Origin of the sequence: Clostridium lundense DSM 17049, assembly GCF_000619945.1 — a bacterium.
In the GTDB taxonomy this organism is placed as follows: Bacteria; Bacillota; Clostridia; order Clostridiales; family Clostridiaceae; genus Clostridium_AO; species Clostridium_AO lundense.
The window spans coordinates 105,546-163,216 of record NZ_KK211043.1; the positions used below are offsets into that span (position 1 = coordinate 105,546).

Consider the following 57,671-nt stretch of genomic DNA (forward strand, 5'->3'; position numbering starts at 1 on the left):
CTCGTCTTCCGCTCCAATATGCGGGTGTAACTCAATGGTAGAGTGCTAGCCTTCCAAGCTAGTTACGAGGGTTCGATTCCCTTCACCCGCTCCAATTTTTATTTAAGTTTACTCTAGGGCTTTAAGCGCCCATAGCTCAGCTGGATAGAGTGACGGACTTCGAATCCGGAGGTCGCAGGTTCGACTCCTGTTGGGCGCACCATAAGAATATTTGGCATTACGCAAAGGGTTGATATATATAGGTATTGTAAAATATAATTTTACAATACCTTATTTTTTTATCTATATTTATTTATACAAAATAGTGATTCGTAGTAACAATATTAGCTTTATGAATGGGGAAAAAATTAAAACTTCATAAAAGAGTCGGAAAATTGCTAATACTAATTTAAACATAATTAATATTTGCAATTTTGGTCTTCATTTGTTATTATATACATTGGTAAATGAAACTTTGACCAAAAAATAAATGCAGGGATGTGAGTTGGATTGCAGAAGAAAAAAATTTCTATAACTACAAAAATTCTTTTTGCACTTATAATAGGTATTATATTTGGATTAGTAGCTAATTTAACTTTCCCTCAATGGGTAAATACTAATTTAAGTAAATTTGCATTAGAGCCTGTAGGCAATATCTTCTTAAGAGGAATAAAAATGCTAGTAGTACCATTAGTACTATTTTCATTAATTTGTGGAGCTGCTAGTGTAGGTGATGTTAAAAAACTTGGTAGAGTTGGAGGGAAAATATTTACGTATTATATGTGTACTACAGCATTTGCTGTTACAATAGCTTTATTTTTTGCTAACTTACTTAAACCTGGTGTAGGGGTTCAGCTTCCAGCAGCAACCGCAGTTAAGGCTGCTAAAGCACCATTTATAATGGACATATTTGTGAACATGGTACCTACCAATCCTATTGAAGCTATGGTAAAAGGGGACATGCTTCAAATTATAGTATTTGCTATCTTGTTTGGAGTAGCTATGACTTTAATTGGAGATCCAGTTAAACCACTATTAGATATTATGAATCAAGCAAATTCAGTTCTTTTAAGAATGATTGGAATAATAATGAATATAGCACCTTATGGAGTATTTGCTCTTATTTCTAATGTGGTTATGAGTCAAGGATTAAAGGTTCTTATACCTTTATTAAAGTATTTCTTTGTATGTTTATTTGTAATGATAATACATGTATTATTTGTGTACGGAGGAGCATTAAAATTAGTAGGAAAATTAAACCCTATAACTTTCTTTAAAAAGTTCTGGCCAGTAATGGTTGTGGCATTAAGTACATCAAGTAGTAATGCTACAATTCCTATTAATTTGGAAACTTGTGAAAGTAAGTTTGGAGCATCAAAGACTGTATCAAGCTTTACTATTCCATTAGGAGCTACAATAAACATGGATGGTACTGCAATTATGCAAGGGGTAGCGGCTATATTTATTGCTCAGATATATGGAGTTAATCTTTCTTTACAGCAGCAAATAATGATTATTTTAGTTGCAACTTTAGCGTCTATAGGAACAGCAGGTGTGCCAAGTGCAGGAGTTGTAATGTTATCAATGGTATTACAGCAAGTTGGATTACCACTTGAAGGTGTAGCTTTAGTATTAAGTATAGATAGATTAGTTGATATGGTAAGAACTACTGTAAATATTACGGGAGATGCAATAGGAACATTGATAGTAGCTAATTCTGAAGGTGAATTAAATTTAGATTTATATAACAATAAAACAATAAATACAAAAGTAGCATAAAAAGCCCCCTCATATGAGGGGTTTTTACTTTTTTCAATCTTTATTCTAAAAAATCTATTGATTAATGTTGAATGTAATGTTATTTTAATTTGTATATGAATCTATTTATAAAGGATGGTGATTATATAGTTTATGAAAACTATAAAAAAATTTATTAGTTATTATGGGCCATATAAAAGAATGTTTTTTATGGACATGCTATGTGCTCTTATTTTATCTGCTATAGATCTAGTCTTTCCTATAATAGTAAGATATCTTTTATATGATGTGTATAATAAAAGCAGAGAGCAAATAATAAAATACGTAATTTTAATTGGTTCAGCACTTCTTTTAATGTATGTGATTAGATATTTATGTCAGTATTATATAGCTGCATGGGGCCATATTATGGGCGCAAGAATGGAAGCTGATATGAGAAAAGATATATTTAATCATTTACAGAAATTATCTTTTTCATATTATGATAATACCAATACAGGAAAATTGATGTCTAGAATAGTTACAGATCTTTTTGATATTTCTGAGCTTGCTCATCATGGACCCGAGGATGTTTTTATATCGCTGCTCAAAATAATTGGTTCATTTGTAATATTAATGAACATCAATGTTAGTATAACAGTTGTTTTAATGTTTATAACTCTAGTTATGATATATTTCTCCTATTTTTATAATAAAAAAATGAAATTAATATTTAAAAAGAATAGAGAAAAAATAGCTAATGTAAATGCTCAAATTCAGGATAGTCTTTCAGGAATAAGAGTTGTAAAATCTTTTTCAAATGAGCATATAGAGAAAAAAAAGTTTCAAATGGGAAACAATGAGTTTTTAGAAACCAAGGAAATAGGATATGGAATTATGGGAAGATTCTTCAGTATGAATGGATTTTTCCAAGGGATTTTATATTTATCAGCTATTCTTTTAGGAGGAATATTTATAAGTAATGGAAAGTTAGAAACTTATGATTTAGTAGTTTACATTTTATATATAAATATTTTCCTAAATCCAATAGAAAAATTAATAAATTTCACTGAACAATATCAAAAGGGAATAACAGGATTTGAAAGATTTTTAGAAATTATAAATACTAACCCAGATATTACTGAAAAGAAAGGGGCAATAGAATTTAAAAATCCTAAAGGACATATACAATTTGAGAATGTATCTTTTAGTTATGATAATAAAAATAGCGTGCTTAATAATATAAATATAAATATTGAGGCAGGAAAGACTGTAGCTATAGTGGGGCCATCTGGTAGTGGAAAAACTACTTTTTGCAGCATTATACCAAGATTTTACGAGGTAGATGAAGGAGCAGTTTTACTAGATGGTATTGATATTAGAGATATGAAATTAAAATCATTAAGAAATAATATAGGTATTGTACAACAAGAAGTGTATATGTTTGTTGGAACTATAAAGGAAAATATAGCTTACGGTAATCCAGAGGCTACAGATGAAGAAATAATAGAGGCAGCTAAGAGAGCCAACGCTCATGAATTTATAATGGCTCTTGAAGATGGGTATGAAACTTATGTAGGAGAAAGAGGCGTTAAACTTTCAGGGGGACAGAAGCAGAGAATATCTATAGCTAGAGTATTTTTAAAGAATCCTTCTATATTAATATTAGATGAGGCTACATCTGCATTAGACAATGAGAGTGAAAAATTAATTCAAAAATCTTTAGGAATACTTTCTAAGAATAGAACAACTCTTATTATTGCTCATAGGTTAAGTACTATTAGAAATGCAGATGAAATAATTGTACTTACTGATGAAGGCATAAAAGAAAGAGGAAGTCACGATGATTTAATTAATAAAAAAGGTATATATATGAATCTTTATAATATGCAATTTGAACAAATTTCATAATGAAAATTTAGATTTTTGTAAATAGGTGTTGCTTTTTAATCCAAAGTGATATATTATATTTATAACACAGAAATTCACGAATAATAAATCTATAAAACAATTGAATATTCGCACTCATATAAGCTTAGTAATATGGTCTAAGCGTATCTACCAGACAACCGAGAATTGTAAGGCTATGGGTGTTTAATTGGATATATTATAATTTTTTGTAATAGGTCTATTTAAACTCCCTTTTTAATATAAAAAGGGAGTTTATTTTTTTACTAAACAATAGGAGGAGAAAAGTTATGCAACTTTTAAAAGATAGAATTTCCAAAGACGGTAAGGTTATAGAAGATAGGATTTTAAAGGTGGATAATTTTATAAACCATCAATTAGATGTGGAATTATTTAATGAAATAGGTAAAGAGTTTAAAGATAGATTTAAAAATAAAGAAATATCAAAAATACTTACAGTTGAGACATCTGGTATAGGTATAGCTTGTATTGTAGCTCAGTACTTTGGTAATGTTCCTGTAGTTTTTGCTAAAAAACATTCTGGAATAAATATGGACACTGATAACTATGAAGCAAAAGTATATTCTTTTACAAAAGAAACAGAGTATACCATAAAAGTTTCAAAAAAATATATAAATAAGGAAGATAATATATTAATTATTGATGATTTTTTAGCTAGTGGTAGTGCTATGACAGGACTTATGGATATATGTAAACAAGCTGGAGCAGTTATTGAGGGTATAGGTATCGTAATAGAAAAAAGCTTCCAAGGTGGAAGAGAACTAATAGAAAAAGAAGGAATTCAGTTAGAATCCTTGGCAATAATTGAGGGATTAAAAAACGGAAAGGTTATATTTAAAGATTAAAAATTTTTAATTTATGTATATGTAAGAAAGGGGTAAAAAAATGAAAAAATCAAAATTAATTAGTGGGTTGCTAGCATGTACGTTAGTAATGTCATCTTTACTTGTTGGTTGTGGAGAAAAAAAATCAGATTCACAGAAGGCGGCAGAAAGCAAAAAAGAAACAAAAGTAGGTTTTTTGTATGTTGGACCAATAGGTGATGGTGGTTGGAGTTATTCACATAATGAAGGAAGATTATACTTAGAAAAAGAATTAAAAGTTCCTACTATTTATAAGGAATCTGTAAAAGAAGATGCTGCAGAGGTTCAAAAGGTAACTGAAGATATGATAAACCAAGGATGTAATGTAATAGTAGGTACAAGTTTTGGATTTATGGATGGATTAGAGAAGGAAGCGAAAAAGCATCCAGAAGTTAAGTTTTTACACTGCTCAGGCTATAAAACAGCAGAAAATATGACAAATTATTTCGGTAGAATATATCAAGCTAGATACTTATCAGGTATTGTTGCAGGAATGAAAACAAAGACAAATAAAATAGGATATGTAGCTGCATTCTCTTTGCCAGAAGTTGTTAGAGGTATTAATGCATTTACTCTTGGAGTACAATCTGTAAATCCTAATGCAAAAGTAATGGTTAAATGGACAAATACTTGGTATGATCCAGCAAAAGAAAAAGAAGCAGGAAAAGCTTTACTTGCAGAAGGCGTAGATGTAATAGCACAACATCAGGATACAGCAGGCCCACAACAGGCAGCAGAAGAAAAGGGAGCATTCTCTATAGGATATAATACAGATATGAGAGACAAAGCACCTAAGGCTTATATGACAGCCCCTGTATGGAATTGGGGACCATACTATGTTGATCAGGTAAAAGCAATTCAACAGGGAACATGGAAATCTGAAAGTTACTGGAAGGGATTGGATGCTGGTATAGTGGCTCTTGCTGAGTTAACACCAAATGCCCCTGCAGGTGCAAAAGAAGCTGTAGAAAAAGCTAAGAAAGATATAATTTCTGGAAAGAATAAAATATTTGTAGGACCTATTAAAGATCAAAAGGGTAATGTAAAAGTAGAAAGTGGAAAAGTTATGACTGATGAAGAACTGCTAAAGTTTGATTGGTTTGTTCAGGGTGTAGTAGGAGAAATTCAAAATAAGTAATTAAAATAGGTGATAAAAATGAGAGGGAATATACCTTATATTCAAGTGAATAATATTAGAAAAACCTTTGGAAAAGTAATCGCTAATAATAATGTTAACTTAACTGTAAACGGAGGAGAAATACATTCACTTTTAGGGGAGAATGGAGCAGGAAAAAGCACATTAATGAACATGCTATCAGGAGTATATACTCCTGATAGTGGTTCTATTTATATACATGATAAGAAGGTTAATTTTACAACTCCAAAGGATGCTATAAATTCAGGCATAGGAATGATATATCAGCATTTTAAACTTGTAGATAATTTATCAGCAGAAGAAAATATTGCTATAGGACAAAGCTCTGGCATATTTATAAATAAGAAAAAAATAAGAAATAAACTTTTAGATATATGTAGTAAGTACGAAATTGATATTGATTTAAAAAAGAAAGTATGTAATATGTCTGTAGGTGAGAAACAAATAGTTGAAATACTTAAAGTACTTTATAGAGATGCAGATATATTAATACTAGATGAGCCAACCACTGTATTTACACCTCAAGAAGCCGAAAAGTTATTTAATATAATGTTTAAGATGAAAGAAAATGGTTGTGCAATAATATTTATATCTCATAAAATGGATGAAGTCATGAAGGTATCAGATAAAATAACAGTATTGAGAAAAGGTGAAACAATAGAAACTATAAATAAATATGAAACTTCCCCTGAAAAGTTAGCAGAATTGATGGTTGGAAAGCAAGTAGATTTATCTATAAAAAGAAGCAAGGTAAAAATAGGTGAAGAAATACTTAAAGTCCAGAATTTAACTGTAAAAAATGAAGAAGCTATAGAAGTGATAAAGGGAGTAAATTTCAATATACGAAGAGGAGAGGTATTGGGAATTGCAGGTATAGCAGGAAGTGGTCAGAAGGAAATATGTGAAGCTATTACTGGTATACAAACTGTAGAGCAAGGAGAAATAATTCTTCAAGGAGAAAATATTGTAGGTAAAACTCCAAGAGAAATAATTAAAAAAGGTGTTAGTATGAGCTTTGTTCCAGAAGATAGGTTAGGTATGGGATTAGTAGGATCTATGGATATGGTAGATAACCTATTATTGAAAGCTTACCATAATGGAAAAGGTGTTTTATTAAATAAAAAACCTGTAGCAAAAAGAGCCAAAGAAATTAAAGAAGAATTATCAATACTAACTCCAGATATCCATTATCCAATTAAAAATCTATCTGGTGGTAATATACAGAAAATATTATTAGGAAGGGAATTAGATTCTAATCCTAATTTACTTATAATGGCTTATCCAGTAAGAGGGTTAGATGTAAACACTTGTTATACTATATACAATTTAATAGATAGTGAGAAGAAAAAGGGAGTAGCTGTTTTATATATAGGAGAAGATTTAGATGTTTTAATGCAGCTATGTGATAAAATATTAGTAATTTGTGACGGAAAAATAACTGGCGAATTAAAGGCAGAAGATGCCACTAAAGAAAAAATAGGACTACTTATGGGAGGAAAAAGCATGGAAAGAGAGGAAGCTAGTGTTGTTTAGAATAGTAAAAAGAAATGAAGTAACTGTAAAAGAGAATATAATAATTAGAATTTCTTCTATAATTTTAGCTCTCCTATTAGTAGCAGCATTTATATCCTTATTACATTTAAATCCTATAGATGTATATTCATCTATGATAAAGGGAGCTTTTGGTTCAGCTTACAGTACTAAAGAAACTATAATAAAAGCAATACCTTTGATTATAACTGCACTAGGAATTTCTGTAGCATTTAAGATGCAGTTTTGGAATATAGGAGGGGAAGGACAAATAATAATGGGAGCCTTCTTATCATCCTATTTTGCATTAAAGTTTCCTGAACTTAATTCATTTTTATTATTAAGTATTATGGTTTTAGCCGGAATAATAGGTGGAGCTATATGGGCGTATATTCCTGCATTATTAAAATGTAAATGGGGTACAAATGAAACTATAGTGACTTTAATGATGAATTATATAGCTTTTAAATTTATAACTTATCTTCAGTACGGACCATGGAAAGATCCTAAGGCACAGGGTTTTCCTAAGATACCTAACTTTAGTGAAAATGCTACTTTGCCAGATGTATTTGGAATACATGTAGGATGGATTATAGCACTTATACTTATTGTATTTATGTTTGTATTTATGAATCATACAAAAAAAGGATATGAAATAGCTGTATTAGGAGAAAGTGAAAAAACAGCACTTTATGCTGGTATAAATATTAAAAGCACAATAATTATTTCTATGCTTTTAAGTGGAGGACTATGTGGACTTGCAGGTATGATTCAAGCTTCTGCTGTTAGTAACACACTATCAGTTCAAGTATCTGGTGGTGTAGGGTATACTGCAATAATTGTAGCTTGGCTTTCAAATTTAAGTGCTCCTTTAATATTGGTTGTGTCTATATTATTTGCAGCTTTATTAGAGGGAGGATCTTTTATACAAACAGCATTTGGTATACCAGAGTCTGCTGCATTAATACTTCAATCAACTATATTGTTTTTTGTTTTGGGAAGTGAATTTTTTATAAAATACAAAGTTATTAAAAATAATGCTTCCGAACTAAAGGAGGTAGCATAAATGGATACAGTAATATCATTTCTTGAAGCTGCAGTAGTAGCAGGAACGCCTCTTTTATTTGCTACTCTTGGAGAGTTGATATGTGAAAAAGCTGGTAATTTGAACTTAGGTGTTGAAGGTATGATGCTTATGGGAGCTGTTATGGGCTTCATGGTGGGAGTAAATACACAAACTCCTATAGCTGCTATGTTAGCTGCTATGGTTGCTGGAGCTTTCGGAGCTTTAATATATGCTTTTTTGACCATAAGTTTAAGGGCCAATCAAGTAGTTTCAGGACTTACTTTAACTATATTTGGTACAGGGTTTTCTAGTTTTATTGGTAAAAATTTAGTAGGGCAAGTTGCTCCAGATTCTATAAAGAACTTTTTTACGCCAATCTTTTTACCGGTTCTTGGGCATATACCTTTCTTAGGTGAAATATTTTTTAGACAAGATATATTTGTGTATTTTGGATATATAACTGCTATTGTATTAGGAATTTATATGTATAAAACATCAAAAGGTTTAAATTTAAAAGCTATAGGAGAAAATCCTAAGTGTGCCGATGCAGCAGGAATCAATATTACATTATACAAGTATATACATGTGTTATTGGCAGGAGCCTTGTGCGGATTAGGAGGAGCTTATCTTTCATTAGTATATGTACCTGCATGGCAGGAGAATGTAACATCAGGCAGAGGATGGATAGCAGTAGCATTAGTTATATTTGTATCCTGGAATCCATATAAGGCACTTATTGGTTCTTATGTATTTGGTGGATTAGATATTATAGGATTTAGACTTCAAGGATCAGGTGTACACATATCACAATATTTAATAGATATGCTTCCATATATAATAACAATAATAGTTATGGTAATGGTATCTATAAAGAAATCTTCTAAGAATTCGCCACCAAAGGCTTTAAGTGTCCCTTATTTTAGGGAGGAAAGATAGCGTTTTTATAGTGAAGAATGAAGAGAGAATAGTTGTTCTTCATTCTTCACTTTTCACTTTTCACTTTTCACTGAAAAAAGGTCTTGACGCTAAAAAAAAATAGTGATATTATTAAACATGATAAAAGAATATATTACCTTTAAGAGTAGGTCCTGTGAGGCCTAAAAGGATAGTGTAGAAGAATCTACTGCGAAATTATATATGAATTATATAATTTGTTAGTATAGAGATATGATTAATTATAGTATATCTATGCCTTCCTTTTAAAGGAAGGCATTTTTTATACCTTTAAATTTAGTACAGAGATACTAAAAAGGAGGAGAGAGTATGTTAAAGGGAAGAAATTTAATTGACCCAATGGATTTTTCTTTAGAAGAAATTGAAGAAATACTTAATTTAGCAGAAAACATATCTAAAAAAAGAGAGGACTATTCACATCTCTGTGATGGTAAGATCTTAGCCAATCTATTTTATGAGCCAAGTACAAGAACTAGACTTAGCTTTGAAGCTGCAATGTTAAGACTAGGCGGAAAAGTACTAGGTTTTTCAGAACCTAATTCAAGTTCAGTATCAAAGGGAGAAAGTTTAGCTGATACAATAAGAGTTGTTAGTTGCTATGCAGATATAATAGCTATGAGGCACCCAAAAGAAGGAGCACCGATAGTTGCTTCAGACTATACAAATGTACCTATTATAAATGCTGGAGATGGAGGGCATCAACATCCTACTCAGACTCTAACAGATTTATTAACTATACGTTTAATGAAAGGAAGACTATCTAATCTTACTATAGGTTTTTGTGGTGATTTGAAGTTTGGAAGAACTGTGCATTCACTTATAAAAGCTTTGTCAAGATATGAAAATAATAAATTTATTCTTATCTCACCAAAGGAATTACAAATTCCCCAATATATCAAAGATCAAATATTAGAGAAAAATAATATAGAGTTTGCGCAAGTTGAGGATTTAGAAGAAGTTATAGATAAACTAGATATTTTATATATGACTAGAGTACAAAAGGAAAGATTTAATAATGAAGAAGATTATTTAAGACTCAAGGATAGTTATATATTAGATAAAGAAAAGATGGATAAAGCTTCAAAAAATATGATAGTATTACACCCGCTGCCAAGAGTTAATGAAATAGCATATGAAGTAGATGAGGATGCAAGAGCATGCTACTTTAAACAGGCTCAGTATGGAATGTATGTAAGGATGGCGTTGATTTCTAAGCTTTTGGGGGTGATATAATGAATAAAAACATAAATTTACCAGAGAAGTTAGAAAATAAAATTAAATGTACTAATCCTAGATGTATAACCTCAGTAGAAAAATATATTACTCACACATTTTATTTATTAGATAAGGAAAAAAGAGAATATAAATGTAGATATTGTGATGAAATAGTAAGGGTTATGGAGGATTAGGTTATGGAAATGTTAATAAAGAATTGTAGAATAGTAGATTGGTCAGGAGATTTTTTAGGTGATGTTTATATAAAGGACGGAATAATAGCACAAATAGGAAGAAACTTAGAGAAAAATTGTGAAACTCTAGATGCACAAGGAAAAGTTTTAATGCCTTCTTTTATAGATTTACATGTACATTTTAGAGATCCGGGTTTTACACAGAAAGAGGATATATTATCAGGAAGTAAGGCTGCCGTAAGAGGTGGGTATACTGCAGTGAATCTTATGGCAAATACTAATCCAGTGTGTAGCAGTATGAAAACAGTAAATTATGTATTAAACAAGTCTAAGGAAGTTGGTCTTGTAGATGTTCATCAAGTAGTATCCATAACAAAAAATTTTGATGGTAAAACAATATCACATATAGATAATCTAGATTCTTCGGTAAAGGCAATATCCGAGGATGGAAAAGATGTAATGGATAGTAAGGTTATGCTAAATGCCATGGTAAAAGCTAAGGAAAAAGGAATGATTGTGATGTGTCATTCTGAGAATCATGAGCTCTCAACTACAGATATGAGGCTTTCAGAAAATACTATGACATGGAGAAATATAACTTTAGCTAAGTATACAGGATGTGCTACACACATATCACATGTTAGTACAAAAGAATCCATGGAATATATAATAGAAGCTAAAAAAGAAGGATACAATATAACTTGTGAAGTGGCTCCTCATCATATAGCATTAACAAGTAGTACAGAGTATAGAGTTAATCCTCCTATGAGAGAAGAAGATGATATTAAGTTTTTAATAAAGGCTATAAAAGAAGGATTTGTAGATGCAATAGCCACAGATCATGCACCACATACAAAAGAAGATAAGGAGAATGGTGCACCAGGTATATCTGGAATAGAAACAGCTTTTTCAATATGCTATACAAAACTTGTTAAAAATAAAGAAATCAATTTAAGTAAGCTTTCAGAAATAATGTCAAAAAGACCTGCTGAAATAATAAAGTTAAATAAGGGACAAATAAAAGTAGGGTATGATGGAGATTTAGTTCTTATAGATTTAGAAAAGGAATATGAAATAGATAGTAAAAACTTCTTGTCAAAAGGGAAAAATACTCCTTTTGGAGGAATGAAAGTTTATGGGAAAATAGAAAAAACAATTAAGGGCGGAAAAATAGTATATGATGATTCAAGGGGGATTTAATATATGATAATAGATAAGTTATATGAAAGTGTAAAAAATAAAGGACATGTGTGCGTAGGATTAGATACAAGTTTAGATTATATACCTGAGCATTTTATGAATGAGTTTGTATTAGAAGAAGAAGCAATATTCCAGTTTAATAAAGAAATAATAGATTCCACTATAGATATAGCTGCATGTTACAAAGTACAAATTGCATATTATGAAGCATTAGGAATGGCAGGACTTATGGCTTATAAAAGAACTTTAGATTATATAAAAGAAAATAAAGGAATAATTATATCAGATATAAAAAGAGGAGATATTGCTAAAACAGCAGAGATGTATGCAAAAGCTCATTTTGAGGGAGACTTTGAAACTGATTTTGTAACTTTAAGTCCTTATATGGGACTAGACAGCATACAACCTTATCTGCCATATTTGAAAAATAAGAATAAGGGATTATTTGCTCTAATAAGAACTTCAAATGAGGGAGCTAAAGATATAGAATTCATAGAAACAAAAGAAAATAAGAAGGTATATGAAGTAGTTGGACAAAAGATACATGATATGGGTAAAGAATTTATTGGAGAGTGTGGATATAGTGCAATAGGCGGAGTGGTAGGATGTACTCATGTAAATGAGGCAATAGAGCTAAGAAAGGGACTAGATACTATGTTCTTTTTAATACCAGGGTATGGAGCTCAGGGAGGAAAGGCTGAAGACGTGGCACTATACTTGAAAAATGGAAATGGTGGAGTTGTAAATTCTTCAAGAGGTATTCTTTTAGCATATAAAAAAGCAGAGGATGAAATACATTTTGCAGATTATGCGAGAAAAGAAGCTATAAGAATGAGAGAAGATATAATAAAAGCTGTAAAAAGTATATAGAATGGAGAGTTAGAATGGAATATAGAATTGAATATGTTAGGGATAATAAAAAAGTATGTGAAAATATATATAAGTTATCCATAAAAGGAAAATTTGAAGGAAATCCTGGTCAGTTTTATATGCTAAGAGCTTGGGACAAAGAACCATTATTAAGCAGACCTATAAGTATATACTCCATTGAAGAAGACTGTATAGAATTTTTATATGCAGTAGTAGGAGAAGGAACAGAAATATTAAGTAGATTAAAAGAAGGTGACAGTATAAAATTAACAGGTCCTTTAGGAAATTATTTCCCGGTAAATAATTTAAAAGGCAAGGTAGCTATAGTATCTGGTGGGATAGGTATAGCTCCAATGCATGAAGTAGTCAAAAGGATAAGAGATTGTAAAATAGATTTTTACTGTGGATTTAGAGATGAAATTTATGGTGCTCAGGAATACAAACCTTTTGTAGATAATATTTCTATAAGTACCGAATCTGGAAAGTATGGATATAAGGGATATGTAACAGAAATAATTAATCCTGAGAAATATGATGTAGTTCTATGTTGTGGACCAGAGGTTATGATGAAGAAAATTGTGGATATGTGTAAAAAAGTTAATGTGCCAGTGTATGTTTCCATGGAAAAGCATATGGCTTGTGGGGTAGGAGCATGTCTTGTATGCACGTGCAAAACAAAACATGGTAATAAAAGAACTTGTAAAGATGGTCCTGTATTTTTGGGAGAAGATTTGGAGGAATAATATGAAGGTAAATATTTGTGGAGTAGAATTTAAAAATCCAGTTATAACTGCCTCAGGAACTTTCGGATTTGGACAGGAATACAATGAGTTTTATCCAGTATCAAAATTAGGGGGAATTAGTTCTAAAGGTTTAACTATAAATCCTAAAGAAGGAAATGATGGAGTAAGAGTATTTGAAACTAGAGGTGGAATGTTAAATAGTGTAGGCCTTCAAAATCCTGGAGTGGACTGTTTTATAGAAAATGAGTTACCAAAAATGAAGAAATTTAATACAGTAATTATAGCTAATATAGGTGGCGGAGATATAGACAGCTATTTAAAGGCTGTGGAGAAAATAAATAACACAGAAGTAGATATGATAGAGTTAAATATATCATGTCCAAATGTAAAGCACGGAGGAATGGCTTTTGGAATAAAGTCTCAGGTGGCTTATGAAGTTGTAAAGGAAGTAAAAAGTGTATGTAAGAAGCCATTGGTGGTAAAACTATCTCCTAATGCTGAGGATATAGTAGATATGGCTGAAAAATGTTGTAATGCAGGAGCGGATTCATTATCTTTAGTAAATACTTTTAAAGGTATGGCTATAGATATAAATAAAAGAAAGCCTATATTTAATAATATTACAGCAGGACTTTCAGGCCCATCCATAAAACCTATAGCTTTAAGAATGGTGTATGAGGTATGTAAAGCTGTAGAGGTGCCAGTAGTTGGTCTTGGTGGAATATGTACTTGGCAGGATGCAATAGAGTTTATAATGGCAGGGGCAAGGTGCATACAGGTAGGAACAGCTAATTTTATAAATCCATATGCACCTATAGAAATAATACAGGGAATAGAAGATTACATGAAAAAAGAAGGAATAAAAGATTTAGAAGAAATTACAGGAATCATTTAGAGAATAAAGAATAAATGAATATAAAAGGAGATAAAAATATGAATAATACAGATAAAATGATTATAGATACTTTAAAGGAATGCGATGCTCTTTTAGAAGGACATTTTCTACTATCTTCAGGAAAACATAGTGATAGATATTGCCAGTGTGCAAAGCTTTTACAGTACCCAGATAAGGCAGAAAAAGTATTGAAGATTGTAGCAGAAAAATTGAAAGAAGTAGATTTTGATATGGTTGTTGGACCAGCAATGGGAGGAATAGTAGTATCCTATGAATTAGCTAGACAGTTAGGTAAGCCAGGTATATTTGCGGAAAGACAGGATGGAGAAATGACTTTAAGAAGGGGATTTGAAATTAAAAAGGGACAGAAGGTTGTAATATCAGAAGATGTTATAACTACAGGAAAGTCCTCCTTAGAAGTTGCAAGGATTATAGAAGAATTAGGCGGAGAAGTAGTAGGATTATGTTGTATAGTAGATAGAAGAAGTGAAGGAGTACAAATACCTTATCCTATATACAGTGCAATAAAATTACAAATTAATACTTATGATAAAGAAGAATGTCCATTATGCAAGCAAGGCCTAGAATATATAAAACCAGGTAGTAGGAATATAAAATAATATGGGTTTTTCACACCTCGAAGTAATAAAACTTTGAGGTGTTATTTGTTCTATAGGGAAAATAGTAAATAATTAAAGAACAAATAATAAATAAGGAAATATTAACTATTCATTATGCAATTAATTATTTACAAAAATTTATTACTAATTATTTTACATTTGAGTTATAATAGATAATGACTCATTGGCAAAATGGAATTAGAAATCCATTTATTGATTATAATTGGAATAAATGCTGTAAACATATAAATAGGAGGTAGTATTGTGGGTAAACCAAGTATTTTTAGTAAGGATTATGAAAGAAAGATGAAAAGGAGAAGGATAACGATAATATTATCAATAATTGTAATTGTTATTTTATTCTTAGGTGCTTGGTTTATGGGCAAAGGAAAAAGCTTTATATCAAGCAAAAAAGATAATGCTTTAGATAATAAAAAAGTAAATAATGATAAACAAACTAATAAGAATGTCAATACTAATACTAGCACTAATAACAATGAAGCAAAGGTATCTAAAGAAGAGAAGAAACCAGAAGGGTATGAAGTAAAGTTAAGTAATGGGCAAAATATAAAGATAATATATGAAGAAGAAAATAAGGATAAAAAATTTAAATATATTTATCCATTAGACAGTAAGGTAAAATATGATATAAGTCCTTCTAATAAAAAAGCTGTAATTTATGATGATAAAGCTCAAAAAATTATATGTGTAGATATAAATGGCAAGGTTTCCGATGTAACTAATCTTACATATACTTCAACAGATGGTAGTGTAGTTATAAATCATGATGAATTTATAAAGTCTAGGCCAGATTACGTTTGGTGTAATATGCCTAAATTTATCGATGAAAACAATATAGCTTATATAAGCCAATTGCCATGGTTAAATAAAACTGCTAAATATGTATGGATATTTAATATTCCTAATAATACACATATTAATACCCAAAATATTTATGGTGAAGAAATAACTATAGATAAACTTAATGAAAAGGGATTAAAAATTTTAGTAGATGGTAAAACTTTATTTTTGAATGCTAATGGTGGGGTAACTGAATAAATGAAAGACGTTAATGAAAATAAAGCTATGGAAATAGGGTTATCCTCTGCAAGTTTTTATCCAGACATAAATACTGAAGAAAGCATTAGATTAATGAAAAGTTTAGGCTTTGATATGGGAGAAATATTTTTAAATAGTCCTAGTGAATATGAAGAAAGTTTTATTCAACAGTTGAATGAGGAAAAATATAAAAATCAGTTTACTATTAATTCTTTGCATAGTTTTTCTTCAGCTTTTGAACCATATCTTTTTGATGTTTATAAAAGAAGAAGAGAAGATATGTTTGTTTATTTTAAAAATGTGTGCAGAGGTGCAAAAATCTTAGGAGCTAAATGTTATACTTTTCATGGTATGAGACTTGATAATATTAATACTATAAATAAAGATTTAGTAATAGATACATATAACAAGTTGTGTTATACGGCTTTAGAAGAGGGGATTAAGTTAGCTCAAGAAAATGTAAGCTGGTGCATGTCGTCAAATTTAGATTTTTTAAAGTTGCTATCAGAAAAATGTAAGTATCCAATATATTTTACTTTTGATATAAAGCAAGCTTATAAATCAGGGGAAAAAGTAGAAGATTACTTAAATATTATGGGAAAAAGTTTAGTTAATTTTCATATTAATGATATGGATGATAATAATAATTGTTCCATACCAGGTAAGGGGAAAATAGATTATAAAAAAATATATGATAAATTATGTGAAATAGGTTATACTGGTGCAGGGATAATAGAAATATATAGGAATAATTATGAAAAATATACAGAAATAGTAGAAGGAAGAAAAAATTTGAGAAAAATATTTATTTAAATAAAATTTATTTGTAAATTCTACAGTAGTTGTATATAATTATTAAGGGTAACTTTATAATTTAAGTATAAAATATGAAAATCTGCTTATAAGCATATATTAATAATTTAAAATATATGTTATAATATTGAGGTTAATATAAGCATATCAGTGATTGGGAGGAATAATATAATGAAGGCTAATATGGAAAAAATAGAAAAAAATGTTGTTAAGTTAGAAATAACTGTTGAAGCAGAAAAATTTGTTGAGGCTATGAAAAAGTCATATGCTAAAAATGCTAAGAAATTTAATATTCCTGGATTTAGAAAAGGTAAAGCACCAATGAATATAATAAAAAGACATTATGGCGAAGGTGTTTTTTATGAAGATGCTATAAATATTTGTTGTGATAATACATATCCAGAAGCATTAAAAGAATATGATATAAAACCTGTAGATTATCCTGAAATAGATGTAGTAGAAATTGGAGAAGGAAAAGATTTTATATATACAGCAAAAGTAACAGTAGTACCAGAAGTAGAATTAGGAGAATATAAAGGATTAGAAGTTAAAAAGAATACATATGAAGTAAAAGAAGAAGAATTAGAAAACAAATTAAAAGGAATGCAGGAAAGAAACGCTAGAATAGAAACTAAAGATGAAAATGCAACAATAGAAAAAGGAAATATAGCTATTATTGATTTCAAAGGTTTTGTAGATGATGTAGCTTTTGAAGGTGGAGAGGGATATGACTATTCACTTGAAATAGGTTCAGGTACATTTATAGACAATTTCGAAGATCAGTTAATAGGTCTTAAAAAAGATGAGGAAAAAGATGTAAATGTAAAATTCCCTGAAGAATATGGCAGAGAAGATCTAAATGGAAAAGCTGCAACTTTTAAGGTAAAGATCAAAGAAATAAAAGTTAAAGAATTACCAGCAATGGATGATGAATTTGCAAAAGAAGTATCAGAATTCGATACTTTAGACCAATTAAAAGCAGATATGAAAAAGAAAATGGAAGAAGAAAATGAATTAAGAGCAACAAGAGAATTTGAAGAAGCAGTTATAGACGCAGCTTGTGAAAATGTAAAAGTTGATATACCAGAAGTAATGGTTAAAAAAGAAGTAGATAATATGTTAAGAGATTTAGAAATGAGATTAAGATATCAAGGATTAGATCTTAACACATACTATCAGTATACAAACAGCAGTGAAGAAAAAGTTAGGGATTATATGAAAGATACAGCTGCTAAGAGAGTAAAAACAGAATTAGTAATTAACGAAATAGCTAAAGCTGAAAAGATAGAAGCAACAGAAGAAGAGCTTATGGAAAGAGCAAAAGAAATGGCAAAACAGTATGGGGATAAAGATATAGAAAAAACAGCTAAACTATTAATGGATTCCCAGAAGTCATTCTTAAAAATGGATGTTGCAAATGAAAAAGTAATAAAATTATTAGTTGACAATAGCAAAGTTATAGCATAATATAAGTTAAAATTAATTGCCAGGATAGTTTCTGGCAATTAATTTTAATTATATTTAATTTATTTAATATTATAAAAATACTTATGTATTATAGTTATAGGGTAATATATTTATAGTACCTATACTTAATTTATTAGTGGAAAAGGAGGAGAGTTTTTATGAGTTTAGTTCCAGTTGTTGTTGAACAAACAAATAGAGGAGAGAGATCTTACGATATCTATTCAAGATTATTAAAAGATAGAATAATAATGTTAAGCGAGGAAGTTAATGATACAACAGCCAGTTTAGTTGTAGCGCAATTATTATTTCTTGAGGCAGAAGACCCAGATAAGGATATATACTTATATATCAATAGTCCAGGAGGCTCTATAACAGCAGGAATGGCTATATATGATACAATGCAATATATAAAGTCAGATGTAGCAACTATATGTGTTGGAATGGCAGCGTCTATGGGAGCATTTTTATTAGCAGCAGGTGCAAAAGGAAAGAGGTTTGCACTTCCTAATAGCGAAATCATGATACATCAGCCACTAGGAGGATTCCAAGGTCAGGCTACAGATATTGGAATTCACGCAGATAGAATTTTAAAGATAAAGAAAAAGTTAAATACAATTTTAAGTGAAAGAACAGGTCAGCCTTTAGAAGTAATCGAAAAAGATACCGAAAGAGATAACTTTATGGAAGCTGAGCAAGCAAAAGAATATGGATTAATTGATGAAGTAATGATTAAGAAAAAATAACCTTTATTGTGAGGTGTAGATATGGCCAAAAATGATGACAAAAAACAACTAAAGTGTTCCTTTTGTGGCAAAACTCAGGATCAAGTAAGAAGACTTATAGCAGGACCAGGAGTATATATATGTGATGAATGTATAGAACTTTGTTCTGAAATAATAAGTGATGAATTTGAAGAAGATGTTCATGTAGAAATGGGTTCATTGCCAAAACCAGTAGAGATTAAAAATTATCTTGACCAATATGTAATAGGTCAGGATGACGCTAAAAAAGCTTTATCAGTAGCAGTTTATAATCACTACAAAAGAATAAATTCAAATAATATAAATGATGATGTAGAACTTCAAAAAAGTAATATACTTTTACTTGGACCTACAGGTTCAGGAAAAACTTTACTAGCTCAAACTTTAGCAAAGTACTTAAACGTACCATTTGCTATTGCTGATGCAACTACATTAACAGAAGCTGGGTATGTAGGAGAAGATGTAGAGAATATACTTTTAAAGCTTATACAAAATGCTGACTATGATATAGAAAAAGCAGAAAGAGGTATCATTTATATAGATGAAATAGATAAGATAGCTAGAAAATCAGAGAACCCTTCTATAACAAGAGATGTATCTGGTGAAGGTGTTCAGCAGGCTCTTTTAAAGATACTTGAAGGTACTATAGCTTCTGTACCACCTCAAGGTGGAAGAAAACACCCACATCAAGAGTTTATACAAATAAATACAACTAATATATTATTTATTTGTGGTGGAGCTTTTGACGGAGTAGATAAAATTATCGAAAGAAGAACAACAAATAGTTCTTTAGGTTTTGGAGCAGAAGTGAAATCTAAAAAAGAACAGGATGTAGGAAAGCTATTGAAAGAAATAATGCCAGGAGATCTTTTGAAATTTGGGTTAATTCCAGAGTTTATCGGAAGACTTCCTATAATAGTAACTCTTTCAGCCTTAGATAAGGAAGCATTGATTAATATTTTAAGTATTCCTAAAAATGCCCTTGTAAAGCAGTATAAGAAGTTATTTGAAATGGATAATGTAGAGCTCGAATTTAATAGAGAGGCATTAGAGGCTATTGCAGAAGAAGCTATAAAAAGAAATACCGGAGCAAGGGGACTTAGAGCCATACTTGAAGATATTATGAAAGACATAATGTTTGATATACCTTCAGAAGAGAGTATTACAAAGGTTGTAATAAATAAAGATACTATAGAAAATAAAATACCTGAAATTATTAAGTTAGAAGAAGGTACTAGGGCACCACTAAAAATAAAGAAATCAAGAGCTAAAAAGGGTCCAGAAACAGCTTAATATATTAACTATAATAAATGCTATGAGAAGAATAGGAATAAATTATTCCTATTCTTTTTTGCATTATAGAATATAGGGGAGAAAAAGTGTGCATAATAAAAAATAAACTGAATGATTATAATGGGAGGGTAAGTTATATGACTAACATGTTAATATTGGTGCAATTTATTTTTACTATAATTATGGGGTTATATTTTTTTAATGCACTTAAGGGTCAACAATCAAACAAGGTAATAATTGACAAAGAAAGTAAAAAAGAGATGGATAACTTAAGGAAGTTGAGAAATATAAAGCTATCAGAACCGCTAACAGAAAGAAGTAGACCAAATTCTTTTAGCCAAATAATAGGTCAAGAAAAGGGAATAAAAGCTTTGCAAGCAGCTTTGTGTGGACCAAATCCGCAGCATGTGATAATTTATGGTCCTCCTGGTATTGGCAAAACTGCTGCTGCTAGATTAGTACTGGAAGATGCTAAAAATAAAGAGTATTCACCATTTAAAAAAGATGCTAAATTTGTTGAAATTGATGCTACAACTATAAGATTTGATGATAGGGGGATAGCAGATCCATTAATAGGATCAGTACATGATCCTATTTATCAGGGTGCAGGGCCTCTTGGAATAGCAGGTATACCTCAGCCTAAGCCAGGAGCTGTAACAAAAGCTCATGGAGGTGTTTTATTTATAGATGAAATAGGAGAATTACATCCTATAGAAATGAATAAATTATTAAAGGTGCTAGAGGATAGAAAGGTGTTTTTGGATAGCGCATATTATAATTCATCAGATCCTAATATGCCTGTGTACATAAGAGATGTATTTGAAAATGGATTACCAGCAGACTTTAGATTAGTAGGAGCTACAACAAGGAATCCAGAGGAAATAGCACCTGCTATTCGATCAAGATGTGTAGAAATATTTTTTAGAGCTCTTTTACCAGAGGAAATAGAAACTATAGCTGTAAATGCAGCAGAAAAGATAGGCTTTACCTTAGAAGATAAAGCTCGCACTACTATAGGAAAGTATGCCAATAATGGAAGAGATGCAGTTAATTTAGTACAATTAGCGTCTGGTATTGCTTTAAATGATAATAGGAAGGAAGTAAGCGTATCAGATGTGGAATGGATAATTGAAAATGGTCATTACTCACCTAGACCAGAGATAAAAATTCATAATGAACCTAGAATTGGATATGTAAATGGCTTGGCTGTATATGGAGCAAATATGGGAACAGTAATGGAAATAGAAGTTACAGCGATAAAGAATGCTTTATCCAAAGGTGAAATCAATGTAACAGGAATCGTAGAAGAAGAACAAATTAATTCATATGATAGAAAAATTAGAAGAAAGAGCACCGCTAAGTGCTCTGTAGAGAATGTAATAACAGCATTACAAAATGTATTTAATTTGGACTTTAGTCATTATGATATTCATGTGAATTTTCCAGGAGGAGTTCCTGTAGATGGACCATCAGCAGGAATAAGTATAGCCACAGCAGTATATAGTGCTGTGAAGGAAATACCCGTAGATAATGAAGTTGCTATGACAGGAGAGATATCATTATATGGTGAAGTAAAACCTATAGGTGGAGTAAATAGTAAAATACAAGCTGCTATTAAAGCTGGTGCAAAAAAAATAATAATACCTAATGATAATTGGCAAGAAAATTTCTCAAATATTAATGGAGCCACTATAATTCCTGTAAAGAGTATAAAGGAAGTAATAAAAGGATCTTTAGTAGAGGATAAAAATAGTTCGGATCATGCTTCGGTTCATATAGCTACAGAAATATTATCTGCTAATTCACTTCCTAATACAGGAACCCCAGTAAATAGATAAACAGAGTTCTTGGCTTCGGAGGGGTTACACCCTCTGAAGCTTATTAACGGACTTCTAAGGAGTTTTACTCCTTAGAAGTAATTATATTTAGTGGAAATCGTTATTTAGAGACATATTCGCTCTTTACTCCAACTTTCAAGAAGATGGGAGTATTAGAGCGGATAGTTATCAGATAAGTCATATCTCCTTTGATATCCAAAAGATATATAATATTTATTATTTTTTAGTTAATATATTTATTATTAAATTATTACTATTTTGGAATTGAAAAAATTTTTTTTTATGGTTATAATATATTAGTCTAACTATAGTTATTATTATATATAATATAGAGGCAAAAGATATAATACTTAAATAGTAGTTAATTTAAACATAAAGTGAGGGGAGAAGCATGGAAAATAACATTATAATTCTTCCTCTAATTCCTTTAAGAGGTATTACTATATTTCCTTATATGGTTATGCATTTTGATGTAGGAAGAGAAAAATCCATTTTAGCCCTAGAAGAGGCTATGCTAAATGGACAAAAAATTTTCTTAGCTACTCAAAAGGAAGCGAAAGTAGAAGAGCCAGATGAGAATGACATATTTCAAATGGGAACCATTTGCAATATAAAACAAATATTAAAATTACCTGGGGATACTGTAAGGGTTTTAGTTGAGGGAGAAAATAGAGCAAGTATTAAAAAGTTTGTTCAAGATGAGCCATATTTTAAATCTGAAGTTGAAGAAATAAAAGACTTAGAATGTGTAAGTGATAAAAAGTGTGAAGCTTTATTACGTTCAGTAAGAAAAGCTTTTGATGAGTACATAAAATTATCAGGAACTATTCCTGCTGAAACTATAATATCTTTAGATGATATAGAAAGTCCAGGAAGATTCTCTGATGTGGTTTGTTCCTATTTAATTTTGAAGCAAGAAAAAAAACAGGAACTTTTAGAAGCATATGATATAACTGAAAGGTTAGAAAAACTTCTTGTTGTCTTAAATAATGAAATAGATGTGTTAAAAGTTGAAAGAAAAATAGGAATAAAGGTAAAAAATAAAATTGATAAGGTACAGAAGGAATACTATTTAAGAGAACAGCTAAAAGCAATACAGGAAGAATTAGGGGAAGAAGACGAAGATAAAAAAGAAATAAATAGATATAAAAATAAAATAAATAAGGCTAAGTTACCTAAGCCAGTAAAAGAAAAAGCTTTATATGAATTAGACAGATTAAGAAACAGTGGTTCATATTCAGCTGAAGGCGGAGTAATAAGAACTTATTTAGATTGGATTCTAGATTTACCATGGAATGCCACAACAGAAGATAATCTAGATATAAAAAGAGCAAGAGAAATTTTAAAGAAGGAACATTATGGACTAGAAGATGTAAAAAATAGGATAATTGAATTCCTTGCTGTAAAGAAAATGAGTAATTCATTAAAAGGACCTATACTTTGTCTTGTAGGACCTCCAGGAGTAGGAAAAACTTCTATTGCTAAATCTATTGCTCATGCGCTAAATAGAAACTTTGTAAGAATGTCTCTGGGTGGAGTAAGGGATGAAGCTGAAATAAGAGGACATAGAAAAACTTATGTTGGAGCTATACCTGGTAGAATAATATATGGATTAAAACAGGCAAAGTCCAAAAATCCATTATTCCTTTTAGATGAAATAGATAAAATGAGTAATGACTTTAGGGGAGATCCGGCAGATGCTTTATTAGAAGTATTAGATAGTGAGCAAAATAATAGTTTTAGAGATCATTATTTAGAATTAGATGTTGATCTTTCAGATGTACTATTTATAACTACAGCTAATACCTTAGATACTATACCAAGACCTTTAATGGATAGAATGGAAGTAATAGAGGTATCTGGATATACTACTGAAGAAAAATTCCATATAGCAAAGGAACATTTAATACCTAAAAAGCTTAAAGAACATAATGTTGAAGAAGATAAAATAGAAATTTCTGATTCCGCTGTACATTTTATAATAGAAAGCTATACAAGAGAATCTGGAGTTAGAGGATTGGAAAGAAAGATAGCTTCTGTTATTAGAAAAGCTATTGCTGAAATGGTAGAGAAGGATAAGAAAAAAATAAATATAACAGTAAATCATGTAAAGAAATATTTAGGACCAGTTATATTTACTTATGATAAGGCTAATACTGTAGACCAAATTGGAGTGGTTATGGGAATGGCTTGGACTGGTTACGGTGGAGATACTTTGCCTGTAGAAGTAACTGTTATGTGCGGAACAGGAAAATTGGAATTAACAGGTCAGCTGGGAGATGTAATGAAAGAATCAGCTAAGGCTGGTTATAGCTATGTTAGAGCTAATGCAGAAAAATATGGAATAGATCCAGGGTTTTATAAGAATAAAGATGTACATATACATGTGCCAGAGGGAGCAGTACCAAAGGATGGTCCATCTGCTGGTGTAACAATGATTACTGCTATGGTATCTGCATTAAGTTCTAGAAAAGTAAAGCATAATGTGGCTATGACAGGTGAAATAACTTTAACTGGTAGAGTACTTCCTATAGGTGGATTAAAAGAAAAAACTTTAGCTGCTTTTAGAGCGGGTATTAATATGGTTATTATTCCAAAGGATAATGAAAAAGATTTATTAAAAATACCAAAATCAATAAAACAAAAAATAAACTTTGTATTAGCTGAAAACATAGATGAAGTATTAAATAATGCTTTAATTTAAATAAAAGAGTTGAGGAGATTAAAATGGAGATTAAAATGGAGATTAAACAAGCTGAGTTTATAAAATCTGCTGTGACTCCTAATCAATATCCAGAGGATGATAGAGTTGAAATAGCCTTTGTTGGAAGGTCTAATGTAGGAAAGTCATCATTAATTAATAATTTAACTAATAGAAGAAAATTAGTTAAGGTAAGTAGTACTCCAGGAAAAACAAAATTAATTAATTTCTTTTTAATTAATAATAGTTTTTATTTTGTTGATTTACCTGGTTATGGTTATGCCAAAGTTTCAAAACAAGAAAAATTAAATTGGAGTAAGACAATAGAGGCCTATCTTTTAAATAGACCTCAATTAAAAAACATAATGTTACTACTTGACTGTAGAAGAAAGCCTACAGAGGATGATATAACTATGTATAACTGGATAAAACACTACGGATATGATTCCACAGTGGTAGTTACTAAAAGTGATAAATTAAATAGAAGCGAATTAATGAGAAGTAAAAAAATTATAAAAGAGACATTAGGTATGAATGATGATGAAAAGTTGATTTTATATTCTACTTTGAAAAAACAGGGCAGAGAAGAATTGTTAAACGGTATATTTGAGTCATTAAAAGAAATAGAAGATAATATGTAAGTTTTATGGGCATGTAATACTTTGTACTAAATATGTATTACATGCCATATATTTTATGGGGGGTGATGCTTTGATAAAGATGAATTTTTTAAAAAATACAATAGTGTTTGCATTAGTATACCTTCCACCATTAGTAGTATTTTGGAAGTTGTGGATGAATAGAGGAAAGAGCAAAATATTATTATTAGTACTGAGCATTTTGTATTTAGTACTAAGCCTGTTTACTCAAAATTTATTACCATTTATTTTAGTATTAATTTGTATTAGATATATGAAAAATGATACGGAGCTATATAAAGATTATTATAGATATAATTTTAGTATAAGAAATTTTAACTTTATAAAAGCTTTAATGTATTCAATTATTTCATATGCTATTACAATAATTGTATCTGCTATAGTGCTAAATATGTTTTCAAAATATCAAGTACCTATAAAAGATCAGGAGATAGTTTCATATATGACTAAGTTGCCTTTAAAAAGGTTTATTTATATGATACCAGTGACAGTAATATTTGCACCAATATTGGAGGAATTTATTTTTAGATGGTTACTTTTTGAAAGAATATTTAAAGATAGGATAGGTATTTATTTAGCTGCTGTTATAAGTAGTGCTATTTTTAGTATGGTGCACTTTAATATAAAATCATTTGTTGCAATATTGTGGATAGGTTTATTTAACTGTTTTTTAATTCATAAGAAGGGTTATTGGTATGCAGTAACTAATCATGCACTGTTTAATTCTGTATCTACTTTTGTATTGTTATTTAAAAAACTAGGAATAATATAGTCCAAAATTAAAAAAAGATAAAAATAAAAGCTAAATTTTAACTTTTATTTTTATCTTTTTTTATGTGTCAAAATAGGAAAAAGAGAATAGTATATATTAGAAACACAAAAGAAGCAAAAAGAATCTTCTGAAAGGAGGAAGTAAAGTGGATTTCAACAGCCTATTAAATGGACTACTAGCTGAAGAGAATAATACATCCTTAAAATCTGCAAGAACTCCATTCAATAATCTAATTATATGGGCTATACTACTTTTAATTTTCTTAGGATGTGGTTGCAATGGTGGATATGGTGGAAATCAATGCTGCTGCCGTGAAAAATGCAAACATCGAAAAAGGTGCTGTTGTAGACAGAGCTGCTGTAGTTGCGGCGGATTTGAGAGAGGCTGTGGATGTGGAAGTGGCTGTGGCGGTGGATTCCTAAATAACAATTGTATATTTATCATAGCAATTGCAATACTAATATTCTGCTCATGTAGAGATGAGAGAGAAGACAGAGGAGGATGTGCCAACAGTCTAGTTGACCTAGATGCTGATGGTTTAGTAACAGTTGATGAAGAATAGAAAACAAATAAAACCAATGCCCAGAGGAAAGGGGGGTTTAACATGTCAAGGAGAAGAAGAGATTGTTGCTGTAATAGAAACGGCTCAGGAAATGGTCTATTGATATTAATATTAATAGTTCTTCAATTTAATTGCCGTGAAAGACGCGAACATGAGCATGAAGGCTGCATGATAGACAATGGTATATTGTTTATTATAGCATTATTCTTCCTAGCTTGCTGTGGAAACTTTAGCTTATGTTGCAATAACGGCTACTAGAAAAATGGCGAGGAGGGCATATTGCCCTCCTTACTATAAATTATAATAGGAGGGAGATAATGGGTAAGCATAAAAAACATAGAAGAAAAAGAGAAATAGAAGAAAATAATATTAACACTAATTCAAATAATAATTTAAATAATAATTTAAATAATAATTTAAATAATAATTTAAATAATAATTTAAATAATAATTTAATGGAAATGTTAAATAATATAGATAAAGAACAAATATCATCATTGCTATCAAGTTTAAATTTGGGAAATATGAATTTAGGCGAAAATAATAATGATGAAATTGATGGAAATGAAGTAAGTAATTTTAATACTATTAATAATGTTAATAGTATACCAAGTGATGATAAAACATTACAAATATTAAATGCTATTAAACCTATGGTAAATGCCGAAAGAGGGGAAATAATAGATAGGTTAATACAACTTTATGCTATTAGTAGGATAATAAAAAAATAAACATAATAAAAATAGAAAGACAAGAGTCTTTCTATTATTTTAGCGTAATATCATTCTTCTAAAGGGGGTTCTTCACATGTTAATATACTACAATTACCTTGGAACATTCCTCCATCTTTAATAATTATGTTTTTGATATTCACATCCCCTTGCACCTTTCCATAATTCTCAATAGTTAATATTTCTTGGCAAAACATATTTCCCTCTACTTTTCCGTTTATATATGCGTTTTTACATGAAATATCGCCTTTACAATATCCTGTTGATCCAACTATAATATCATCTTGCCATATTATATTTCCTTCTACATAGCCATCAATTTTTAAAAGACTTTCGCCCTTTAAAGAGCCAATTATAGTACAACCATCGCCTATTAAAGTTTCTATTTTATTGATATTTTTATCTTTATCTTTATCAGAAGAACTAAACATATATACTAAACCTCCTTTTAAAATATACTTTTAAATATGTATATTTATTTTTTTTTTATTTATTACTAAAAAGTAATACTTCCTTTAAATTTTACTTAAACTTAGTAAAAAAAATACGATAAGAATATAGATGAGAATTTAGGAGGTATAATTTATGTCTAAAATTGCACATTTAATAGAGATGCTGATTACATTACAATATAAAAGATTAACTACTGCTTCAGAATTAGCAGATGTTCTTGGGGTAGATAAAAAAACTATATATAGATACATAAATAATTTGAATTTAGCTAATATACCTGTACATACCAAGAAGGGAAGATATGGAGGGTTTTATATAGATCAAAATTTTTACATGAAGCCTCCTAAACTAAATTTTGAAGAGATGCAATCTCTTATTGCTGGGGAAAAGATTTTAGAGGAAAATAATTTTCCACTAAAAAATGATTTAAGAAATGCAGTATCTAAAATAAAGAGTATATGTTTACAGGATAGTAATGAGTTAGCCGAAAAAGTAAATGGAACAAATTTTAAACTTGATGATCTGGCAGATACATTAAAATTAGATGAAAAGATTAATAAGTTAAATTATTCTATGGAGAGAGGAAGAACTCTTAACATAGAATATTTTACTCAGAATAAAAATTCCTCCAATGAAGATAACATTGATCCGTATAATGTTATTTTTAAAGATGGTGAATGGTATGTAATAGCGTACTCTCATAGTAAGGACAAAGTAGAACTTTATAGATTGACTAGAATTAGAAATATCAATATTACAAATGATATATATATAAAGCCACGTACTTTTTTATTAGGTGAGTTCTTAGAGAATTCATGGGGAGTATTTAATGGACAAAAAAATTTAGTGAAAATTAGGTTTAATAAAGATGTTGCTGATTGCATTAGAAAAATTAAGTGGAGTACTACACAAGAAATAGAAAATGTAGAGAACGGAGATTTGTATTTAAAATTATATGTTGATGAATTAGAAGACATAAAAACATGGATATTAGGTTTTGGCAGAAAAGCAGAGGTGATTGAGCCAGCTTCATTGAGAACAGATATAGGTGAGGAGATAAAAAAACTATGTAATATATATAAATAAATTTTTAAATGAATGAATAATATTTTCTAAAATGGTTATTATAATAAATGTAATTGGAGAGTAAATCTCCAGAGCACTAAATAGAGTTACGTAACTTTATTTAATGTGCTAGAACCCCCCATCCCCCTTGGGACCGTTAACCGGTCCCTTTTTATTTTATTAAATATTTTTTAATTACTAAATAATTTATTAAGTATTTTAGTTTGGCACATATTAACTATAAAATCATTTATAAAAAGTAATTATATATTTAGTTTAATATGAGCAAAATAAAATAAAGATTATTATATTATGAGGGGTGAAAATTATGTTTAATATAAAAAAGACCAAACTTAAAAAATATATTAGCTGTATAATTATATTATGTTTAATTATAAGTTTAGTAGGCTGTAAAGGAAAAGAAGCAAGTACTAAAGAAAAAAAGTTAAGTATATATGTAGATATAAAAGATAAACATTCTTTAAATATAATAAAATTTCTTATAGATGAGTATAAGAAAGAACAGCCTAAAACAAATATAACAGTAAATAATTCAATGGGCACAGATACATTAAAGGATATTTCCAAAGGAAATGCTGGGGACATTATGTTCATATCTAGAAACAAAATGATAGAGTTGCAAGGTAAAGGATTATTAAGTGACTTATCTTCGTATTATGATAAAAATAAAATAAATGAAAGTTACTATAATGTAATAAACTCCTATGGTAGATATTCTGATAAATATTATGGACTTGGAATAATGCCATATACATTAGAGATGTTTTATAATAAGGAAGCATTAAAAAAAATAAATACTAAGGAGCCTACAAATATTAAAGATGGTCAAGATATATTGGGAAAACTAAACAAGCAATCAATAAAAGTGCCAGTAATTTTAACAGAAGATATAGATATAAATAATGCAATAGCGTCATTAATGATTTCTAACAAAAAGAACATATATAATGTTGATAGTATATATAATAGCTCAAAGGAAGCTTATAAGGACAAAAAAGAATTCCAAAGTATATTTGACAATATACAAACATTATATAAAAGTGGGATAGTTAATAAGAATACTTTTGAAATAGGTAATGAAAACACAATAAAAAGGTTTGTAAATGGTGATATACCAATGATAGTGAGCATTTCATACTACTATAAAGAGTTAAATAATAAAGATATTGGATTAATAGAGGATTATAGTTCAATAGCTTCTTTCAAGGGAAATGTGCCTATAATAGTAAATGCATTGCTATCTGTACCTATTAATGGGGAGAATGCGGAAGAAGTAAATGAATTTATAAAATTTGTCTTTAATGAAAAAACCCAAAAGAAGTTATTCCAAAAAGGATTTATAACAGGAAATATGAAAATTAATGAAGAAGCAAAAGATTTAGGAAAATCAATAGCTAAACATTTAAAGGAGGGCAATGAAAATAGCATTATATTTTTATATAATATTCCTGAAAAATTTTATGTAGCAATATCTTCAAAGATAGAAAAAATATTATCTGGGCAATATACTGGAAAAGAATGGACTAGTATAGTAGATGAAGTTTTTAAATATAAATAAATATAAAAATAAACAGCAGATTATATAATCTGCTGTTTATTTTTCATCATCATCGTTCATTTTATTACTGCAATCTTTACATATTCCATAAAAGTATACTTGATTTGTTAAAACTTCATAGTCAGTATGAGAAGCTATTTTTTTATTTAAATCTTGAAAGCATATATCTTCTATATCATCTACTTTTCCGCATTGAAGACATTGAATGTGAGAATGAGGACATACATTTCCATCATATCTAAAGTTACCTTCGCCTACATTAAGCTCCTGAATTAAATTAACCTCTACTAATGTTTTTAAAGCTTTATAAATTGTAGCTAAGCTCATTGTAGGATATTCTTCTTGTAAAGCTTTATAAATTACTTCAGCAGAAGGATGTTCTTTTGTTGATTTAAGATATTTATATACTGCAATTCTCTGAGGTGTCAATTTTAATTTTTTCTCTTTAAATATAGCAGTAATATTATTCATATACATCATCCTTTTACATAATTAATTGAATTATATAATAATATAATTAATTATATTTTATAATAAATATTATTAATGGTCAATTAATTTTACCTAAAAATGATTATGAATATTTTGCATTTTTATAAATAATTAAGGATAAAAGTATTAATACAGAAGTAATAGCTATAGTTCCCCCAGGTGCGCAATTTATATAAAATGAGGCTAATAATCCTATAATTATATCTATAAATCCAAAAATAATGGACGAAAAAAATGTAAACTTAAAACCTTTATTCAATTGCAATGCTGTAGCAACAGGCATAGCTATCATGGAGGATACTACTAGTATTCCCATTATTCTAATGGATAGTGATACAGTAGCTCCTACTAATAATGCAAAAATATAATTTACTAATCTAACGTTTATACCAGCAACTTCAGCACCATTTTCATCAAAAGTGATGTATAGTAATTTATTGAAAAGTATGTAGATTAAAATAACTGATATTATACTTAATGTTAGCATTATATATAGATCAGATTTTGACACAGTCAGTATGCTACCAAATAAGTATGAGTTAACGTTTGATTTAGTTTTACCTGTACTTATTAAAGTGATAGCTATACCTACACTTAAGGTCATAACTATTACTAGAATAATTTCAGCAAATTTTTTATAATAATTTCTTAAAAATTCAATAAGTAGTGCACAAACTGATGTAAATATAAATGCATATAAAAGTGGGTTACCGTTTAGAACAAGACCTAAAGCCACGCCAGCGAAAGAGGCATGGGATAAGGCATCACCCATCATAGAATATCGTTTTAGTACTAAAAAAGTTCCTACGGAAGGACATAATATAGAAATAAATATTGCAGCTATAAGTGCATTTTGAATGAAAGTATATTCAAACATGTGTACCTCCTTAAAAGTTTTTATAATCTAAAGCATTGAATAATAAAGCACTTCCTTCTTTCATTTTAATAATATGAGAAGAATTATTTAAAGCTGCTTCCATATTATGCTCTACAGATATAACTGTAATTTTTTTATTTATGTTTAGATTTTTTATAAAAGAATAAATTTCATTTTGACTTTTTATATCTACTCCTGTAGAAGGTTCATCTAAAATTAGAAGCTCAGGTTCTCCCATCAATGCTCTAGCTATAAAAACCTTTTGTTGTTGACCTCCTGAAAGATTGCCAATAAGAGTATTTTTGAATCTCAGCATACCTATAGAATCTAAGCTGTTGTCTATGATATTTTTATTTTTAATCTTTAATATATTTATATGACACTGCAAAATTTCATTTACAGTAATAGGAAATTGGGAGTTGAAATTATCTATTCTTTGAGGAACATAACCTATTTTATTTGTATTTATATTTATAGAACCCTTACAAGGTTTCAGAAGTTTTAATATGAGTTTAACTAAGGTACTTTTGCAACTTCCATTCTGTCCAATGATTGAAGTATAGGTTCCTTTACCAATATGTAGATTAATATTTTTTATGATATATGGTGTGTTTTTTGTGTATGAAAAACTTAAGTCATTTATTTGGATCATTCTTTATAAACCTCCTAATAGTAACACTAACATAAACATTATATACATACTTGCAAATTATTTGCAATATATACTTGACACTGAAAATAATTAATAATATTATAATTGAAGATGCAAATTATTTGCAGTAAATAACAGGTGGTGAATATATGAATAAAAAGTATAGCATAATGTGTATAATTTTATTTGCTTTATTATGCTTTGTGGGTTGCAGTAATAATAATAAGAATGTTATGAGTGAGAAACAAGAGAAAGATTCAAAGTTAAAGGTAGCAGTAAGTTTTAATCCTTTAAGAGAATTTACTGAATACATAGGAAAAGATAAGGTTCAGGTTGAAGTAATAGTACCAGACGGTACAGAACCACATGATTTTGAGCCTAAGGGTAAGGATTTAATAGTTCTAAATAATGCTAAAGTTTTTGTTTATAATGGGTTAGGAATGGAATCATGGATTGATAAAACATTAGAAAATGTAGATAATAAGGACTTAATTGTTGTAGATGCCTCAAAGGGGTGCAGTCCAATAAAAGCAACTGAAGAAGAAAAAAATGAACAAGGTGGTTATGATCCACATATTTGGCTTGGTTTAAGTACAGCTATAGTTGAAGGTGCTAATATAAAAGATGCATTAGTTAAAGCTGATCCAGCTAATAAACAATTTTATGAAAAAAACTATAATGATTTTAAAAATAAATTAGAAGTATTACTTAAAGACTACAAAGGAAAATTTGCTGCATTAAATAATAAAAGTTTTGTTACAGGACATGCGGCTTTTGCATACTTTTGTAGGGATTTTGGATTAAAGCAAAATAGTGTTGAAGGGGTTTTTGGAGAAGGAGAACCTACCCCTAAAAAGATGAAAGATTTAGTTGATTATTGTAAATCTAATAATGTAAAAACAATTTTTGTAGAGCAGATGGTAAGTCCTAAGGTATCAGAAACTTTGGCAAAGGAAGTAAATGCTAAAGTTAAAACAATATACACTATTGAGGCTAAAGAAGATAATAAAAATTATATAAAAAGCATGGAAGAAAATATAAAAGGTGTATATGAGAGTTTAAAGTAAAACATCAGGCATAGTTTATTCAAGAGCGTATCGTCCACTATAAAGTATTTGTGGTAGTGTTATTGAGTAAACTATGCTTAGATCATCAAAAAAAGATTTTAGAAATTTAAAAAAAGTAGTATAATAAAATATAAATGTATAAATCTATAAATTAGAAGGAGTGAACTTATTGGCTAAATGTGAAGTATGTGGCAGAAAGGCCGAAATACATCATGTAGTTAATAAAAGTCAAGGGGGAATTGATTTACCCTTAAATTATAAGTATCTATGTTCTGAACATCATAGAGGAAAGCATGGTCCACATAAAGATTGGAAACTGGACATGCAATATAAAATAGAGATGCAGGAAAGACTAGAGGAAATTCTGTATAAGGATTTTTACAGTCTAGAGGAGTTAGAAGAGCTATTAGAAGTAAATAAAAGCAAAGTAAAAAGATTAATAAAGAGTAACAAAATATATAAAGAGGGATATAAAAAAGAGGATATAATTTTTCTATTAATGGGCAATAAAAGATATGAATACAGAATGTTAGAAAGTTATGATGATTTTATACCTTTATTTGTTTAATAAACAGAGTTCTAAGCTTTAGAGAGAGTTTTTATTCCCACTTTAAAGAAGATGGGGTATTAGAGCGAGTAGTCACCAGATAAAAGACAGGAATTGATCCTGTCTTTTTTATATTTAGTGAAATGCTTAAAAAATCCAAAATAGGTTAAACATATAAAGAAGTAACAAAAGCACAGAGATAGGAGAATTAATATGTTGAAAAAAATAGTACATCCAGACATATTTCATGGAGAGAATAAGAAAAGAAATTTTTTTGAAGGTTGGTATTTTAAATTAGTAGATAAAGAGAGAAAGAATGCTTATGCATTAATTCCTGGAATATTTTTAGGTGAAAGAAAGGATTATTCTCATAGTTTTATTCAAATATTACATGGTAAAGAATCATTATATTTATATAAGAAATATAATATTGAAGACTTTAAATGGCATAGGGATAAATTTGTAATAAATATTAAAGATAACATTTTTTCCTTAAGTGGAATAAAGGTGGATATTAAAGATTCAGCAATATCTTTAAATGGAAAAGTTATATTTAATAATATTATCAAATGGCCAGATACTATAATGAATCCAGGTAGTATGGGGTTTTATAATTATATACCATTTATGCAATGCTATAGTCAGGTTTCTTCTTTAAATATGGATCTTAATGGTTATTTAGAGGTAAATGGAGAAGTTATAGATTTTAATGGAGGAAAGGGATACGTAGAAAAAAATTGGGGAAAGGCTTTTCCATACTCATGGGTATGGGTACAATGTAACAATTTTAAAAATAAAACTGTATCAGTTACATGTTCTATAGGGGAAGTACCCTTCTTATTAAGCAAATTTAGGGGGTTTTTAATAGGGTTAACATTAAATAATAAATTTTATAAGTTTACTACTATGAATAGAAGTAAGTTAAACATATCCAAAAAAGGAGAAGATATCTGCATTAAAGTCAATAATGGAACTAATACTTTAATAATAGATATAGAAAGTCCTAAAGATAAGTTTATATTATGCAACGGACCTAGGGACAATAAAATGATTCCTTTAGTTAAAGAAAATTTAAATAGTAAAGTTAAAATACAATTAAAGTGCAATATAGATAATAAAATATTATATTATGATGAAGGTGTTTGTGGTGGTGTAGAATATGGAGGGAAAATTATAAACATATTGGAGTAGTATTACAGTAATTGAATTTTAGCTTTTACTTATAAATATATAAGTATTGGTTAAATTATAATAGTAATACAAATATAGAAAGGGGAATATAAAGTGTCTCATAAAAATAATAAGAATAGCAAAGATAACAAGAAATCTAATCCAAAAACTAAAAAAGAGTTAGCAAAAATGAAAATGGAAACTTCTAATGAAATAGGCTACTCAAAAGAGTCTAGAAAGCTAGGCAAAGATAAAGAAAGAAAAGAGATATAAGATATATATATGAAAAGGCAGTAGATTTAAATGCTACTGCCTTTTAACAATAAAATATTAATTTTTAAGTGAAACTTTTTTACTTAAAAGAAATTTGAAAAAATAATATGTTTTTATTCAAAATACACTTGACTTCGGTGGACGAACATTGTACTATAATATAAAATAAATAAATCAATCAACTAGAATATATGATCGGGGTGATATTCTTGCAAATAATTTATAAGGGTACAAGAGGGGAAAAAAGCATAACTTCCTCAGAGGCTATAATAAAAGGTATTGCAGAAGATGGTGGATTATATGTACCAAATGAGTTTCCTAAAATTGATATACCATTTTCAAATTTAATTAATTATGATTATAAACAGTTGTGTGTATATATATTAAAAAAATATTTAACTGATTTTACAGAAGAAGAGATAAAGTATTGTGTCTATAACGCTTATGATAATAAATTTATTAAGGATGAGATAGCTCCATTAGTTAAGGTAGGAGAAGAATTCTTTTTAGAACTTTATCATGGACCTACCCTAGCATTTAAAGATATGGCATTATCCATACTACCTTATTTATTAAAGACTGCTTGCAGAAAATTAGGTATACAAGATGAAATAGTAATACTTACAGCTACATCAGGGGATACTGGAAAAGCAGCTTTACAGGGGTTTGCTAATGTAGAGGGAACTAAGATAATAGTATTCTTTCCTGAGGAGGGAGTAAGTTCTATTCAAAAAGCACAGATGATAACCCAGCAAGGGGAGAATACACACGTTGTAGGTATATATGGGAATTTTGATGATGCTCAGAGAGCAGTAAAAGAGATTTTTAATGATAAGGAATTTAATAATATATTAAAAGATAAAAAATACATGTTTTCTTCAGCTAACTCTATAAATATAGGAAGACTTTTACCTCAAGTAGTGTATTATATTTATTCATATTTATTTATGTTAAAGCAGGAGGAGATTAGGGAAGGAGAAAGCATAAATGTAGTTGTACCTACTGGGAATTTTGGAAATATATTAGCAGCTTATTATGCTAAGAAAATGGGACTTCCTATAAATAAGTTAATATGTGCTTCTAATGAAAATAATGTACTTTGTGATTTCTTTAATGAAGGAATATACAATAAAAATAGAGAGTTTAAAGTTACAAGTTCTCCTTCTATGGATATATTGATATCTAGCAATTTGGAGAGGCTTTTATATCATATTAGTGGTGAAGATGAGAGTATAGTAAGGGATTTAATGAGAAAGCTCAATAATGAAGGAAAATATGTGATAAATGAAAATATGAAAAATGAATTAAAAGATTTTTATTCTGGGTTTGCCAGTGACAAAGAAACCTATAAAATTATAAAGGATGTGTTTGAATACGATAAGTATTTAATGGACACGCATACAGCCGTAGCTTATAAGGTATATAGGGATTATAAAAATGTTATGAAGGATAATAAAAAGACTATTATTGCATCAACAGCTAGTCCTTTTAAATTTCCTAGAGATGTGTGCAAAGCATTAGGAATAGATAATAATGATCTAGATGATTTTCAATTATTAGATAAGCTTTCTTCTTTTGCAAATGTAAGTATTCCCAATGGCATAAGTGATATACAAGATAGAAAGGTTATTCATAACAATTTGTGTAAAAAAGAAGAACTAAAATCTCAAATAGAAAAATTTCTTAAGGTATAGGTGATATTTATGATAGAAATAGTAGTGCCAGCAACTAGTGCTAATTTGGGACCTGGCTTTGATACATTGGGTGTAGGTTTAAATTTGTATAATAAATTTTATATTGAGGAAATAGAAAAAGGATTAATTATTGAAGGTTGTGAAGAAGAGTATAGAAATGAAAAAAATTTAGTATATACATCTATGAAAAAATGCTTTGAGAAGGTAGGGTATAAGGAAAAGGGAATAAAGATAATTATAAAATCAGAAATACCTTCTTCAAGGGGGCTTGGAAGTAGTGCAGCATGTATAATTGGAGGAGTATTAGGAGCTAATAGTATTGCAGGAAATAAATTAAGTAAAGATGACATATTAAAACTGGCCACAGAAATAGAAGGACATCCTGATAATGTAGCACCAGCTCTTTTAGGAGGAATGACTGTATCAATTTTTGAAAATAATAATGTATATTACGATAAGATAAAAATTAAAAATGGTATTAAATTTTGTGCTTTAATACCAAATTTTAAACTATCTACAGAAAAGAGCAGAGAAGTTCTTCCTAAGGAAGTAACATATAAGGATGCTGTATTTAATATTGGAAGAGTATCTTTAATGATAACCTCCTTGGCAAATGGTAATTATGAATTATTAAAAGTAGCTAGTAAAGATAAATTACACGAACCTTATAGAAGTAAATTAATAGAAGATTATAATCTGATTGTTGACTTTTGTAATAAATCAGAGGCTTTGGGAGTTTTTCTAAGTGGTGCAGGGCCTACTATTATGGTATTACTAGAAGAAAAAAATGAACAATTTTATGAAAATATAAAAGAGTTATTAAAAAAATTAAAGAAAACATGGGAGTTAAAAGAGCTTCATGTGGATTTAGAAGGAGCTAAATTAAAAGAAAATTAAATATTGGGAGAGGGATAATAATGAAAAATATAGTAGTTGCAAAATTTGGAGGAAGTTCTCTTGCAGATAGTGCTCAATTTAACAAAGTGAAAGAGATAGTATTAGGAGATAAAAAAAGAAAATACATAGTTCCATCAGCACCAGGAAAAAGAAATAAAGAAGATGAAAAAATCACTGATTTACTTTATTTGTGTCATGATCGGGTTCAACAGAATAATTCATTTGATGATGCATTTAATTTAATAGAAAATAGATTTTTACAGTTAGTGAAGGAATTAAACGTAGGGATTAATATAAAAGAATATCTAGAGGAAATAAAGAAAAATATAGCTAAAGGTGCTTCTGCTGATTATACAGCAAGCAGAGGAGAATATTTAAATGGACTTATATTATCAGACTTTCTTGACTATGAATTTGTAGATCCAGCAGAAATAATTTTCTTTAGGGAGAATGGACTTTTTGATGAAGAAAGAACTCAAAAGGCTGTAAGTGAAAGATTATTAAAAATAGATAAGGCTGTAATACCAGGATTTTATGGTTCTATGCCTAATGGAAATATAAAAACTTTTTCTAGGGGAGGTTCAGATGTAACAGGTTCTATTATAGCTAGAGGAGTAAGTGCAGATATATATGAGAATTGGACAGATGTATCTGGTTTCTTAATGGCTGATCCTAGAATAGTAGAAAATCCTAAAAATATTAAAAAGATTACCTATAGAGAATTACGAGAATTATCTTATATGGGTGCTACAGTATTGCATGAAGAAGCAATTTTTCCTGTAAGAAAAGAAGGAATTCCTATAAATATTAAAAATACAAATTCTCCAGAAGATGAAGGTACTTTTATAATAAATGACTTAGAACTATTAAATAATATGAGTACTATTACAGGAGTAGCGGGAAAAAAAGATTTTACAGTTATAACTATTGAAAAAAATATGATGAACGTTGAGCAGGGATATTGTCGTAAGGTGCTTTCAGTATTAGAAGAAAATAATGTATCTTTTGAGCATATGCCTTCAGGGGTAGATACAGTCTCTCTTGTAATTGCACAGTCACAGCTTGATGGAAAGTTAGAAAAAATACTAATGGAAGTAGAAACCAAGTGCAATCCTGATAAAATAGAGGTACATCCTGATATGGCATTGGTAGCAGTGGTTGGAAGAGGTATGCTAAGAACTATAGGAACCTCTGCAAAGATTTTTGAAGCTTTGGCTAAAAATGATGTAAATGTAAGGATGATAAGTCAGGGTTCAAGCGAAATAAATATAATAGTTGGAGTTGAAAATAAGGACTTTGAAAATGCAGTAAGGGCTATATATAATGCTTTTTCAAAATAAGGGGGATATATATGAAGGAAGTAAAAATAGGCTTATTGGGGCTTGGAAATGTAGGTAAAGGTGTTTGGAAAATACTAGACATGAATAGAGAAGAGCTTATAAAAAGGTCTGGATATGATATTAAGATAGGAAAAATTCTTGTAAAAGATATAAATAAAAAAAGGGATGTAGATGTACCAAAAGAAATATTAACTGAGGATTTTAATGAAATACTTGAAGATGATAGTATTGAAATTATAGTAGAGCTTATGGGAGGGTTAGAACCAGCTGTTGATTATATGTTAAAAGGAATGAAAAGGAAGAAGCATATTGTTACAGCAAATAAGATGGCAGTAGCCACAAAAGGTAATATTCTTTTAGAAACTTCTAAAAAAGAAGGGGTAATGCTTTATTATGAAGGAAGTGTAGCAGGGGGAATACCTATAATCCACGGATTAAAAGATAACCTAGTTGCTAATAAAATAGAAGAAGTAATAGGAATAATAAATGGAACTACAAATTATATTTTAACTAAAATGACTCAGGATAAAATAAGTTTTGAGGAAGCTTTAAAGGAAGCTCAAGCAAAAGGTTATGCGGAAGCAGACCCAACTTCTGATGTAGAGGCTTTTGATGCGGTATATAAATTATGCATTTTATCATCATTAGCTTTTGATACAATTGTAAATGTAAATTCTATTTATAGGGAAGGTATAACCAATGTTAAACCTATTGATATAGAATATGCAAAAGAATTTGGTTATGTAATAAAACTTTTAGGTGTAATAAAGGAGTCAAATGGAGAATTAGAATTAAGAGTGCATCCAACTATGGTTCCGTCAGCGCATCCATTGGCTAATGTAAATGATTCTTTTAATGCTATATTCTTGAAAGGAAATGCAGTAGGCGATTTAATGCTTTATGGTAGAGGAGCTGGTGAGCTGCCTACAGGTAGTGCAGTGGTAGGAGATATAGTATCTATATTAAGAAATAAAGAAAAATCTTCTTACTATCCACATTTGGGAAATGAAGAAGATAAAAAGATAAAGGATATGCAGGAAGTAGAATGTGAATATTATATTAGGATAACAGTAAAAGATAAGCCAGGTGTTTTGGGGGAAATATCCAGTATATTTGGTAAAAATAATGTAAGTATACTTTCTGTTATCCAAAAAGGAAAAAGAGAAGAGCAGGTTTCATTGGTATTTATAACTCATAATACTTTAGAAGGTAATATTAATAAGTCAATAGAGATGATAAAAGCTTTAGATGATGCTGAGAAAATAGAAAATATAATAAGAATAGAGAATTTATAATAAATAGTTAGTATAGTACTATCATATATCTTGGTAGTACTATATTTTTTGCTATAAATAATTACAGATAATTACTGAGATATACAATAAAAAATAGAACAGTTTTAACCCTTTACCAAGAGCGTAGTGGTTTTTTTAAGCAAATTTCTAATATTTATTTTAAGATAAATTTAAAATAGTAAGCTCTGGAGAGGACATAATTTAAAAAGTAATCATAGAATATATTGGATTGTTTATAAAAAGCAAATAAACATGTAAAGGGTGAGATATTTGAAGATAGGTATAATATCTGATACACATATAACCAAACATTGTGAAAATATTAATAAAATAATTGATAGGTACTTTAAAGACGTAGATATGATTATTCATGTAGGGGACTTTGATTCCATGGATGTTGTAAATAATATAAAAAAGAAAAAGAAATTTGTAGGTGTTTTTGGCAATAATGATAGCAGTGCTGTAAAGCAATACTTAAAAGAAAAAGACATAATAAGCATAGAAGGATATAAAATTGGTATGTTTCACGGCCATGGGGAGAAAAAAAATGCTATGGATAGAGCTTATGATCAATTCAAAGATAGTAAAGTAGATATAATAATATTTGGACATAGCCATCAGCCTATAATAAAAACCAAAAATAAAATACTAATGTTAAATCCAGGTTCCCCTAGTCGTAAACTTAAAGAAAGATGGTATTCTTATATAATATTAGAATTAGAAAAAAAGAAAATACAGGCAAGAATAGTGTTTTTCAATAATAAATAAAGTAAACGGTAATGTAACTTCTTTAAATTAAAGAGATTACATTACTGTTTACTAATATAATTAATTTTAGTATAGAGGTTTTATAAACATTTGTGTCCAATAGCAAATACCATTTTTATCTTTTGCCAAGCCTACTCCAATTTGAGAGAAATTAGGACTTAAAATATTACTTCTATGCCCAGGAGAATTCATCCAAGCGGTTACTACTTCTTGAGGAGTTCTTTGCCCCATTGCTATATTTTCACCAGCAGCTGAAAATTTAATGCCAAAGGATTCCATCATAGTAAAAGGAGATCCATAAGTTGGTGATGTATGAGAAAAATAACTTTTATTTATCATGTCTTGTGATTTATATCTAGCAATTCTAGATACTTCCCAATTTTCTTTTAATGCAGGTAATCCATTTTTACTTCTCTCTATGTTGACTAATCGAACTACTTCACTTTCTTGTGTTTTTACATCTTGCATATTTGGAATTGATATCTTTTGTCCGGGATATATTAAACTTGGATTTTTTAATTGAGGATTTTCCGCAATTAACTCACTTATACCAACTTGATTTTTTACAGCTATTTTCCAAAGACTGTCTCCGGACTGAACAGTATATGTTAAAGGAGCTGCAAATACTGTGGTTGAAATACATAATGTGCAAATTATAGCTGTTATTATTTTTTTTATCATTATTAAATCACCTCATACTTATTTTTAATTTAAATAAATAATTTATGTTAGCACCTTATGGTTTGTAAGCCATAAACTACATTTGAATTTTGTGAAAAATTTTAATATTTTCACATATAAGGTGTAATTATTTATATGAATTGTGATATTAATGATCTATGTTACTTATTAGCAATACTAAATGATACGTTATATATTTTTAGAATCACAGATATATGCGTTTTTATTAATACATTAGAGTAGCATAATTCAATTTAAATTTTAAATTATGCATAATAATGCTTTAGTAAAACGTTGACAAAGAAAAATAAATAATATATAATACACTTAACCGGTTTAGTAAACCGGTTAAGTGGAAAGAGGTGAAGGGAAATTTATGAAAAATATTTGTGTCTTAGGAAGCATTAATATTGATATAGTGTTGAGAGTAGACAGAATGGTGAAAACAGGAGAAACCATACTTTCTAAAGATTTTAAAAAGATACCAGGTGGAAAAGGGGCAAATCAAGCGGTTGCAGCTAGAAGACTTGGTGGAAATGTATATATGATAGGAAAAGTTGGACAAGATGATAATGGGAAAATGTTAACTAAAGCACTTGAAAACGATGACATAGATTTAACATATACTTCAATAGATGAAAAAGCACCAACAGGAATGGCTATAATTACTGTAGATGATAATGGTAACAATTCTATAATAGTAGTTCCTGGTTCTAATATGAATATAACAAAAGAGGAAATTCATAATGCAGAAGAAATTATAAAAAATTCTAATGTAATAATAGCCCAATTTGAAACTCCAGTAGAGACTACTATAGAAGCTTTTAAAATAGCTAAAAATTATGGAGTTACAACTATATTAAATCCAGCTCCGGCAAAAGAAATAGAAGATGAATTATTAAAATACACAGATATAATTATTCCAAATGAAACTGAAGCCTACGAACTTACAAAAATAAAAATAGAAGATGAAGAAAGTATAAAGAAAGCAGCAAAAGTTTTTGCAGAAAAAGGAGTAAAATTCGTAATAATTACTCTAGGAGAAAAAGGAGCAGCTTTAATTTCTAAGGATGATTTTTGTATAGTTCCAGCATATAAAGTGCAAGCTATAGACACTACTGCAGCAGGGGATAGCTTTATAGGAGCAGTAGCTAATAAACTTAATGTTAGCAATAAAGTAGATTTTGAATCTATAAAGAAAGCTATAGAGTTTGGAAATAAAGTATCATCTATAACAGTTCAAAGACAAGGAGCTCAACCATCCTTACCTTATTTAGATGAAGTAATAAAAGTTTATGGAGAGGATTAATTATGAAGAAAATAGGAATTTTAAATAGCAATATATCTTCTGTAATATCAAAAATGGGACATACTGATTCATTAGCAATAGGAGACTGTGGACTTCCTATTCCAGAAGAAACTGAAAGAATTGATTTAGCTCTTATAAAGGGTATTCCAACTTTTATGGATACATTAAAGGCTGTTTTAATGGAACTTAAAGTAGAAGAAGTCCAAATAGCAACAGAAACCATGGAAGTAAGTCCAATACTTTATAAAGAAATAGAAAAAGAATTAGGAAATATAAAGATCACTTTTATAAGTCATGAGGAATTGAAAAATAGGCTGAAAAATTGTAAAGCTGTTATAAGAACTGGAGAACAAACACCTTATGCAAATGTAATATTAAAATCAGGAGTGGTTTTTTAAGGAGGAAAGAATATGGAAGTGAAAAAACCTCTTTTAGAAATGATAGATATCTCCAAATCTTTCCCAGGAGTAAAGGCTCTTCAAAATGTAAATTTAAAAGCTTATGGAGGTGAAGTGCTAGCACTACTTGGTGAAAATGGAGCAGGAAAATCTACATTAATGAAAATACTTAGTGGAGTATATAAAAAAGATGAAGGTAAAGTTCTAATAGATGGTAATGAAGTAAATATAGGTGGAATAAAAGATGCTGAAAATCTAGGGATTTCTATTATACATCAGGAATTAAGCTTACTTTCAAATCTAAAAATATATGAAAACATATTTTTAGGAAATGAAAAATATAATGGTGCTTTAAGAAAATTAGATAAAAAGTACATGAAAGAAAAGAGCAAAGAACTTTTATCTAAAATTGGATTTAATATAAAGCCTGATACATTAGTAAAGGATCTAAATGTTGGCGAAATGCAGATGATAGAAATAATAAAGGCCATATCAAAAGATTCAAAAATAATAATTATGGATGAGCCTACCACTGCATTAACTGATGTAGAAACTGAAAAGTTATTTGAGGTTATTGAAAGATTAAAATCTCAAGGTATAGCAATTATATATATATCTCACAGAATGGATGAGATATTTAAGATATGCGATAGAGTTACAGTATTAAGAGACGGAAAATATATAGGTGATGCTATAGTAAAAGAAGTTACAAAAGATGACTTAATATCTATGATGGTAGGAAGAAAATTAGAAGAACAATTCCCTTATAGAAAAGAGAAAGAGGGGGAGGTTTTATTAAAAGTAGAAAATCTATGCTACAAAGGTAAAGTGAAAAATGTATCTTTTCATGTTAAAGAAGGTGAAATTTTAGGGGTAGCAGGGCTTATGGGATCAGGTAGAACAGAGGCTGCTAAGACTATATTTGGTGAATACAAGAAATCTTCAGGAGACATATATATAGAAGGAAAAAAAGTTAATATAAAATCTCCAAAGGATGCAATAGATAATGGAATTGCTTATTTATCTGAAGACAGAAAAAAAGAAGGTCTTGTATTAAATATGTCTGTTAGAGAAAATATGAGTATTTGTAATTTGAAAAAATATGAGAATTCATTAAAGAGAATAAATAGAGTACAAGAATTAGAAGAAGTAAATACTTATATAAAAAAGCTTTCAGTAAAAACTCCATCACCAGCTCAGATAATTAAAAATTTAAGTGGAGGAAATCAACAAAAAGCAATAATTGCAAAATGGATAATGATTTCACCAAAGGTTTTAATTATAGATGAGCCTACTAAGGGGATAGATGTTGGTGCAAAAAAAGAAATATATGAAGTATTAAATGAACTTAAAAAGATGGGAAAAGCAATAATTATGATTTCTTCTGATATGCCTGAAATCCTAGGAGTAAGTGACAGGGTAATAGTTATGAGTGAAGGAAAGATATCAGGAGAATTATCAAGAGAAGAAGCTACTCAAGAAAATATAATGAAGTATGCTGTAAATATGAATAACTAAATATTTCAATCTAATATGAAGGAGAAAGGAAAATGAATAAAGATATAAAAAGTATTCTTTTAAAATATAAGTCTTTATTAGGACTAATGATACTTTGTGTAGTTATATCTATAATTACCCCAAGATTTTTAAATATCACAAATATAATGAATGTACTTACACAAGTTTCAGTAAATGCAATCCTTGCTATAGGAATGTCTTTTGTAATTCTTACAGGAGGAATTGATCTTTCAGTAGGTTCAACACTTGCTATATCAGGAGCTGTTGCTGCTACCTTAATTAAAACAAATGGCAGTATGGTTACAGCATTGATAGCAGCGTTAGTCATTGGTGCATTAATAGGACTATTAAATGGAATAATAGTATCAAAAGGGAAAATACAAGCATTTATAGTTACTTTAGCTACAATGACTATATTTAGAGGAGCTACATTAGTTTATACTAACGGTACACCAGTATCAGCTCTTCCAGATAGCTTTATGATGATAGGAAATAAAAAGATCGCTAGCGTTCTTCCTATGCCAGCAATAATTACTTTAGTTGTACTATTAATTGCTTGGTATGTGTTAAATGAGACTAGATATGGTAGATATGTATATGCTCTTGGAGGCAATGAGGATTCAGCAAGACTTTCAGGTATAAATACAGATAAGATTAAAACAATGGTTTATATAATATGTGGTGTTGCAGCAGCGTTAAGTGGAGTTATTGTAACTAGCAGAGTTGGTTCAGCATCACCTAATGCAGGTACTGGATTTGAGCTAGATGCTATAGCAGCAGTAGTGCTTGGAGGCACAAGTCTTTCAGGTGGAGAAGGAACTGTAGTTGGAACTATAATAGGTGCTATGATAATAGGAGTTTTAAATAATGGATTAAATCTTATGAATGTATCTCCTTATTATCAGCTTATAGTTAAGGGATTAGTTATATTACTAGCTATACTTCTTGATAAAAAAAATAAATAGTTACCAATTTAAATATTTATTATAAAAGGTTAATAGAGGAGGAGAAATTTTTATGAAAAGTAAAAAGTTTAAGATGCTCTCTTTAGTTCTAACAGGAATGTTTATGGTTGGAGGATTAACTGGCTGTGGAAAAACTGAGGAAAAGAATGCCCAAAAACCAGCTGCAGAAAACAAGAAAATAGGTATGGTAATTTCTACATTAAACAATCCATTCTTTGTATCTATGAAGGATGGAGCTACAAAGAAAGCTAAAGAATTAGGTTATGATTTAGTTGTAGTTGATTCACAAAATGATGCAGCTAAAGAAAGATCCAATGTAGAAGACCTTGTTCAACAGGGAGTAGGAGCAATAATAATTAACCCAACAGATAGTGATGCTGTAGCTAATGCGATACAGGTTGCTAACGAAAAGAAAATACCAGTACTTACTGTAGATAGAAAAGCTAATAAAGGAGATGTTGTATGCCATATAGCATCAGACAATGTTAAAGGTGGAAAAATGGCAGCAGATTTTATTCTTGAAAAGATAGGTGGAAAAGGAAACTTAGTTGAACTTCAAGGAATACCAGGGGCTTCAGCTACAAGAGATAGAGGTAAGGGATTCCATGAAGGTGTAGATGGAAAAGCTGGAGTAAAAGTAGTAGCAAGTCAGCCAGCAGACTTTGATAGACAAAAGGGATTAAGTGTAATGGAAAATATAATTCAGGCTACACCAAATTTCCAGGCAGTATTTGCTCATAATGATGAAATGGCTTTAGGTGCTGCAAAAGCATTAAAGGGTAAAAATATAATAGTTGTAGGTTTTGATGGAAACAGTGATGCAATAAAAGCAGTACAAAATGGTGAAATGGCAGCTACAGTTGCACAGCAGCCTGATTTAATGGGAAGCTTAGCAGTAGAAAATGCTATAAAAGTTGTAAAGGGAGAAACAGTAGGAAAAGAAATCCCAGTTGATCTAAAACTTATAAAGAAATAAGAATATTTAATTAAAAATCCAGGATTTAATATAATCCTGGATTTTATAAAATGTATAGTTATGATAATATATATAGTGAGCATACAAAAATTTAGACCTAGAAGGGATATTTATGAAAAAAGTTACTATGATGGATATTGCTATGGAGGCTAATGTATCAAAGACTACGGTTTCCATGGTTATAAATAATAGAGATGGAAACATAAGTGAAGAAACAAGACAAAAAATATTGAAAATAGCTGAAAAATTAAATTATATTCCAAATTCTGTAGCTAGAAGTTTAAGTACTAAAAAATCCGGAACTATAGGCATCATACTTCCAGATATAACAAATCCTTTCTTTTCTGAAATGGCAAGGGCTATTGAAGATGGAGCTAATAACTTAGGCTATAATGTGATATTTTGTAATACTGATAATGAAGAGAGTAAGGAAGAAAAATATACTACATTGCTGGTAAGTAAATTAGTAGATGGTGTTATATTTATATCTGGTGGAGAAAGTAGTAGATCTATAGATATTTTAAAAAACAATAACGTTCCATTTGTAGTTGTAGATAGACCAATAAAAAATAATAATGATTATTATGGTATATACTGTGAGAATAAGGATGGAGTTAAAGAAGGAATAAAATATTTAATAAGTAAAAACAAGAGAAAAATTGCTTTTGTAAAAGGGCCAAAAGAATTAGAAAATGCTAGAGAAAGATTTTGCGGATATAAAGAAGTTATGGAAGAGTATAAAATCTATGATAAATCTTTAGTATTTAATAGTGATTTTACTATAGAAGGCGGTATAACAGTAACAGAAGAAATTATAGAAAGGACACCAGATATAGAAGCTATATTCTATAGTAATGATATGATGGCCTATGGAGGAATAAAGTTTCTAATTAGAAATGGATATAAAATACCTGAAGATGTAGGTGTTATTGGGTTTGATAATATTGGAATTTCAAAATTTGTTGAGCCAGAACTTACAACTATATCCCAGCCAATTTATGATATGGGAAAAGAAGCTTGTAAATTATTAATAAGTATAATAAACGGAGATAATATACCTGAAAATCGTATATATTTCAGTACAGAACTTATTATAAGGGATACGGTGTAAGAAATAATAAAAAATAAATAATAAATTATGAATAATTTTACCTTACCCTTAGGGTAAGGTTTCCTTATTTATTCGTTATTATTATAATTTAAGCTTTTATGTAGAGTAACAGAAGAACAGGACCAATAATTGTGAATTGTTCTCTATTAACTGTCAACTGAAGAAGGGTGTGATATTACTTGAAGGAATATATTTTTATAGGTATAGGAGGGTTTTTAGGAGCCATTAGTAGACTTCTTATAAAAAATATAGAGATGTTTAATTATTCAGGAGATATACCTGTAAACACATTAATAATAAATATTACTGGAAGTTTTCTACTTAGCTTTATTTTAACTCTGGCTTTAGAAGGAATTAAAATAGATAGTAATATAAAAATGGGACTATGTACGGGATTTTTAGGGTCATATACTACTTTTTCTACATTGTGTAAGGAAACCTATAATCTATTTTATAAAAGTTATTATTTTGCTAGCATATATGTATTTTTTTCTATAGTCTTAGGCTTATTGATGGCATATTTAGGTGTAGCATTAGGAAGAAAATTAAGAGTAATAAAATGATAAATACATATACAAAGGAGTAATGTTATGGAGCTACTTATAGTAGGTATAGGAGGAATTCTAGGAAGTATAGCAAGATTTACTTCAGGTAAAATTATTTCTAAAAATAATAAGGGTTCTTTTCCATTAGGAACTTTTATTATTAATATTACAGGAGCTATTTTTTTAGGTATAGTAAGTAATATTAGTATAAGTAAAAATTTGTACTTATTTTTAGGAGAAGGATTTTTGGGATCGTATACTACATTTTCTACATTTATGTATGAAGGAGTTAATTTATTAGAAGGTAGTAAAAAGTTGAACGGATTTATATATATAATGCTTACAGTGATTTTAGGTATAATAGGATATTCCTTGGGAAATATAATTGTACATATGTTTATATAAATAAAAAAAATTTAAATATATATTTGACAATGGATGTAAATTATGCTAACATGATTTATAAATTGAAGGAACTTTATCTAAAGCTTTGAAGAGAAAGAGTAGGAATATCATTGTCTTTTACAGAGAACTCCTGTGGGCTGAGAGGGAGAGAAGAAGGATATTTTGAATACGTCTCTGAGCTGCACACCAAACCCTTTTGTAAGTGTCAAAAGGAAGTAGGCTGTTGCCGTATCCCTGCACACGTTATAGTGCTAGAGTATATGAAACTTTATTGTACTCGAAGAGGTTAGTATCGTGAGATATTAATAAACTGAGGTGGTAACACGGGATAGTACTCTCGTCCTCTATATTTTTATAGAGGATGGGAGTTTTTTTATTGTTTTTATATTAAATTAGGAAAAGTGCAGTATTCATTAATCATAAATAACTAGGAGGTATAAACAATGATAGATGTTAAAGAACAAATTAAAATTATTGCTAAGGGAGTAGATTCATTAATTGAGGTTGAAGAATTAGAACAAAAGCTAATAAAAGCTCATGAAGAGGGAAGACAGCTTATAGTAAAATTAGGACTAGATCCTACTGCTCCAGACATACATTTAGGTCATGCAGTTGTATTAAGAAAAATAAGACAAATTCAGGATTTAGGACATAGAGCAATTATTATAATTGGAGACTTTACAGGAAGAATAGGTGATCCTACAGGAAGATCTAAAACAAGAAAGGAATTAACAGAAGAACAAGTTTTAGTTAATGCAAAAACTTATGAAAATCAAATATTTAAAATTTTAGATAAAAGCAAAACAGAAGTTAGATTTAACAGTGAATGGCTTTCAAAGCTTAATTTTAGAGATGTAATAGAATTAAGTGCTAAATATACTGTGGGAAGAATGCTTGAAAGAGAGGATTTCAAGAATAGATTTAATCTTCATCAAAGTATAGGTATTCATGAATTCTTTTACCCATTAATGCAAGCATATGACTCTATTCATATAAAATCAGATATTGAATTAGGAGGAACAGACCAAAGATTTAATATATTAATGGGAAGAACTCTTCAAAAGGATTACGGTATGCAAAGTCAAATAGCTATATTTATGCCAATTCTTGAAGGAATTGATGGGGTAGACAAGATGAGTAAAAGTCTTGGAAACTATATTGGAATTTATGAAAAGCCTGAAGATATGTTTACTAAGGTTATGAAAATTCCAGATAATATGATATTGAAATATTTTAATCTTTGCACTGATATTCATCCAGATGAAATAGAAAATATAGAAAAAGAATTAAATGATACTAATACAAATCCAAGAGATGTAAAAATGAGATTAGCAAAAGAAATTGTTACTTTATACCACGGAGAAGACGGAGCTAAAAAAGGTGAGGAATACTTTACAACAGTATACCAGGAAAAGGATATTCCAGATAATATACCAGAAGTTAAAATAGAAAGTGACGTTGTTGATAATGGAGTTGTAGATATAGTATCAGTAATAGCATCTTCTAAAATGATATCCTCTAAAAGTGAAGTAAGAAGACTTATTCAACAAGGAGGAGTTAAAATTAACGGTAATAAAATAGCTGAGTTTAAAGTAGCTGGTATAAATAATGGAGATATATTACAAATTGGAAAAGATAAGTTTTTAAAGTTATCTATCTAGAATAAACAGATTTCTAAAATTTAGATGAAGTTTTCATCAGATAAAATGGAGTAGAATCTATAGTATAGATTCTACTCCATTTTTATACTGTTGATAATAGGAGAATGAATGTCGAGATTTTAACTATATAATAATAAGTATCTATACTTTTTATCTTAAATTAAGAAGGTATATTAATATTATTTGAATCAAAAGTATAAAAAGTAAAGTATATAATAGCTTTTTAAATTTAGGCATCTGTCCATCCCCCCTAATTTATCTTATGATAGATGGACAAGCAAAAGAATTATTTTCTTCTAGTCTTAGTTTTTTTCTTTTGAACAGAAAAGCCAAATTTACCAATAGACTTTTCAGGAATAGGAAAATATTCACCATGAGAATAGCACATTAAATTAGCTTTTTCAAAATGTATTTTACCATTTTTATCAATTAGTTCTTCTTCTACATGTACAGATATAATTTCTGCTAAAAATAGATCATGAGTACCTAAAGGAATTATTTCTTTTAATTTACATTCTAATGCTATGGGACATTCTTTAATAATTGGGGAATTTACCATTTCAGATTTTTCTAATGTAAAATTTAATTTATTTATTTTATCAACTACTTTTCCTGATCTAACCCCACAGTAATCAACTTCTTTAACTAAGGATTTGGCAGGTAAATTTACTACAAATTCTTTTGTTTCCTTAATATATTCATAAGATAATCTTTCAGGCCTTATGGCAACTGTTATCATAGGAGGCTTTGTACAAGCAGTTCCAATCCAACCAACAGTAAACACATTTGCTGTTCCTTCTTTGTTTATTGAAGTTATTAGTGCTACAGGTACGGGATTTAGCATAGCGCTTCCCTTAAATAAAACTTTAGTCATAATTATGTATCCTCCATCAATATTATATAAAGTATTAATTATTTTGTTATAACCATTATTATATATGAAGTAAAGGAATTTTTAAATCTATGTAGAAATAAATATGATATGGAAAAAAATATTAATTATGATAAAAATTATAAAATGAGCGGTAAGAGGTGAGAGAATGTGTGGAGTTGATAAATCTAAAATAGTACTTATGGTGCAAAACGCCAATACTATTTTTTGTTATTATACCCTTTCTTCTAGAGCTTTAAAGGAATTTACAGATCAATATGGAGAAAATGTATTACAAGATTCCAGACCTGTTTTAAAGGTTTATTGTGTAAACAATGATATAGTTGAAGAATTGCAGACAATATTTATAGATCCATTTGCAGATAATTGGTATATAAATTTAGATAGAGGGGACATTGATGTATTTGTAAAATTGGGCAGGTATCTTTCTGATGAAACTTTTGTATGCTTTGCCACTTCTAATACTGTAACTACTCCAAGATTGTTAGAGGTTGAAGACAAAAGTGTATGCTATATAGATGTTTCTAAAGAAGATATTTCTACAAAGTAATTTGTAATGGAGGATTATTTATGAAAAAAGGATACGTAGCTTTAGTACTGCATAGCCATATACCTTTTATAAGACACCCAGAAAAGGAGGATTCACTTGAGGAAAGATGGCTTTTTGAAGCTATGAGTGAGTGTTATATCCCTTTAATAGAAGTGTATGATAAACTTGTAGATGAAAATATAGATTTTAAGATAACTATGTCTATAACACCTACTTTAATGACTATGCTTCAGGATTCTTATTTAAATAAGAAATATAATATTTATTTGAAAAAGTCCATTGAATTATCAGAAAAAGAGATATTAAGAACTAAGGGAGATAAAGAGCTGAATAAATTAGCTAAATTTTATAATGAAAGATTCAATAACAATTATGATATATATAAAAAATATGATTATAATTTAATGAATGCTTTTAAAAAATTTGACAGACTTGGAGTATTAGAAATAATAACTTGTTCAGCTACTCATGGATTATTGCCGCTTCTTAGTATTAATCCTGAAACTGTAAAGGCTCAAATTAGTACAGGAGTTCAGTATTACATAGATTCTATAGGACATGACCCAAAGGGAATATGGCTGCCGGAATGTGCTTATACATATTCACTGGATTCAGTTTTAAAGGACTTTGGAATAAAATACTTTATAAGCGAAAGTAAAGCAATACTTAATGCTTCCCCCAGACCTAAATATGGTACTTATGCACCTATTTCAACTGCTAATGGTATATGCACTTTTGGAAGGGACATGGAATCTTCCTATCAAGTATGGAGTAGCTTTAATGGATATCCAGGAGATCATAATTATAGGGAGTTTTACAGGGATATAGGTTATGAGCTACCTATGGAATATATATCACCTTATATAGATAAAAAGGGAATAAGAATAGATACAGGTGTAAAGTATTATAGAGTTACGGGAAATACAGAAAGTAAAGAATACTATAATAGAGAAATAGCTATGGAAAAAGTAAAAGAACATGGAGAACATTTTGCTAGTAGTAGGCATCATCAAATAAATAAGATTAGTGAGCATATGGATAAACCCCCTATAATAATATGTCCTTATGATACAGAGCTTTTTGGACATTGGTGGTTCGAAGGCCCAGATTTTATTTACCAATTTATAAAAAAATCTTCAGAAAAATGGACTTCATATGAGTTAACTACCCCAGCAAATTATTTAAAAAAGCATCCAATAGTTCAATGTTGTAGCCCATGTCCTTCTAGTTGGGGGGAAAATAGTGATTATTCTGTATGGATAAATTCATCAAATGATTGGATTTATAGAGACTTACACAGTTGTGCAGAAAAGATGATAAGGCTAGCAAATACCTATAAAGCTCCTAATAAGTTAGAGAAAAGAGCATTAAATCAAGCAGCAAGAGAGCTAATGTTAGCAGAATCTTCTGATTGGCCTTTTATAATTAAGAACAATACTACTGTAGAGTATGCTGTAGGAAGAGTAAACTCTCATGTTCAAAGGTTTAATAAATTATATGAACAAACGTCAAAAAAAACCATAAGTGAAAATGAATTGTGTAAAATTGAGAAATTGGACAACATATTTCCTAATATGGATTATGGAGTATATAGGAGTATAGTGTAAAATGAAAAAGAATAAATAAGGAGAAAATTCTCTTTATTTATTCTTTTTGTTTGTTCATAGTTACTTTGTTAATAATGTTAATAACTTTATCTTGAACTGTTAGCAACTTCTATTTTTACTTTTCTTCCATTTAATTTTTTACCATTTACATTCTTTAAAATTCTATCAACTACATCTTCATCTACATTTACAAATGAGAATTTTTCTAAAATATCTATATTTCCTATAGAAGAAGAACTAATATTAGCATTATCAGCTAGGAATACCAATAAACTCTTAGGATTAATTTTATCCATTCTACCAGCAGTTAAAAATAATCTTACATGACTAGCAGAACTTATTGAGTTTTCTGTATAGTTGTAGCTTAATTTTTCATCAAATGTCATTTTCATTAAAGCAGCAGCCACATCCACTAGATTAAATTCCTCATCTAATTCAGTAGCTAAAGGAATAAATTTGTTAAAATCTCCCTCTGCTATTGTTTCTCTAATATCTTTTACTAAAGTTTTGTATTTTGATTCTAATATATCATCTAAAGTAGGAATTTCTTTTCTTCTAATTTTGCTTTTTGTAAACTTTTCAATTCCTTTTAAAACTATATATTCTTTTGGAGTTACTAAGGAATATGCTATACCTTCAGTATTTGCTCTACCAGTTCTTCCTATTCTATGAACATAGGATTCTGTATCTTGAGGTAAATCATAATTGATTACGTGAGAAACACCTTTTACATCTATTCCTCTTGCAGCAACATCTGTTGCAACTAGGAAATCAAGATTTCCTTCTCTAAATTTCTTTAGTGTATTTATTCTATGATTTTGTGCCATATCACCATGCATACCTTCTACGTTATATCCTCTGATTTGCATAGACTCTACTACTTCATCTACCCCTTTTTTAGTTTTACAGAATATAATAGCGCTAGATGGTTCATCTAAGTCTAAAATTCTGGAAAGAGTTTCAAATCTATCTTTGTTTTTAATTTCAAAGTAGAACTGTTTTATTTTATCAACAGTAACTGTATTTTTTATGATTGCTATATGTGTTGGGTTTTCTTTCATATATCTTGAAGCAAGTTTTTTAATAGGGCCAGGCATAGTAGCTGAAAATAGTAAAGTTTGTCTATCCTCATTAGTACTTTTTATTATAGTTTCAATATCATCTATAAAGCCCATATTAAGCATTTCATCAGCTTCATCTAATACCAAATAGTTTACATCACTAAGATCTATACTTCCTCTGTCTATGTGATCTAATATTCTTCCAGGAGTACCAACTACAATGTCTACTCCTTTTTTTAAGGATCTAATTTGTCTGTCGATAGGTTGACCTCCATATACAGGAAGTAAACGAGTTCTTGTATATTTTGATAATCTTGCCAACTCATCTGTAATTTGAATAGCTAACTCTCTTGTAGGAGTTAAAATTAACGCACTGATATTGTTAGTATTTCTTTTAATCTTGCTAATTATAGGTGCACCGAAGGCTAGTGTTTTTCCTGTACCTGTTTGAGCTTGACCTATCATGTCTTTACCACTTAGTACTACAGGTATAGCTTCAGCTTGTATTTGAGAAGGTTCTTCAAATCCTAAATCATCAATAGCTTTTAGTACGTCTTTATGAAGTTCTAAATCTGAAAATTTTATATCGTTCATTATTTTATCATTCCTCTTTCTTTATTATAAATATAGTATTATTATTTCCAATTTCCCTAGAGTTTAATTACGCATAATCTAATTAGTTTTATATAGAAATTAATTTTGATAATCATGAAATTAAAAAAGACAGTAATTACTGCCTTTTTAATAAAAAAAACTATAATTAAGCTTATTTACTTTGCTTAAAAAAATTTTTGCAGTTCTTTATTTTTTTCAATCATTAACAGTAGTGGTAATCCTAGTCCATAACAACAAATTAGTTCTCCAAATCCAACTTGTAACATTGTAATAAGTAATGGCCACTGTAGTGTGTAATGTAATAGTAAACCAACTATTATAGCATTAATTATTACTGGTGGGAAAGGTGCAATAAATTTCTTGTATTTTAAATTGCTCTTTCCTATTGAGTAAGTTAGCATAGTTGCAATTAAAGTAGCAAGAGAACCAAAGACAATATCTAATGGTCCAACAGGACTCAATATGTTTGCTATAACACAACCTAAAAACAATCCGGGAATTGCAGTAGGTGTGAAGAATGGTAGGATTGTAAGAGCTTCTGCAACTCTAAATTGAGATGCTTGATAACTCATAGGATAAGTTAAAAACATAGTTACTACTGCATATATAGCAGCAATAATTGCAGCAACTGTCAAATTTCTAGTGTTTTTTTTCATTTTTATTACCTCCATAGTTTTGTTTTAAGACAGGATGGTTACGAACTGTCTCAGCTAGTATAATTAGCCTTTTTATAGTTTAATATATCTTTATAAATAAGTCAATTGAATATTTTATATATGTGAAAGATTTATTTCCATTTTGACTAAATATAAATTATAATAATCTAAGTATAATAATTTTTATTTAAAGGAGAGTATTTAATGTTCCATTCAAAATGTCATAAATTATTAAATGGAATAGAATTAATTTCTGTAAAAAAAGATACACAGATTTTTTCTATTCATGTAGGTATAAAGGTTGGCTCGTTATATGAAAAGGATGAAGAAAGAGGAATTTCTCATTTTATAGAACACATGTTATTTAAAGGTACAAGTAAAAAAGATAATGAAAAATTAAATAATCAATTAGAAGCCCTTGGAGGGGAATATAATGCTTACACTGACCATAATTGTACTGTTTATAGTATAACAGCACTAAGTGAGGAATTTCAAAATTCTATTGAACTTTTAAGTGATATGATGAAGGAGTCCATATTTCCTGAGGAAGAAATGAAAAAAGAGAGAGATGTAATTATATCAGAAATAAGGACAAGTAGAGATGACATAGAAGATTATAGTTTTAAAAGAATTAATGAAGTGGGTTTTAAGAATAGTCCATTAAAATATCATACATTGGGTACAGAAAAACATTTAAATTCTTTTTCAAGAGAAACATTGTTGAATTTTTATCATAGATACTATGTACCAAATAATTGTTATATTTCTATAGTATCTTCTTATGAACATGACTATGTATTAGAAATTATAAACAAATATTTTAATGATTGGACATCTAATGACTTTACAATAAATAGCATATTTCAAGAAAATAACACACCAGGAATATTTACTTCATATAAAAGTGATATAGAGCAAAGTACTATATTATATTTATACACTTTT

Annotated in this window: 56 protein-coding genes, 2 tRNA genes, 1 pseudogene, 1 riboswitch and 1 other annotated feature (1 of these 61 only partly in view); of the genes and pseudogenes, 51 read left to right on the forward strand and 8 right to left on the reverse strand. The window is 29.2% G+C overall.

Going from position 1 to position 57,671, the window contains the following annotated elements:
* Nucleotides 1-20 precede the first annotated feature (20 nt).
* The 28 genes and pseudogenes from T514_RS0122485 (at nt 21) to T514_RS0122620 (ending at nt 27,607) form a co-directional block, all read left to right on the forward strand.
* Nucleotides 21-94: transfer RNA gene (locus tag T514_RS0122485), tRNA-Gly, on the forward strand.
* A 31-nt stretch (nt 95-125) separates the two neighbouring features.
* A tRNA-Arg gene (locus T514_RS0122490) sits at nt 126-202 on the forward strand.
* Between the two features lie 287 nt (nt 203-489).
* Nucleotides 490-1,758 (forward strand): dicarboxylate/amino acid:cation symporter, encoded by a 1,269-nt coding sequence (locus T514_RS0122495; protein ID WP_027626752.1) that lies wholly within the window; start codon nt 490-492, stop codon nt 1,756-1,758.
* A gap of 132 nt (nt 1,759-1,890) precedes the next feature.
* Nucleotides 1,891-3,627 carry an ABC transporter ATP-binding protein gene (locus T514_RS0122500; RefSeq protein WP_027626753.1) on the forward strand — a complete coding sequence of 579 codons (1,737 nt, stop codon included), beginning with the start codon at nt 1,891-1,893 and terminating at the stop codon, nt 3,625-3,627.
* Nucleotides 3,628-3,721: 94 nt separating this feature from the next.
* A riboswitch (purine riboswitch) is annotated at nt 3,722-3,823 on the forward strand.
* A gap of 91 nt (nt 3,824-3,914) precedes the next feature.
* Nucleotides 3,915-4,490 (forward strand): xanthine phosphoribosyltransferase, encoded by a 576-nt coding sequence (locus tag T514_RS0122505; RefSeq protein WP_027626754.1) that lies wholly within the window; start codon nt 3,915-3,917, stop codon nt 4,488-4,490.
* Nucleotides 4,491-4,530: 40 nt separating this feature from the next.
* Nucleotides 4,531-5,646: a BMP family ABC transporter substrate-binding protein gene (locus tag T514_RS0122510; RefSeq protein WP_027626755.1), complete on the forward strand. Its 1,116-nt coding sequence runs from the start codon at nt 4,531-4,533 to the stop codon at nt 5,644-5,646.
* A gap of 18 nt (nt 5,647-5,664) precedes the next feature.
* On the forward strand, nt 5,665-7,197 hold the full coding sequence (locus T514_RS0122515; protein ID WP_027626756.1) for an ABC transporter ATP-binding protein: 1,533 nt from the start codon (nt 5,665-5,667) through the stop codon (nt 7,195-7,197).
* Nucleotides 7,190-8,260 carry an ABC transporter permease gene (locus T514_RS0122520; RefSeq protein ID WP_027626757.1) on the forward strand — a complete coding sequence of 357 codons (1,071 nt, stop codon included), beginning with the start codon at nt 7,190-7,192 and terminating at the stop codon, nt 8,258-8,260. Before T514_RS0122515 ends, T514_RS0122520 begins: the two co-directional genes overlap by 8 nt.
* Nucleotides 8,261-9,196 (forward strand): ABC transporter permease, encoded by a 936-nt coding sequence (locus tag T514_RS0122525; RefSeq protein WP_027626758.1) that lies wholly within the window; start codon nt 8,261-8,263, stop codon nt 9,194-9,196.
* A 327-nt stretch (nt 9,197-9,523) separates the two neighbouring features.
* The gene (gene pyrB, locus T514_RS0122530; protein WP_027626759.1) at nt 9,524-10,447 is read left to right on the forward strand and encodes an aspartate carbamoyltransferase; all 924 of its coding nucleotides are present in this window, start codon (nt 9,524-9,526) and stop codon (nt 10,445-10,447) included.
* 35 nt (nt 10,448-10,482) lie between these two features.
* Nucleotides 10,483-10,623, forward strand: a pseudogene (locus T514_RS25425) (aspartate carbamoyltransferase regulatory subunit); the annotation flags it as partial.
* 3 nt (nt 10,624-10,626) lie between these two features.
* Entirely contained in the window at nt 10,627-11,823 is a 1,197-nt protein-coding gene (locus tag T514_RS0122540; protein WP_027626760.1) for a dihydroorotase, read from the forward strand.
* 3 nt (nt 11,824-11,826) lie between these two features.
* Nucleotides 11,827-12,693, forward strand: a complete 867-nt coding sequence (gene pyrF / locus T514_RS0122545) for an orotidine-5'-phosphate decarboxylase (RefSeq protein WP_027626761.1) — start codon at nt 11,827-11,829, stop codon at nt 12,691-12,693.
* 14 nt (nt 12,694-12,707) lie between these two features.
* On the forward strand, nt 12,708-13,436 hold the full coding sequence (locus T514_RS0122550; RefSeq protein WP_027626762.1) for a dihydroorotate dehydrogenase electron transfer subunit: 729 nt from the start codon (nt 12,708-12,710) through the stop codon (nt 13,434-13,436).
* Nucleotide 13,437: 1 nt separating this feature from the next.
* Nucleotides 13,438-14,331 (forward strand): dihydroorotate dehydrogenase, encoded by an 894-nt coding sequence (locus T514_RS0122555; RefSeq protein WP_027626763.1) that lies wholly within the window; start codon nt 13,438-13,440, stop codon nt 14,329-14,331.
* A gap of 38 nt (nt 14,332-14,369) precedes the next feature.
* Nucleotides 14,370-14,951, forward strand: coding sequence for an orotate phosphoribosyltransferase (pyrE, locus tag T514_RS0122560; RefSeq protein ID WP_027626764.1), 582 nt, complete (start codon nt 14,370-14,372; stop codon nt 14,949-14,951).
* Nucleotides 14,952-15,215: 264 nt separating this feature from the next.
* On the forward strand, nt 15,216-16,010 hold the full coding sequence (locus T514_RS0122565; protein WP_027626765.1) for a hypothetical protein: 795 nt from the start codon (nt 15,216-15,218) through the stop codon (nt 16,008-16,010).
* A gap of 27 nt (nt 16,011-16,037) precedes the next feature.
* Nucleotides 16,038-16,823 (forward strand): sugar phosphate isomerase/epimerase family protein, encoded by a 786-nt coding sequence (locus tag T514_RS0122570; RefSeq protein ID WP_027626766.1) that lies wholly within the window; start codon nt 16,038-16,040, stop codon nt 16,821-16,823.
* A gap of 171 nt (nt 16,824-16,994) precedes the next feature.
* Nucleotides 16,995-18,290: a trigger factor gene (gene tig, locus T514_RS0122575; protein WP_027626767.1), complete on the forward strand. Its 1,296-nt coding sequence runs from the start codon at nt 16,995-16,997 to the stop codon at nt 18,288-18,290.
* A gap of 158 nt (nt 18,291-18,448) precedes the next feature.
* Entirely contained in the window at nt 18,449-19,033 is a 585-nt protein-coding gene (clpP, locus tag T514_RS0122580) for an ATP-dependent Clp endopeptidase proteolytic subunit ClpP (protein WP_027626768.1), read from the forward strand.
* Nucleotides 19,034-19,054: 21 nt separating this feature from the next.
* The gene (gene clpX / locus T514_RS0122585) at nt 19,055-20,344 is read left to right on the forward strand and encodes an ATP-dependent Clp protease ATP-binding subunit ClpX (protein ID WP_027626769.1); all 1,290 of its coding nucleotides are present in this window, start codon (nt 19,055-19,057) and stop codon (nt 20,342-20,344) included.
* 137 nt (nt 20,345-20,481) lie between these two features.
* Nucleotides 20,482-22,182 (forward strand): ATP-dependent protease LonB, encoded by a 1,701-nt coding sequence (gene lonB, locus T514_RS0122590; protein ID WP_027626770.1) that lies wholly within the window; start codon nt 20,482-20,484, stop codon nt 22,180-22,182.
* A 391-nt stretch (nt 22,183-22,573) separates the two neighbouring features.
* On the forward strand, nt 22,574-24,886 hold the full coding sequence (gene lon, locus T514_RS0122595) for an endopeptidase La (RefSeq protein WP_027626771.1): 2,313 nt from the start codon (nt 22,574-22,576) through the stop codon (nt 24,884-24,886).
* Nucleotides 24,887-24,921: 35 nt separating this feature from the next.
* The gene (gene yihA / locus T514_RS0122600) at nt 24,922-25,524 is read left to right on the forward strand and encodes a ribosome biogenesis GTP-binding protein YihA/YsxC (protein ID WP_027626772.1); all 603 of its coding nucleotides are present in this window, start codon (nt 24,922-24,924) and stop codon (nt 25,522-25,524) included.
* Nucleotides 25,525-25,603: 79 nt separating this feature from the next.
* On the forward strand, nt 25,604-26,314 hold the full coding sequence (locus tag T514_RS0122605) for a CPBP family intramembrane glutamic endopeptidase (RefSeq protein WP_027626773.1): 711 nt from the start codon (nt 25,604-25,606) through the stop codon (nt 26,312-26,314).
* 145 nt (nt 26,315-26,459) lie between these two features.
* Nucleotides 26,460-26,876 carry a hypothetical protein gene (locus tag T514_RS25985; protein WP_051542264.1) on the forward strand — a complete coding sequence of 139 codons (417 nt, stop codon included), beginning with the start codon at nt 26,460-26,462 and terminating at the stop codon, nt 26,874-26,876.
* A gap of 42 nt (nt 26,877-26,918) precedes the next feature.
* The gene (locus T514_RS26400; protein WP_084284853.1) at nt 26,919-27,134 is read left to right on the forward strand and encodes a hypothetical protein; all 216 of its coding nucleotides are present in this window, start codon (nt 26,919-26,921) and stop codon (nt 27,132-27,134) included.
* Between the two features lie 59 nt (nt 27,135-27,193).
* Nucleotides 27,194-27,607, forward strand: coding sequence for a hypothetical protein (locus tag T514_RS0122620; RefSeq protein ID WP_051542265.1), 414 nt, complete (start codon nt 27,194-27,196; stop codon nt 27,605-27,607).
* Nucleotides 27,608-27,657: 50 nt separating this feature from the next.
* Here T514_RS0122620 and T514_RS0122625 read toward each other — a convergent pair whose 3' ends face one another.
* On the reverse strand, nt 27,658-28,038 hold the full coding sequence (locus tag T514_RS0122625) for a bactofilin family protein (RefSeq protein ID WP_027626775.1): 381 nt from the start codon (nt 28,036-28,038) through the stop codon (nt 27,658-27,660).
* Nucleotides 28,039-28,192: 154 nt separating this feature from the next.
* On the opposite strand from T514_RS0122625, the gene T514_RS0122630 reads away from it, so the two are divergent.
* Nucleotides 28,193-29,146 (forward strand): helix-turn-helix transcriptional regulator, encoded by a 954-nt coding sequence (locus T514_RS0122630; RefSeq protein WP_027626776.1) that lies wholly within the window; start codon nt 28,193-28,195, stop codon nt 29,144-29,146.
* 307 nt (nt 29,147-29,453) lie between these two features.
* Nucleotides 29,454-30,704: an ABC transporter substrate-binding protein gene (locus T514_RS0122635; protein WP_034870073.1), complete on the forward strand. Its 1,251-nt coding sequence runs from the start codon at nt 29,454-29,456 to the stop codon at nt 30,702-30,704.
* 36 nt (nt 30,705-30,740) lie between these two features.
* Here T514_RS0122635 and perR read toward each other — a convergent pair whose 3' ends face one another.
* The 3 genes from perR to T514_RS0122650 form a co-directional block, all read right to left on the reverse strand.
* Complete coding sequence (perR, locus tag T514_RS0122640; protein WP_027626778.1) at nt 30,741-31,175, reverse strand: transcriptional regulator PerR; 435 nt, start codon at nt 31,173-31,175, stop codon at nt 30,741-30,743.
* 103 nt (nt 31,176-31,278) lie between these two features.
* Complete coding sequence (locus tag T514_RS0122645; protein ID WP_027626779.1) at nt 31,279-32,073, reverse strand: metal ABC transporter permease; 795 nt, start codon at nt 32,071-32,073, stop codon at nt 31,279-31,281.
* 10 nt (nt 32,074-32,083) lie between these two features.
* Nucleotides 32,084-32,725 (reverse strand): metal ABC transporter ATP-binding protein, encoded by a 642-nt coding sequence (locus tag T514_RS0122650; RefSeq protein ID WP_027626780.1) that lies wholly within the window; start codon nt 32,723-32,725, stop codon nt 32,084-32,086.
* Between the two features lie 149 nt (nt 32,726-32,874).
* On the opposite strand from T514_RS0122650, the gene T514_RS0122655 reads away from it, so the two are divergent.
* The 9 genes from T514_RS0122655 to T514_RS0122695 all read left to right on the forward strand — a co-directional run bounded on the left by T514_RS0122655 (nt 32,875) and on the right by T514_RS0122695 (nt 41,776).
* Nucleotides 32,875-33,792 (forward strand): metal ABC transporter substrate-binding protein, encoded by a 918-nt coding sequence (locus T514_RS0122655; protein ID WP_027626781.1) that lies wholly within the window; start codon nt 32,875-32,877, stop codon nt 33,790-33,792.
* 169 nt (nt 33,793-33,961) lie between these two features.
* Nucleotides 33,962-34,360 (forward strand): HNH endonuclease, encoded by a 399-nt coding sequence (locus T514_RS0122660; RefSeq protein ID WP_027626782.1) that lies wholly within the window; start codon nt 33,962-33,964, stop codon nt 34,358-34,360.
* 192 nt (nt 34,361-34,552) lie between these two features.
* Entirely contained in the window at nt 34,553-35,530 is a 978-nt protein-coding gene (locus tag T514_RS0122665; protein WP_027626783.1) for a tocopherol cyclase family protein, read from the forward strand.
* Between the two features lie 93 nt (nt 35,531-35,623).
* Nucleotides 35,624-35,782: a small, acid-soluble spore protein, alpha/beta type gene (locus T514_RS26405; protein ID WP_084284855.1), complete on the forward strand. Its 159-nt coding sequence runs from the start codon at nt 35,624-35,626 to the stop codon at nt 35,780-35,782.
* Nucleotides 35,783-35,997: 215 nt separating this feature from the next.
* The gene (gene thrC / locus T514_RS0122675) at nt 35,998-37,476 is read left to right on the forward strand and encodes a threonine synthase (RefSeq protein ID WP_027626784.1); all 1,479 of its coding nucleotides are present in this window, start codon (nt 35,998-36,000) and stop codon (nt 37,474-37,476) included.
* A 9-nt stretch (nt 37,477-37,485) separates the two neighbouring features.
* Entirely contained in the window at nt 37,486-38,373 is an 888-nt protein-coding gene (thrB, locus tag T514_RS0122680; RefSeq protein ID WP_027626785.1) for a homoserine kinase, read from the forward strand.
* A gap of 20 nt (nt 38,374-38,393) precedes the next feature.
* Entirely contained in the window at nt 38,394-39,713 is a 1,320-nt protein-coding gene (locus T514_RS0122685; RefSeq protein WP_027626786.1) for an aspartate kinase, read from the forward strand.
* Nucleotides 39,714-39,724: 11 nt separating this feature from the next.
* Nucleotides 39,725-41,008, forward strand: coding sequence for a homoserine dehydrogenase (locus T514_RS0122690; protein ID WP_027626787.1), 1,284 nt, complete (start codon nt 39,725-39,727; stop codon nt 41,006-41,008).
* A 261-nt stretch (nt 41,009-41,269) separates the two neighbouring features.
* Nucleotides 41,270-41,776, forward strand: coding sequence for a YfcE family phosphodiesterase (locus tag T514_RS0122695; protein WP_242850651.1), 507 nt, complete (start codon nt 41,270-41,272; stop codon nt 41,774-41,776).
* Nucleotides 41,777-41,842: 66 nt separating this feature from the next.
* On the opposite strand, the gene safA is transcribed toward T514_RS0122695, so the two are convergent.
* Entirely contained in the window at nt 41,843-42,457 is a 615-nt protein-coding gene (gene safA, locus T514_RS0122700; RefSeq protein WP_027626789.1) for a SafA/ExsA family spore coat assembly protein, read from the reverse strand.
* A 376-nt stretch (nt 42,458-42,833) separates the two neighbouring features.
* On the opposite strand from safA, the gene rbsK reads away from it, so the two are divergent.
* The 9 genes from rbsK to tyrS all read left to right on the forward strand — a co-directional run bounded on the left by rbsK (nt 42,834) and on the right by tyrS (nt 51,345).
* Entirely contained in the window at nt 42,834-43,766 is a 933-nt protein-coding gene (gene rbsK / locus T514_RS0122705; protein ID WP_027626790.1) for a ribokinase, read from the forward strand.
* Nucleotides 43,767-43,768: 2 nt separating this feature from the next.
* Complete coding sequence (gene rbsD / locus T514_RS0122710; RefSeq protein ID WP_027626791.1) at nt 43,769-44,164, forward strand: D-ribose pyranase; 396 nt, start codon at nt 43,769-43,771, stop codon at nt 44,162-44,164.
* A 12-nt stretch (nt 44,165-44,176) separates the two neighbouring features.
* Nucleotides 44,177-45,682 carry a sugar ABC transporter ATP-binding protein gene (locus T514_RS0122715; protein WP_027626792.1) on the forward strand — a complete coding sequence of 502 codons (1,506 nt, stop codon included), beginning with the start codon at nt 44,177-44,179 and terminating at the stop codon, nt 45,680-45,682.
* 32 nt (nt 45,683-45,714) lie between these two features.
* The gene (locus T514_RS0122720) at nt 45,715-46,647 is read left to right on the forward strand and encodes an ABC transporter permease subunit (protein ID WP_027626793.1); all 933 of its coding nucleotides are present in this window, start codon (nt 45,715-45,717) and stop codon (nt 46,645-46,647) included.
* Nucleotides 46,648-46,699: 52 nt separating this feature from the next.
* The gene (rbsB, locus tag T514_RS0122725) at nt 46,700-47,623 is read left to right on the forward strand and encodes a ribose ABC transporter substrate-binding protein RbsB (protein WP_027626794.1); all 924 of its coding nucleotides are present in this window, start codon (nt 46,700-46,702) and stop codon (nt 47,621-47,623) included.
* A gap of 112 nt (nt 47,624-47,735) precedes the next feature.
* On the forward strand, nt 47,736-48,734 hold the full coding sequence (locus tag T514_RS0122730) for a LacI family DNA-binding transcriptional regulator (protein WP_027626795.1): 999 nt from the start codon (nt 47,736-47,738) through the stop codon (nt 48,732-48,734).
* Nucleotides 48,735-48,913: 179 nt separating this feature from the next.
* The gene (locus T514_RS0122735) at nt 48,914-49,297 is read left to right on the forward strand and encodes a fluoride efflux transporter FluC (protein ID WP_027626796.1); all 384 of its coding nucleotides are present in this window, start codon (nt 48,914-48,916) and stop codon (nt 49,295-49,297) included.
* Between the two features lie 27 nt (nt 49,298-49,324).
* Nucleotides 49,325-49,684: a fluoride efflux transporter CrcB gene (gene crcB, locus T514_RS0122740; RefSeq protein ID WP_027626797.1), complete on the forward strand. Its 360-nt coding sequence runs from the start codon at nt 49,325-49,327 to the stop codon at nt 49,682-49,684.
* A gap of 76 nt (nt 49,685-49,760) precedes the next feature.
* Nucleotides 49,761-50,032, forward strand: a binding site (T-box leader).
* A 95-nt stretch (nt 50,033-50,127) separates the two neighbouring features.
* Entirely contained in the window at nt 50,128-51,345 is a 1,218-nt protein-coding gene (gene tyrS / locus T514_RS0122745) for a tyrosine--tRNA ligase (RefSeq protein ID WP_027626798.1), read from the forward strand.
* Between the two features lie 286 nt (nt 51,346-51,631).
* Here the strand turns inward: tyrS and T514_RS0122755 are convergent, their stop codons facing one another.
* The gene (locus T514_RS0122755; RefSeq protein WP_027626799.1) at nt 51,632-52,219 is read right to left on the reverse strand and encodes a flavin reductase family protein; all 588 of its coding nucleotides are present in this window, start codon (nt 52,217-52,219) and stop codon (nt 51,632-51,634) included.
* Between the two features lie 166 nt (nt 52,220-52,385).
* Between T514_RS0122755 and T514_RS25435 the strand changes: the two genes are divergently transcribed.
* Nucleotides 52,386-52,787 (forward strand): DUF4912 domain-containing protein, encoded by a 402-nt coding sequence (locus tag T514_RS25435; protein WP_034870129.1) that lies wholly within the window; start codon nt 52,386-52,388, stop codon nt 52,785-52,787.
* A 20-nt stretch (nt 52,788-52,807) separates the two neighbouring features.
* Nucleotides 52,808-54,394 (forward strand): glycoside hydrolase family 57 protein, encoded by a 1,587-nt coding sequence (locus tag T514_RS0122765; protein WP_027626800.1) that lies wholly within the window; start codon nt 52,808-52,810, stop codon nt 54,392-54,394.
* 86 nt (nt 54,395-54,480) lie between these two features.
* Here T514_RS0122765 and T514_RS0122770 read toward each other — a convergent pair whose 3' ends face one another.
* A complete protein-coding gene (locus tag T514_RS0122770) occupies nt 54,481-56,049 on the reverse strand; it encodes a DEAD/DEAH box helicase (protein ID WP_027626801.1) in 1,569 nt (522 codons plus the stop codon).
* A 185-nt stretch (nt 56,050-56,234) separates the two neighbouring features.
* On the reverse strand, nt 56,235-56,726 hold the full coding sequence (locus tag T514_RS0122775; RefSeq protein WP_027626802.1) for a QueT transporter family protein: 492 nt from the start codon (nt 56,724-56,726) through the stop codon (nt 56,235-56,237).
* A gap of 204 nt (nt 56,727-56,930) precedes the next feature.
* Between T514_RS0122775 and T514_RS0122780 the strand changes: the two genes are divergently transcribed.
* Nucleotides 56,931-57,671, forward strand: partial view of a M16 family metallopeptidase gene (locus T514_RS0122780; RefSeq protein ID WP_027626803.1) — the 5' portion only. 492 nt of this gene lie beyond the right edge of the window; only the first 741 of its 1,233 coding nucleotides appear in the window; the start codon lies at nt 56,931-56,933; the stop codon falls past the right edge of the window.

Coding starts and splice junctions, on each gene's coding strand:
- perR (WP_027626778.1), bottom strand. CDS start 31,175: ATGAATAATATTACTGCTATATTTAAAGAGAAAAAATTAAAATTGACA.
- T514_RS0122730 (WP_027626795.1), top strand. CDS start 47,736: ATGAAAAAAGTTACTATGATGGATATTGCTATGGAGGCTAATGTATCA.
- T514_RS25435 (WP_034870129.1), top strand. CDS start 52,386: ATGTGTGGAGTTGATAAATCTAAAATAGTACTTATGGTGCAAAACGCC.
- T514_RS0122720 (WP_027626793.1), top strand. CDS start 45,715: ATGAATAAAGATATAAAAAGTATTCTTTTAAAATATAAGTCTTTATTA.
- T514_RS0122690 (WP_027626787.1), top strand. CDS start 39,725: ATGAAGGAAGTAAAAATAGGCTTATTGGGGCTTGGAAATGTAGGTAAA.
- lon (WP_027626771.1), top strand. CDS start 22,574: ATGGAAAATAACATTATAATTCTTCCTCTAATTCCTTTAAGAGGTATT.
- T514_RS0122555 (WP_027626763.1), top strand. CDS start 13,438: ATGAAGGTAAATATTTGTGGAGTAGAATTTAAAAATCCAGTTATAACT.
- T514_RS0122755 (WP_027626799.1), bottom strand. CDS start 52,219: ATGACTAAAGTTTTATTTAAGGGAAGCGCTATGCTAAATCCCGTACCT.
- T514_RS0122505 (WP_027626754.1), top strand. CDS start 3,915: ATGCAACTTTTAAAAGATAGAATTTCCAAAGACGGTAAGGTTATAGAA.
- T514_RS0122510 (WP_027626755.1), top strand. CDS start 4,531: ATGAAAAAATCAAAATTAATTAGTGGGTTGCTAGCATGTACGTTAGTA.
- T514_RS0122620 (WP_051542265.1), top strand. CDS start 27,194: ATGGGTAAGCATAAAAAACATAGAAGAAAAAGAGAAATAGAAGAAAAT.
- pyrB (WP_027626759.1), top strand. CDS start 9,524: ATGTTAAAGGGAAGAAATTTAATTGACCCAATGGATTTTTCTTTAGAA.
- thrB (WP_027626785.1), top strand. CDS start 37,486: ATGATAGAAATAGTAGTGCCAGCAACTAGTGCTAATTTGGGACCTGGC.
- T514_RS0122765 (WP_027626800.1), top strand. CDS start 52,808: ATGAAAAAAGGATACGTAGCTTTAGTACTGCATAGCCATATACCTTTT.
- rbsK (WP_027626790.1), top strand. CDS start 42,834: ATGAAAAATATTTGTGTCTTAGGAAGCATTAATATTGATATAGTGTTG.
- T514_RS0122775 (WP_027626802.1), bottom strand. CDS start 56,726: ATGAAAAAAAACACTAGAAATTTGACAGTTGCTGCAATTATTGCTGCT.
- T514_RS0122715 (WP_027626792.1), top strand. CDS start 44,177: ATGGAAGTGAAAAAACCTCTTTTAGAAATGATAGATATCTCCAAATCT.
- T514_RS0122515 (WP_027626756.1), top strand. CDS start 5,665: ATGAGAGGGAATATACCTTATATTCAAGTGAATAATATTAGAAAAACC.
- clpP (WP_027626768.1), top strand. CDS start 18,449: ATGAGTTTAGTTCCAGTTGTTGTTGAACAAACAAATAGAGGAGAGAGA.
- T514_RS0122500 (WP_027626753.1), top strand. CDS start 1,891: ATGAAAACTATAAAAAAATTTATTAGTTATTATGGGCCATATAAAAGA.
- T514_RS0122650 (WP_027626780.1), bottom strand. CDS start 32,725: ATGATCCAAATAAATGACTTAAGTTTTTCATACACAAAAAACACACCA.
- tig (WP_027626767.1), top strand. CDS start 16,995: ATGAAGGCTAATATGGAAAAAATAGAAAAAAATGTTGTTAAGTTAGAA.
- safA (WP_027626789.1), bottom strand. CDS start 42,457: ATGATAAAAAAAATAATAACAGCTATAATTTGCACATTATGTATTTCA.
- T514_RS0122630 (WP_027626776.1), top strand. CDS start 28,193: ATGTCTAAAATTGCACATTTAATAGAGATGCTGATTACATTACAATAT.
- T514_RS0122625 (WP_027626775.1), bottom strand. CDS start 28,038: ATGTTTAGTTCTTCTGATAAAGATAAAGATAAAAATATCAATAAAATA.
- clpX (WP_027626769.1), top strand. CDS start 19,055: ATGGCCAAAAATGATGACAAAAAACAACTAAAGTGTTCCTTTTGTGGC.
- pyrE (WP_027626764.1), top strand. CDS start 14,370: ATGAATAATACAGATAAAATGATTATAGATACTTTAAAGGAATGCGAT.
- rbsB (WP_027626794.1), top strand. CDS start 46,700: ATGAAAAGTAAAAAGTTTAAGATGCTCTCTTTAGTTCTAACAGGAATG.
- pyrF (WP_027626761.1), top strand. CDS start 11,827: ATGATAATAGATAAGTTATATGAAAGTGTAAAAAATAAAGGACATGTG.
- crcB (WP_027626797.1), top strand. CDS start 49,325: ATGGAGCTACTTATAGTAGGTATAGGAGGAATTCTAGGAAGTATAGCA.
- lonB (WP_027626770.1), top strand. CDS start 20,482: ATGACTAACATGTTAATATTGGTGCAATTTATTTTTACTATAATTATG.
- T514_RS0122645 (WP_027626779.1), bottom strand. CDS start 32,073: ATGTTTGAATATACTTTCATTCAAAATGCACTTATAGCTGCAATATTT.
- T514_RS0122570 (WP_027626766.1), top strand. CDS start 16,038: ATGGAAATAGGGTTATCCTCTGCAAGTTTTTATCCAGACATAAATACT.
- T514_RS0122605 (WP_027626773.1), top strand. CDS start 25,604: ATGAATTTTTTAAAAAATACAATAGTGTTTGCATTAGTATACCTTCCA.
- T514_RS0122540 (WP_027626760.1), top strand. CDS start 10,627: ATGGAAATGTTAATAAAGAATTGTAGAATAGTAGATTGGTCAGGAGAT.
- T514_RS0122635 (WP_034870073.1), top strand. CDS start 29,454: ATGTTTAATATAAAAAAGACCAAACTTAAAAAATATATTAGCTGTATA.
- T514_RS26400 (WP_084284853.1), top strand. CDS start 26,919: ATGTCAAGGAGAAGAAGAGATTGTTGCTGTAATAGAAACGGCTCAGGA.
- rbsD (WP_027626791.1), top strand. CDS start 43,769: ATGAAGAAAATAGGAATTTTAAATAGCAATATATCTTCTGTAATATCA.
- T514_RS0122655 (WP_027626781.1), top strand. CDS start 32,875: ATGAATAAAAAGTATAGCATAATGTGTATAATTTTATTTGCTTTATTA.
- tyrS (WP_027626798.1), top strand. CDS start 50,128: ATGATAGATGTTAAAGAACAAATTAAAATTATTGCTAAGGGAGTAGAT.
- T514_RS0122770 (WP_027626801.1), bottom strand. CDS start 56,049: ATGAACGATATAAAATTTTCAGATTTAGAACTTCATAAAGACGTACTA.
- T514_RS0122525 (WP_027626758.1), top strand. CDS start 8,261: ATGGATACAGTAATATCATTTCTTGAAGCTGCAGTAGTAGCAGGAACG.
- T514_RS0122685 (WP_027626786.1), top strand. CDS start 38,394: ATGAAAAATATAGTAGTTGCAAAATTTGGAGGAAGTTCTCTTGCAGAT.
- T514_RS0122665 (WP_027626783.1), top strand. CDS start 34,553: ATGTTGAAAAAAATAGTACATCCAGACATATTTCATGGAGAGAATAAG.
- T514_RS0122550 (WP_027626762.1), top strand. CDS start 12,708: ATGGAATATAGAATTGAATATGTTAGGGATAATAAAAAAGTATGTGAA.
- yihA (WP_027626772.1), top strand. CDS start 24,922: ATGGAGATTAAACAAGCTGAGTTTATAAAATCTGCTGTGACTCCTAAT.